The organism is Pseudomonas sp. J380, from assembly GCF_009827115.1.
In the GTDB taxonomy this organism is placed as follows: Bacteria; Pseudomonadota; Gammaproteobacteria; order Pseudomonadales; family Pseudomonadaceae; genus Aquipseudomonas; species Aquipseudomonas paracarnis.
On record NZ_CP043060.1, the window covers coordinates 1891259 to 1948621 of the forward strand.

General features: G+C 60.9%; 50 protein-coding genes, 4 tRNA genes and 1 pseudogene (2 of these 55 only partly in view). 22 read left to right on the top strand and 33 right to left on the bottom strand.

From position 1 onward, the window contains the following. The 3 genes from FXO12_RS08355 to FXO12_RS08365 form a co-directional block, all read right to left on the bottom strand. Positions 1-1227 carry the 5' portion of an MFS transporter gene (locus FXO12_RS08355; protein ID WP_057978120.1) on the bottom strand. Its footprint begins 648 nt before the window's first position, so 1227 of the gene's 1875 nt are visible here — the first part of the coding sequence; its start codon is at positions 1225-1227; the stop codon falls past the left edge of the window. A gap of 59 nt (positions 1228-1286) precedes the next feature. Continuing rightward, positions 1287-2435, bottom strand: a complete 1149-nt coding sequence (locus FXO12_RS08360; protein ID WP_057978122.1) for a TDT family transporter — start codon at positions 2433-2435, stop codon at positions 1287-1289. Between the two features lie 111 nt (positions 2436-2546). Then, entirely contained in the window at positions 2547-3734 is a 1188-nt protein-coding gene (locus tag FXO12_RS08365; protein ID WP_057978124.1) for an MFS transporter, read from the bottom strand. Positions 3735-3825: 91 nt separating this feature from the next. Between FXO12_RS08365 and FXO12_RS08370 the strand changes: the two genes are divergently transcribed. Then, the gene (locus FXO12_RS08370; protein ID WP_054921690.1) at positions 3826-4365 is read left to right on the top strand and encodes a TetR/AcrR family transcriptional regulator; all 540 of its coding nucleotides are present in this window, start codon (positions 3826-3828) and stop codon (positions 4363-4365) included. Positions 4366-4539: 174 nt separating this feature from the next. Here FXO12_RS08370 and FXO12_RS08375 read toward each other — a convergent pair whose 3' ends face one another. From FXO12_RS08375 to FXO12_RS08390, 4 genes are all read right to left on the bottom strand, one after another. Next, positions 4540-5319, bottom strand: coding sequence for an ABC transporter permease (locus FXO12_RS08375; protein WP_017529785.1), 780 nt, complete (start codon positions 5317-5319; stop codon positions 4540-4542). Continuing rightward, on the bottom strand, positions 5316-6248 hold the full coding sequence (locus FXO12_RS08380; RefSeq protein ID WP_057978126.1) for an ABC transporter ATP-binding protein: 933 nt from the start codon (positions 6246-6248) through the stop codon (positions 5316-5318). The genes FXO12_RS08375 and FXO12_RS08380 overlap by 4 nt, the downstream gene beginning before the upstream one ends. 135 nt (positions 6249-6383) lie before the next feature. Next, positions 6384-7001, bottom strand: coding sequence for a glutathione S-transferase family protein (locus tag FXO12_RS08385; RefSeq protein ID WP_032892575.1), 618 nt, complete (start codon positions 6999-7001; stop codon positions 6384-6386). Between the two features lie 56 nt (positions 7002-7057). Continuing rightward, entirely contained in the window at positions 7058-7717 is a 660-nt protein-coding gene (locus tag FXO12_RS08390) for a transglutaminase family protein (RefSeq protein ID WP_054897863.1), read from the bottom strand. Between the two features lie 190 nt (positions 7718-7907). On the opposite strand from FXO12_RS08390, the gene FXO12_RS08395 reads away from it, so the two are divergent. Beyond that, positions 7908-10355: an acyl-CoA dehydrogenase gene (locus FXO12_RS08395; RefSeq protein ID WP_057978128.1), complete on the top strand. Its 2448-nt coding sequence runs from the start codon at positions 7908-7910 to the stop codon at positions 10353-10355. A 75-nt stretch (positions 10356-10430) separates the two neighbouring features. Beyond that, on the top strand, positions 10431-10838 hold the full coding sequence (locus FXO12_RS08400; protein WP_003190109.1) for a PA2817 family protein: 408 nt from the start codon (positions 10431-10433) through the stop codon (positions 10836-10838). A gap of 138 nt (positions 10839-10976) precedes the next feature. Here FXO12_RS08400 and FXO12_RS08405 read toward each other — a convergent pair whose 3' ends face one another. After that, entirely contained in the window at positions 10977-11909 is a 933-nt protein-coding gene (locus FXO12_RS08405; protein ID WP_034127229.1) for a LysR family transcriptional regulator, read from the bottom strand. A gap of 89 nt (positions 11910-11998) precedes the next feature. Here FXO12_RS08405 and FXO12_RS08410 point away from each other — a divergent pair, with 89 nt between their 5' ends. Beyond that, positions 11999-12640, top strand: coding sequence for a hypothetical protein (locus FXO12_RS08410; protein ID WP_057978146.1), 642 nt, complete (start codon positions 11999-12001; stop codon positions 12638-12640). 90 nt (positions 12641-12730) lie between these two features. Here FXO12_RS08410 and FXO12_RS08415 read toward each other — a convergent pair whose 3' ends face one another. Further along, positions 12731-14302 (bottom strand): alkaline phosphatase, encoded by a 1572-nt coding sequence (locus FXO12_RS08415; RefSeq protein WP_057978130.1) that lies wholly within the window; start codon positions 14300-14302, stop codon positions 12731-12733. Then, positions 14299-14853, bottom strand: a complete 555-nt coding sequence (locus tag FXO12_RS08420; protein WP_057978132.1) for a GNAT family N-acetyltransferase — start codon at positions 14851-14853, stop codon at positions 14299-14301. Before FXO12_RS08420 ends, FXO12_RS08415 begins: the two co-directional genes overlap by 4 nt. A gap of 190 nt (positions 14854-15043) precedes the next feature. Between FXO12_RS08420 and FXO12_RS08425 the strand changes: the two genes are divergently transcribed. The 6 genes from FXO12_RS08425 (at position 15044) to FXO12_RS08450 (ending at position 22274) form a co-directional block, all read left to right on the top strand. Then, a complete protein-coding gene (locus tag FXO12_RS08425) occupies positions 15044-15451 on the top strand; it encodes a biopolymer transporter ExbD (RefSeq protein ID WP_014717774.1) in 408 nt (135 codons plus the stop codon). A 2-nt stretch (positions 15452-15453) separates the two neighbouring features. After that, complete coding sequence (locus FXO12_RS08430; protein ID WP_057978134.1) at positions 15454-16182, top strand: energy transducer TonB; 729 nt, start codon at positions 15454-15456, stop codon at positions 16180-16182. Positions 16183-16206: 24 nt separating this feature from the next. Continuing rightward, on the top strand, positions 16207-18492 hold the full coding sequence (locus FXO12_RS08435; RefSeq protein WP_034127226.1) for a TonB-dependent receptor: 2286 nt from the start codon (positions 16207-16209) through the stop codon (positions 18490-18492). Between the two features lie 25 nt (positions 18493-18517). Continuing rightward, the gene (locus FXO12_RS08440; protein WP_057978136.1) at positions 18518-19165 is read left to right on the top strand and encodes a MotA/TolQ/ExbB proton channel family protein; all 648 of its coding nucleotides are present in this window, start codon (positions 18518-18520) and stop codon (positions 19163-19165) included. 56 nt (positions 19166-19221) lie between these two features. Beyond that, positions 19222-20439 carry a phospholipase D-like domain-containing protein gene (locus FXO12_RS08445; protein WP_057978138.1) on the top strand — a complete coding sequence of 406 codons (1218 nt, stop codon included), beginning with the start codon at positions 19222-19224 and terminating at the stop codon, positions 20437-20439. Positions 20440-20534: 95 nt separating this feature from the next. Continuing rightward, positions 20535-22274: a dipeptidase gene (locus tag FXO12_RS08450; protein WP_057978140.1), complete on the top strand. Its 1740-nt coding sequence runs from the start codon at positions 20535-20537 to the stop codon at positions 22272-22274. 182 nt (positions 22275-22456) lie between these two features. Here the strand turns inward: FXO12_RS08450 and FXO12_RS08455 are convergent, their stop codons facing one another. Next, positions 22457-24118 carry a M24 family metallopeptidase gene (locus FXO12_RS08455; RefSeq protein WP_057978142.1) on the bottom strand — a complete coding sequence of 554 codons (1662 nt, stop codon included), beginning with the start codon at positions 24116-24118 and terminating at the stop codon, positions 22457-22459. Between the two features lie 77 nt (positions 24119-24195). Here FXO12_RS08455 and FXO12_RS08460 point away from each other — a divergent pair, with 77 nt between their 5' ends. Further along, positions 24196-25686 carry a PLP-dependent aminotransferase family protein gene (locus FXO12_RS08460; protein WP_034127221.1) on the top strand — a complete coding sequence of 497 codons (1491 nt, stop codon included), beginning with the start codon at positions 24196-24198 and terminating at the stop codon, positions 25684-25686. A 5-nt stretch (positions 25687-25691) separates the two neighbouring features. Here the strand turns inward: FXO12_RS08460 and gltS are convergent, their stop codons facing one another. The 3 genes from gltS to FXO12_RS08475 all read right to left on the bottom strand — a co-directional run bounded on the left by gltS (position 25692) and on the right by FXO12_RS08475 (position 28481). Further along, positions 25692-26903 carry a sodium/glutamate symporter gene (gene gltS, locus FXO12_RS08465; protein ID WP_034127220.1) on the bottom strand — a complete coding sequence of 404 codons (1212 nt, stop codon included), beginning with the start codon at positions 26901-26903 and terminating at the stop codon, positions 25692-25694. A 164-nt stretch (positions 26904-27067) separates the two neighbouring features. Continuing rightward, complete coding sequence (locus tag FXO12_RS08470) at positions 27068-27355, bottom strand: hypothetical protein (protein WP_054898856.1); 288 nt, start codon at positions 27353-27355, stop codon at positions 27068-27070. A 22-nt stretch (positions 27356-27377) separates the two neighbouring features. Continuing rightward, on the bottom strand, positions 27378-28481 hold the full coding sequence (locus FXO12_RS08475; RefSeq protein WP_057978149.1) for a polyamine ABC transporter substrate-binding protein: 1104 nt from the start codon (positions 28479-28481) through the stop codon (positions 27378-27380). 137 nt (positions 28482-28618) lie between these two features. On the opposite strand from FXO12_RS08475, the gene FXO12_RS08480 reads away from it, so the two are divergent. Then, on the top strand, positions 28619-29410 hold the full coding sequence (locus tag FXO12_RS08480) for a LuxR C-terminal-related transcriptional regulator (protein ID WP_054898854.1): 792 nt from the start codon (positions 28619-28621) through the stop codon (positions 29408-29410). Positions 29411-29488: 78 nt separating this feature from the next. Here the strand turns inward: FXO12_RS08480 and FXO12_RS08485 are convergent. From FXO12_RS08485 to FXO12_RS08500, 4 genes are all read right to left on the bottom strand, one after another. After that, a tRNA-Gly gene (locus tag FXO12_RS08485) sits at positions 29489-29564 on the bottom strand. 3 nt (positions 29565-29567) lie between these two features. After that, positions 29568-29643: transfer RNA gene (locus FXO12_RS08490), tRNA-Glu, on the bottom strand. Between the two features lie 105 nt (positions 29644-29748). Then, a tRNA-Gly gene (locus tag FXO12_RS08495) sits at positions 29749-29824 on the bottom strand. A gap of 3 nt (positions 29825-29827) precedes the next feature. Further along, positions 29828-29903: transfer RNA gene (locus tag FXO12_RS08500), tRNA-Glu, on the bottom strand. 359 nt (positions 29904-30262) lie between these two features. On the opposite strand from FXO12_RS08500, the gene FXO12_RS08505 reads away from it, so the two are divergent. Continuing rightward, a complete protein-coding gene (locus FXO12_RS08505; RefSeq protein WP_034127216.1) occupies positions 30263-31033 on the top strand; it encodes a hypothetical protein in 771 nt (256 codons plus the stop codon). A gap of 296 nt (positions 31034-31329) precedes the next feature. After that, complete coding sequence (locus FXO12_RS08510) at positions 31330-32142, top strand: alpha/beta fold hydrolase (protein WP_054898853.1); 813 nt, start codon at positions 31330-31332, stop codon at positions 32140-32142. Positions 32143-32178: 36 nt separating this feature from the next. On the opposite strand, the gene FXO12_RS29380 is transcribed toward FXO12_RS08510, so the two are convergent. From FXO12_RS29380 to FXO12_RS08525, 4 genes and pseudogenes are all read right to left on the bottom strand, one after another. Continuing rightward, positions 32179-33096 (bottom strand): methyl-accepting chemotaxis protein, encoded by a 918-nt coding sequence (locus FXO12_RS29380; RefSeq protein WP_372241991.1) that lies wholly within the window; start codon positions 33094-33096, stop codon positions 32179-32181. Continuing rightward, a pseudogene (locus FXO12_RS29385) lies at positions 33085-34179 on the bottom strand (HAMP domain-containing protein); the annotation flags it as partial. The pseudogene FXO12_RS29385 and the gene FXO12_RS29380, both read right to left, overlap by 12 nt. A gap of 80 nt (positions 34180-34259) precedes the next feature. Further along, positions 34260-35672, bottom strand: coding sequence for a PLP-dependent aminotransferase family protein (locus tag FXO12_RS08520; protein WP_057976726.1), 1413 nt, complete (start codon positions 35670-35672; stop codon positions 34260-34262). 200 nt (positions 35673-35872) lie between these two features. Next, positions 35873-36634 (bottom strand): SDR family oxidoreductase, encoded by a 762-nt coding sequence (locus FXO12_RS08525; protein WP_003190072.1) that lies wholly within the window; start codon positions 36632-36634, stop codon positions 35873-35875. Positions 36635-36863: 229 nt separating this feature from the next. On the opposite strand from FXO12_RS08525, the gene FXO12_RS08530 reads away from it, so the two are divergent. Then, complete coding sequence (locus tag FXO12_RS08530; protein WP_054898850.1) at positions 36864-37871, top strand: NADP-dependent oxidoreductase; 1008 nt, start codon at positions 36864-36866, stop codon at positions 37869-37871. A 122-nt stretch (positions 37872-37993) separates the two neighbouring features. Here FXO12_RS08530 and pyrF read toward each other — a convergent pair whose 3' ends face one another. Then, a complete protein-coding gene (pyrF, locus tag FXO12_RS08535; protein ID WP_003190068.1) occupies positions 37994-38692 on the bottom strand; it encodes an orotidine-5'-phosphate decarboxylase in 699 nt (232 codons plus the stop codon). A gap of 259 nt (positions 38693-38951) precedes the next feature. Here pyrF and FXO12_RS08540 point away from each other — a divergent pair, with 259 nt between their 5' ends. Further along, positions 38952-39716 carry a response regulator gene (locus FXO12_RS08540; RefSeq protein ID WP_034127268.1) on the top strand — a complete coding sequence of 255 codons (765 nt, stop codon included), beginning with the start codon at positions 38952-38954 and terminating at the stop codon, positions 39714-39716. Further along, positions 39716-40747, top strand: coding sequence for a HAMP domain-containing sensor histidine kinase (locus FXO12_RS08545; RefSeq protein WP_060772675.1), 1032 nt, complete (start codon positions 39716-39718; stop codon positions 40745-40747). The genes FXO12_RS08540 and FXO12_RS08545 overlap by 1 nt, the downstream gene beginning before the upstream one ends. 164 nt (positions 40748-40911) lie before the next feature. Here FXO12_RS08545 and FXO12_RS08550 read toward each other — a convergent pair whose 3' ends face one another. The 9 genes from FXO12_RS08550 to FXO12_RS08590 form a co-directional block, all read right to left on the bottom strand. After that, positions 40912-41976, bottom strand: coding sequence for an AI-2E family transporter (locus FXO12_RS08550; RefSeq protein ID WP_003190063.1), 1065 nt, complete (start codon positions 41974-41976; stop codon positions 40912-40914). A gap of 72 nt (positions 41977-42048) precedes the next feature. Then, positions 42049-42867 (bottom strand): DUF4892 domain-containing protein, encoded by an 819-nt coding sequence (locus FXO12_RS08555; protein WP_054920057.1) that lies wholly within the window; start codon positions 42865-42867, stop codon positions 42049-42051. Between the two features lie 102 nt (positions 42868-42969). Continuing rightward, positions 42970-43824, bottom strand: coding sequence for an alpha/beta hydrolase (locus FXO12_RS08560; RefSeq protein WP_054920059.1), 855 nt, complete (start codon positions 43822-43824; stop codon positions 42970-42972). Next, the gene (locus FXO12_RS08565) at positions 43821-44624 is read right to left on the bottom strand and encodes an alpha/beta fold hydrolase (RefSeq protein WP_057976723.1); all 804 of its coding nucleotides are present in this window, start codon (positions 44622-44624) and stop codon (positions 43821-43823) included. Before FXO12_RS08565 ends, FXO12_RS08560 begins: the two co-directional genes overlap by 4 nt. A 97-nt stretch (positions 44625-44721) precedes the next feature. Continuing rightward, positions 44722-45165, bottom strand: coding sequence for a hotdog fold thioesterase (locus FXO12_RS08570; protein ID WP_014717751.1), 444 nt, complete (start codon positions 45163-45165; stop codon positions 44722-44724). A 30-nt stretch (positions 45166-45195) separates the two neighbouring features. After that, entirely contained in the window at positions 45196-46848 is a 1653-nt protein-coding gene (locus FXO12_RS08575) for an AMP-binding protein (protein ID WP_057976721.1), read from the bottom strand. A gap of 597 nt (positions 46849-47445) precedes the next feature. Continuing rightward, positions 47446-47895 (bottom strand): phosphohistidine phosphatase SixA, encoded by a 450-nt coding sequence (gene sixA / locus FXO12_RS08580; RefSeq protein WP_054920063.1) that lies wholly within the window; start codon positions 47893-47895, stop codon positions 47446-47448. Continuing rightward, entirely contained in the window at positions 47892-48239 is a 348-nt protein-coding gene (locus FXO12_RS08585; protein WP_054899024.1) for a DUF4389 domain-containing protein, read from the bottom strand. The genes sixA and FXO12_RS08585 overlap by 4 nt, the downstream gene beginning before the upstream one ends. A 10-nt stretch (positions 48240-48249) precedes the next feature. Continuing rightward, the gene (locus tag FXO12_RS08590; RefSeq protein ID WP_034127205.1) at positions 48250-49275 is read right to left on the bottom strand and encodes an NAD(P)H-dependent glycerol-3-phosphate dehydrogenase; all 1026 of its coding nucleotides are present in this window, start codon (positions 49273-49275) and stop codon (positions 48250-48252) included. A 193-nt stretch (positions 49276-49468) separates the two neighbouring features. Between FXO12_RS08590 and FXO12_RS08595 the strand changes: the two genes are divergently transcribed. The 5 genes from FXO12_RS08595 (at position 49469) to fabB (ending at position 56415) form a co-directional block, all read left to right on the top strand. Then, a complete protein-coding gene (locus FXO12_RS08595) occupies positions 49469-51589 on the top strand; it encodes a TonB-dependent siderophore receptor (protein WP_082631547.1) in 2121 nt (706 codons plus the stop codon). A 1-nt stretch (position 51590) separates the two neighbouring features. Further along, complete coding sequence (locus FXO12_RS08600) at positions 51591-52520, top strand: ABC transporter substrate-binding protein (RefSeq protein WP_054899023.1); 930 nt, start codon at positions 51591-51593, stop codon at positions 52518-52520. Continuing rightward, positions 52517-54418, top strand: coding sequence for an ATP-binding protein (locus FXO12_RS08605; protein ID WP_054899022.1), 1902 nt, complete (start codon positions 52517-52519; stop codon positions 54416-54418). The genes FXO12_RS08600 and FXO12_RS08605 overlap by 4 nt, the downstream gene beginning before the upstream one ends. 249 nt (positions 54419-54667) lie before the next feature. Then, positions 54668-55183 (top strand): 3-hydroxyacyl-[acyl-carrier-protein] dehydratase FabA, encoded by a 516-nt coding sequence (gene fabA, locus FXO12_RS08610; RefSeq protein WP_057976718.1) that lies wholly within the window; start codon positions 54668-54670, stop codon positions 55181-55183. A gap of 11 nt (positions 55184-55194) precedes the next feature. After that, on the top strand, positions 55195-56415 hold the full coding sequence (fabB, locus tag FXO12_RS08615) for a beta-ketoacyl-ACP synthase I (protein WP_003190033.1): 1221 nt from the start codon (positions 55195-55197) through the stop codon (positions 56413-56415). A gap of 186 nt (positions 56416-56601) precedes the next feature. On the opposite strand, the gene FXO12_RS08620 is transcribed toward fabB, so the two are convergent. Further along, a protein-coding gene (locus FXO12_RS08620; protein ID WP_060772677.1) for a methyl-accepting chemotaxis protein crosses the window boundary here: on the bottom strand, positions 56602-57363 show its 3' end. The gene runs 864 nt beyond the window's last position; the window shows 762 of its 1626 coding nt (coding positions 865-1626); its start codon lies off the right edge, out of view; it ends in the stop codon at positions 56602-56604.

Genomic DNA, 57363 nt, shown 5'->3' on the forward strand with positions numbered 1-57363 from the left:
CACCACCAGGAACAACTCGGGGATCGACAGCTTGGCCACGCTCAACAGCAGAATGGACACGATGGCCGAGACCACCATGAACAGTGCATTGAGAATGTTGTTCGCCGCGATCACCCGTGCCCGTTCGTTCTCGGCGGTACGCGACTGGATCAGCGCATACAGCGGCACGATGTAAAAGCCGCCGAACACCCCCAGGCCGAGGATATCGAACAGCACCCACCACGCCTGGCCGTAGCTGAGCACCGCGAGCCAATCGTTGGCTTGCACGTTCTGCGGGAAGCCGCCGGAGTGCCACCACAGCAGCAGGCCGAACACGGTCAGGCCAAATGAGCCAAACGGCACCAGGCCGATTTCCACCTTACGCCCGGAGAGCTTTTCGCACAGCATCGAGCCCAGGGCGATGCCCACCGAGAACACCGTGAGGATCAAGGTCACCACGGTTTCGTCGCCGTACAACCATTCCTTGGCATAGGCAGGTATTTGCGTGAGGTAAATCGCGCCGACAAACCAGAACCATGAGTTGCCGACAATCGAGCGCGACACCGCCGGCGTCTGCCCCAGGCCCATGCGTAAAGTCGCCCAGGACTGAGTGAAGATATTCCAGTCCAGGCGCAGCTGCGGTGTCGAAGCCGCTGCGCGCGGGATGCTGCGGCTGGCCAGGTAGCCCAGCACCGCCACGGCCACAATCGCCACCGCCACCACCGGCGCGTAATGGGTGGAAGACATCATGATCCCGGCACCGATGGTGCCGGCCAAAATTGCCAGGAACGTGCCCATCTCCACCAGGCCGTTACCGCCGACCAACTCATCGTCGTGCAATGCCTGGGGCATGATCGAGTACTTCACCGGGCCGAACAGCGCCGAGTGAGTGCCCATGGCAAACAGCGCCAGCAGCATCAGTTCAAGATGATTGGTCAGAAAACCCGTCGCGCCCACCGCCATGATCACGATCTCGCCGATCTTGATCGCGCGGATCAACGCGTCCTTGTTGAATTTCTCGCCAAACTGCCCGGCCAACGCCGAGAACAGGAAGAACGGCAGGATAAACAACAAAGCACACAGGTTGACCCAGATGGAGCGGTCACCCTCGATGGTGAGCTTGTAAAGGATGGCCAGGATCAGCGACTGCTTGAAGATGTTGTCGTTGAACGCGCCCAGCAACTGGGTGATGAAAAACGGCAAGAAGCGCCGCGTGCGCAGCAAGGTGAATTGGGAAGGATGGCTCATCGTCGTCCGTGTTCCTGCGTGGCCTTTATTTATCAGGCCACGACTTTACCTAATCCTGCTTACTTATTCGCTAGCCCGGCAATACAAGGCGAAACAAAAAGCTCGCCTTTATAAGCGCCCTGCACGGTGCGCTTGGCCACGATCAGCCACATCAGCGCCAGCGCAACCACCAGCACACTGCCAAACACACTGAAAAACGCCAGATGTAACAGGCTCGCCAATTTAAGCGTGGCCAAGGCGTAAACCCCCAATGGGAAGGTGAAGCCCCACCAGCCCAGGTTGAACGGGATACCGGCGCGCAGGTAACGCAGGGTGATCAACACCGCAATCAACATCCACCACAAGCCGAAGCCCCACAGGGTGATGCCCGCAATCAGGCCCAGGCCGTGGGCCATTTCACCGACACTGGCCAGGCCATTGGCGGCAAAGATCGCGGGGGCATCCGTACCGAGCAGCAACATGCCCAGGGCACCGGTACCGATCGGGCCCAGGGCCAACCAGCTCGACGCGGCCATATTGGCGTGAGGCAACTTATGCAAGGCCATGCGCAGCATCAGGATGGTCAGGATGCTGAACGCTACCGGCAGGGAAAACGCCCACAGCACGTAGCTGGTCACCAACATCACCAGTTGCGAATGGGCATCGGCCAAGTGCGGCGCGAGCAAGCCGCCGCTGGCCGCCGCCACTTCGGCCGCCACCACGGGCAACAGCCAGACGGCGGTCATCTGGTCGATGCTGTGCTCCTGGCGCGTGAACATCATGAACGGGATCAGTACGCCGCAGGCCAGGGACATGGCGACGTCCAGCCACCACAAGGCCTCGGCCAACGGGATCACATCACCGCCCCAGCGCGGCAGGCCGAACAGCAGCAAGCCGTTGAGAATGGTCGCCAGCCCCATGGGGATGGTGCCGAAGAACATCGAGACCGTTGAGTGCCCGAAGATGCGTCGCGCCTCGTGGAAAAACATCACCCAGCGGGCGGCATACAGCACGCTGAACAGCACAAACAGGCCAATGGTGAACAGCCACAGGCCCTCGGCGACGGCATGCAAGCCGGGCAGGTTGACTGGCATCTGGGCCAAGGCCAGGGCCAGCACACCGGTGCCCATGGTCGCGGCAAACCAGTTCGGGGTGAACTGGCGAATCACTTCCCGGGGACGGGCCAGGTGACTGAAGGGTTTGTAGCGGTGAGTGGTCGAGCAGGTCATGGGTTAATCCTCTTCCTCATATGAGGTTGAGGCCATGATAGAACCTGATCGAATATCTATATAACGGGTAATATCTCTAACTGTTATCTGTTTTATCTATATTAACCACGATCATGCCCTCGCCCTTGCTGGCGCCGAGTCCCGCCACCACAGCCCACCAAGGGCCCCGAGAGACAGCAAGATAAGCACCGCACCGTAGCCGTCCGTGGTCGCGACCAGGCCAAACACGCGGCTCAGGTTACCCGCCAACAACGCCGGCACGCAGAACGCCAGGTAGCTCAATACATAGAACGCCGACATCAGGCCCGCTCTCTCATGGGGCAACGCCAGGCCCACGATGCTGCGCACACTGCCCATGAAGCCGCCGCCGAACCCCAGGCCTGCGATCACACTGGCGACAAAGAACAGCCACAGGCTGGCGATGTTTACGGCAACCAGCAGCAACCCCACGCCCACGGCCAGCAGTGCAGCCGACACGCGCATGACCCTGTCAGCCGCGTGGTTGCGCAGGCTGTAGATCATCACCGCGCCGCTCAAGGTCACCACCGCCACCAGCCCGCCGCCGATCAAGTGCGAGGTCGACCCGGTGGCGACACGCACCAACGACGGTGCCAACGAGGAAAAAAACCCACCCAGCGCCCACACGGCCACATTCAATGGCATCGCCAGCCACAACGCGCGGCGCGCCTGCGGCGGCACATGCAGGGTTGGCGCCAGTGACTTCAAGGCGCCGGGTATGCGGCTGACCGTTTCAGGCAGGCGCCAGATATACAGAGCCTGTAACACCATCAAGGCCAGCAGGGTGTAGTAGATCAATTGGGTTGGCCACGGCGCGAACTCCACCAGCAACCCGCTGCCCAGGCCACCACTGGCCATGCCGAGCATCGGTGCAAGGCTGTTGAGCATCGGGCCGCGGACGCGGTCGGTATCGAGCAGCGTCGCACTCAATACCGCTGTGGCAGTGCCAGTCGCGAAGCCCTGCAGCGCGCGGGCGGCCAGCAGGCAGGCGGTGCTGTCCGCGTTGATAAACAGCAGCATCGCCACACTATTGAGCAGCAGCGCGACGAAGATCACCGGCTTGCGCCCCAGGTAATCCGAGAGCGACCCCACCGTCAGCAGGGCCGCCAGCAGGCTCACGGCATAGACACCAAAGATGGCCGTGAGCATGGCCGCCGAAAAATGCAGGTGGTCTTGATACACCTGGTACAACGGCGTCGGCGCGCTGGAGGCGGCGAGAAAGGTCAGCACCATGATCACTAGAAACGCCAGGCTGGACCGCTGAGAGATGACACTGGGCATGGGCACGCTCCGCTAAAGCTAATATTTTGCTTTTGTGCAGTGTGCTATTCGCTGGCGCTTAAAGCAAATTCTTTGTGTTAAGGTCTTGCCCATGGCGATCAAAGAAGGCCTCCGCCCGGGGGGCCGCAGTGCCCGGGTACAAGAATCCGTCCACAGGGCGGTGCGCGAATTGCTGGAGGCCCATGAGCGTTCCAGCGTCACCGTGCCGATGATTGCGGCATGTGCAGGCGTCACGCCGTCGACCATTTATCGGCGCTGGGGCGATCTGTCAGTACTGCTTGCCGACGTCGCCCTGGCCCGTATGCGCCCCGATACCGAACCGGCCAACACCGGCAGCCTGCGTGGCGACCTGCAAGCCTGGGCCGAGCAATACCTGGATGAGATGAGTTCGGACGTAGGCCGCAACATGATGCGCGACGTGCAAAGCAGCCCGACGCCAGGGTATTGCGTGAGCATCCTGAGTGGGCAGTTGCAGGTGATTGTTGACCGCTACCCGCAGGAACAGCCGCCGAGCGTTGACCATCTGATCAACCTGCTCGCCGCACCGACGGTGTTTCGTATTCTATTTTCGGCCCAGCCTTTGGCGGTAGAAGAACTGCATACCCTGATCGAACTGGCACTGAAAATCTAAGGCACGTGCGCCGACCAGAATGTGGGAGCTGGCTTGCCTGCGATGCAGACACCTCCGTACACCCGTCAAGCGAAGTCGATACCATCGCAGGCAAGCCAGCTCCCACATTTGTTCTGTGTGCATCCAATAAAAAACGGCCTCTGATGAGGCCGTTTTGTTATTTCCAATCCCACATCATGTACGCATCCCACGCCCACTCACCAGCAACCGCGCACAACCGATATACAGCACCACGGTCGCAACGATCATAAAGGTGATCGCCACACTGATCTTGATATCCGACACGCCCAGAATGCCGTAGCGGAAGGCGTTGACCATGTGCAGCACCGGGTTGGCCAGGGACACCGTCTGCCAGAACGGCGGCAGCAAGGTGATGGAGTAAAACACCCCGCCCAGGTAGGTCAGCGGCGTGAGCACGAAGGTCGGGATGATGGAAATATCATCGAAGTTGCGTGCGAACACGGCGTTGATAAAGCCCAGCAGCGAGAAGATCGTCGCCGTCAGCACCACCACCAGAATAGTGACACCCAGGTGATGCACCTGCAGCTGGGTAAAGAACAGGGACAGCAGCGTCACGATCACTCCCACCATCAGGCCACGCAACACGCCGCCCAGGGTGTAGCCGATGAGGATGGTGTGCGGTGACACCGGCGAGACCATCAGCTCTTCAATGGAGCGCTGGAACTTGCTGCCAAAGAAACTCGACACCACGTTGCCATAGGAGTTGGTGATCACCGACATCATGATCAGGCCCGGCACGATGTATTCCATGTAGGTGAAGCCACCCATGTCGCCGATCTGCCGGCCGATCAGGTTACCGAAGATCACAAAGTACAGGACCATGGTGATCGCCGGTGGCAGCAGGGTCTGCGGCCAGATCCGGGTAAAGCGCTTCACTTCGCGATAAACAATGGTTTGCAGCGCGACGAGGTTGGGTTGCAGTTCGGAACTCATACCGCCACCTTCGCCAGATTTTTCTCCACCAGGGACACAAACAACTCCTCAAGGCGATTGGTTTTGTTACGCAGGCTCAACACTTCGATGTTCTGAGTGGCCAACTGGGTGAACAGCGCGGTGATGCCCATGGCTTTGTCCACCTGCACCTCCAGAGTGTGGCTGTCTACCAGGCGGCTGGGGTAACCCAGCAGATGCGGCGCCACCGACAGATTGTTCTTCAGGTCGAGCAGGAAGGTTTCCACATGCAACTGGCCCAGCAGGTTGCGCATGCTGGTGTTCTCGACAATGGTGCCGTGGTCGATGATGCCGATGTTGCGGCACAACTGCTCAGCCTCTTCCAGGTAGTGGGTGGTGAGGATGATGGTGATGCCCTTCTCGTTCAGTTCGGTGAGGAAGGTCCACATCGAGCGGCGCAGCTCGATATCCACGCCGGCGGTAGGTTCGTCGAGGATCAACAGACGCGGCTCATGCACCAGGGCGCGGGCGATCATCAGGCGTCGCTTCATGCCACCGGACAACGAGCGCGAGGGTACGTCACGCTTGTCCCACAGGCCCAGTTGAGTCAGGTACTGCTCGGCGCGTTCCTTGGCGACTTTCGCCGGAATGCCGTAGTAGCCGGCCTGGGTCACGACAATGTCGAAGGTCTTTTCGAACTGGTTGAAATTGAATTCCTGGGGCACCACGCCAATGGAGCGCTTGAGCGCTGCCGGGGATTTGTCCAGGTCATGACCGAAGATATTCACCGTGCCGCTGGTCTTGTTGACCAGGGTGGAGAGAATGCCGATGGTGGTGGATTTGCCGGCACCGTTGGGGCCGAGCAAGGCGAAGAAGTCACCTTCGGCAACGTCCAGATCGATACCACTCAGGGCCTGGAAACCGTTGCCGTAGGTTTTGGTTAGCTGCCGGATGGACAGAGCGGAACTCATATGGAAGTACGCACCAAAGAAGGGAATAGAAAGAATAGATGAAGGCACACCGCAGGTAGTTCAACCGGCGATGCAGTGCGAGCATGGTGCGTGCCCATGCCGCACAAGTACAGTCACCCGTATTAATAGTGTGTATTAAGTCAACGCGGTCATCACCGCCTTGCGGTAGGCCGGGCGCTGCTGCAGGCGCTGGTACCAGGCCTCCAGATGGGGCATGGCAGGGCGTTCGATGGGCATCTCGAACCAGGCGTAGATGAAGCAGCCCAAGGGAATATCGCCCATGCCGAACGCCTGGCCGGACAGGTAGGGTTGCTCGGCGAGGGCTTGTTCGACGGTTTTGAGCGCGTCGATACAGGCTTGGCGCCCGGCATTGATGCTGTCCCAGTTTTGCTGGTCAGCCGGGGTGCGCACGATGCCCCAGAACACCGCTTTGAACGGATCGGCGAGCGTGGAAGTGGTCCAGTCCATCCACTTTTCGGCGTTGGCCCGGGCTTGCAGGTCGCTGGGGTAAAAGTCCGATGCCTGCTTGGCGCACAGGTAACGCACGATGGTGTTGGATTCCCATAGCACAAAGTCGCCATCTTCGATCACCGGCACCCGGCCATTGGGGTTCATGGCCCGGTATTGCGGGGTATCGACCACACCAAAAGCCCCGCCCGCATCAATTGCTTCATAGTCCAGGCCGAGTTCCTCGGCGCACCACAGTGCTTTCCTGACGTTTGATGAATTTTTACGACCCCAGATCTTCAGCATGACCGCGCCTTATCGTTGATGAACATGGCTTGATGAACGCAGCAGCATACGCCGGTTCAGCCGCGGCTTAAATCGCCCTGCATATCGCCGAGCAAGGTGGGCGCATCGTCGCCAAACAGGTGCGGGTAGCACTGGCGGATATGCCCGAAGAAAAATGCTTCGGGCACGTCAGCAAATTGCCCGTGGTCCACCACGTACTCCATAGAACGCTGGCCCTGGCGATTGAACGCGTGGAACACGCTGTCGTGCAGCCCATCGAATTCCAACGGCGGCACGTCGAACACTTCGCACAGTTGCTGGTTGAACGCCGGAGTGGCCTTGACCCAGCGGCCGTTCAGGTAAAGCTCGGTATAACCGTGCATGGCGAACACGTCACTTTTGAGCAGAGCGAGCAGTCGCGGTGTGGACAGGTGGTTGCGCACGTCCGCCAGGCCAATGCGTGCGGGAATGCCGCAGTGGCGCGCGCAAGCGGCGAGCAACGTGGCCTTGGGCACACAGTAGCTTTCGCCGGCCGCCAGGGCGAAGCTGGCGCTCAAGGTGTTGGGGTCACGGCTGAAGGTATAGGGGTTGTAGCGAATGGCCTCGCGCACGGCGTAGTAAAGACTGACTGCCTGGTCACTTAAATCCGGGCGGGTTCCGCGGTGTTTCTCGGCGAACTCCACCACCACAGGGTGGTCACTATCGATGAAGCGGCTGGGACTCAAGTACGTATTCATGAGCTTGATCTCCGAGGGGAGCCTGGAGTTTAACCACCAGGCCTGCCAGAGAGATAACGACGATTCGGCCAAATGCCGGCGCCGGCTGATGGGTTGCCCAGTACACCTTGTTACACCCTGATCACCCGGCTTGTTCGGATGCCGACTAAGCTCCCTGGTGGTTTCGCCCCTGGTTCACGGAGGATTGAATATGCTGTTGTTGTGGATACTGGTGCTGGTGGTCGGCATTGCCTACCTGGCACACCGCCGTACTGCCCCCCTGCCCGCCCTGGGTGTGGTCGCCGTCTACCTGCTGGCGATGGGCGCCTGGAGCCACGCACCGGGTTGGCTGCTGCTGATCTTCTGGGTACTCCTGGCCGTGGTGGCCGCGCCTTTGCTGCTGCCTGACCTGCGCCGCCAATACTTCACCAAGCCGCTGTTCAGCTGGTTCCAGAAAGTGCTGCCGCCGATGTCCGAGACCGAGCGCGATGCGATTGATGCCGGTACCGTGTGGTGGGACGGCGAGCTGTTCAGTGGCCGCCCGGACTGGGACAAATTGCTGGCCTACCCCAAGGCGCAGTTGACCGAGGAAGAGCAGGCGTTCATCGACGGCCCCACCGAAGAACTCTGCGCCATGGTCAGCGACTGGGAAATCGGCCAGGCCATGGACCTGCCGCCGCAAGCCTGGGAACACATCAAGACCCATGGCTTCTTCGCCCTGATCATTCCCAAGGAGTACGGTGGCAAGGGCTTCTCCGCCTATGCCCACTCCCAGGTCGCCATGAAACTCGCGACCCGCAGCGGTGACCTGGCCTCCACCGTGATGGTCCCCAACTCCCTCGGCCCCGCCGAACTGCTGCTGCACTACGGCACCGAGGAACAGCGCAATCATTACCTGCCGCGCCTGGCCCGTGGCGACGACATCCCGTGCTTCGCCCTCACCGGCCCGCTGGCCGGCTCCGATGCGGGCGCCATGCCCGACACCGGGGTGATCTGCAAAGGGGAATGGGAAGGCAAGGAAACCCTCGGCCTGCGCCTGAACTGGGAAAAGCGCTACATCACCCTCGGCCCGGTCGCGACCCTGCTCGGTCTGGCCTTCAAGGCTCATGACCCAGACCACCTGCTGGGTGAGGAAGAGGACCTGGGCATCAGCCTCGCGTTGATTCCTACCGACACCCCTGGCGTGGAAATCGGCCGTCGTCACCTGCCGCTTGGCGCCGCCTTCATGAACGGCCCCAACTCCGGCAAGGATGTGTTCATCCCCCTGGAATACCTGATTGGTGGCCAGGAAATGCTCGGCAAGGGCTGGATGATGCTGATGAACTGCCTGTCGGTCGGCCGTTCGATCTCGCTGCCCGCCGTCGGCACCGGCGCCGCCAAGTTCACCAGCCTGGTGACCGGCCAATACGCCCAGGTGCGCGAACAGTTCAACGTACCGCTGTCGGCCTTCGAAGGCATCCAGGAAGCCCTGGCACGCATCGGTGGCAACGCCTGGCTGATGGACAGCGCGCGCATGCTCACCGCCAACGCCGTGGACCTGGGCGAGAAGCCGTCGGTGTTGTCGGCGATCCTCAAGTATCACCTGACCGAACGCGGCCGTGAGTGCATCAGCCACGCCATGGACGTGCACGGCGGCAAGGGCATCATCATGGGCCCCAACAACTACCTGGGCCGCAACTGGCAGGGCGCACCGATCTTCATCACCGTGGAAGGCGCGAATATCCTTTCGCGTAACCTGATGATCTTCGGCCAGGGCGCGATTCGCTGCCACCCCTTCGTGCTCAAGGAAATGGCCCTGGCCGGCCGCGAAGACCATGACCAGGCGTTGAAGGAATTTGACGGCCTGCTGATGCAACACATCGGCTTCGCCGTCAGCAACGCCGCCAGCACCCTGGTGCTGAACCTGGGCTTCGGGCACTTCGAAAAAGCCCCGGGCAACCGTTTGAGCCAGGGCTACTTCCGTGCCCTGAACCGCCAGGCGGCTGCGTTTGCCCTGCTGGCCGACCTGAGCATGATGTTGCTGGGTGGCGAGCTCAAGCGCCGCGAACGCCTGTCCGCTCGCCTGGGTGATGTGCTCAGCCACATGTACCTGGCGTCGGCGGCGCTCAAGCGTTATCACGACCTGGACTCGCCGGACCATCTGGAGCCGCTGTTTGCCTGGGCCATGGAAGAAAGCCTGGGCGAATCGGAACGCGCATTGGATGAGCTGCTGAGCAACTTCCCGAACAAGGTGCTGGGCTGCCTGTTGCGGGTGATCGTGTTCCCGTTCGGGCGTCGTCATACCGGGCCGTCCGACGCTCTGGATGCCGAAGTGGCAGCCGTGATCGGCCGCGCCAAAGGCGACCCGACCCTGGAAGAATTGCTGGCCGGCTGTTATCGCCCGCAATCAGCAGAAGATCCCGTGGGCGCCCTGCAACATGCCTACGACCTGCTCGGTGCCAGTCACCCCTTGCAGAAAAAACTCCACAGCGCGCTCAAAAGCGGCCAGGTCAAGCCGGCTGCCGGCGAGCATGCCATCGACGCGGCCCTGCAGGCCGGCGTGCTGCAACCGGCCGAGGCACAAACCTTGCGCGATGCCGAGGCTGCGCGACGCAAGGTGATCGACGTGGATGATTTCAGCAAGGAAGAGCTGATGCAGGCAGAAGGTAAAGTCCGCTGAGTCGAGCGGTCATATAAAAACGGGCGCGAGAGGCTTATACTCTCGCGCCCGTTTTTGCTTTAGAGGCCTTATCTCGTGTCCAACGTCGTTGCCGATCATCTTGTCTTGCTCGACCACTTGCGCAGCATCCTGGTTGCCGTCGGCGAAGCCGAACAGGTACCCGAGGAAAGCCACTCGCTGTTCCTGGAGCGTTTCGACGAACTGCGCGCCCTGTTGCCAATCGACCCGATCGAAAGCCAGTACCTGGGCCAGGACCTGATGAGCCAGGTCATCCTGCGCTACCCGCAAATCGCCCACCTGGTGCCCCGTGACCTGCTGTGGTTCTTTGGCGGCGACTGCCTGCACTTCATGCCCGACGAAGAACTGGACCTGTACCAGGCCCTGGAAGAACGTCGCTATGAAGCCGAACAGAACGACGAACCGTTCGACTGGAACCAGGAAAAACAGCTGCTGGCGATGCCTCAGGACCAGAGCAAGCACTGACAACTATGCTCGTTCCTACGCTCTGCGTGGGAACCTATCCTGTGACGCTCTGCGTCACCCGTGCACAGGCATAAAGGCAGGACGCGGAGCGCCCAGGTGGCATTCCCACGCAGAGCGTGGGAACGAGCAACCGCGCTCCTACCGTCGGCGCAGCGTGGGCTCCCTGGCCATGCACTCCACCAGATAATCGATAAACACCCGCAACTTCGGCGGCAGGTAACGTGTGGGCGAATGCAGCAACCACGCCTCGCCATGGTACGACGCAATAAAATCCCACCCCGGCAACACCTGCACCAAATCTCCTGCTTCCAATGCGTGCCGCGCGGTGAAATACGGCAAGCTGGCAATCCCGACATGCTGCAACGCAGCCTCCAGTCGCACCCCGGTGTGGTTCGCCGCATACCGGCCGCGTACGCCGACCGTTACCGCCTTGCCAGCCTGGCGAAACTTCCAGCGTGAATCTCCCGGTGTCTCACCCAGATAGATGCAACTGTGCCCGAGCAGATCATGGGGATGGCTCGGTGTACCGTGCTCGGCCAAGTACTGTGGCGTCGCGCACAGCAAATGTTCGATGGGCAACAGTTGGCGCCCGACCAAACCTGGCGGTGGGCTGTCGGTGATGCGGATGCTCAAGTCGACGTTGTCGTCGATCAAATCTACATGCCTGTCTTCCAGGATCAATTGCACATCCACCTTGGGATAGCGCCGCAAAAATTCCGGCATATGCGGGTGCACCACAAATCGCCCCACCGCCTTGGGCACACTGACCCGCACCAGCCCCTCGGCTTCATGGGTAAATTGCCCACTGATTTCCATCACCGAGCGCGCCGCGTTGACCATCTCCTGGCAACGCTTGAATACCTCCTCGCCGCCCTCGCTCAAGCGCAGCTTGCGCGTGGTGCGTTGCAGCAGGCGCGTGGCCAGGGCTTGCTCCAGGCGCGAAATACTGCGGCTCACCGCCGAAGGGGAGACGCTGAGTTGCCGCGCCGCTTCGGAGAAGCTGCCGGTTTCCACGACCTTGACGAAAATCGCCATTTCACCCAATAGCGGCAAAGGAAGATTGATGCTCATGACGCACAGGTCCATTGATAATTGAGCGGATTATCACCCATCTGCGCACTATTTATACTGCCCACAGAACCCTGATGCGGATGTAGATGATGACCGAGCGCCTGTTTTTTACCCACGACCACCTGACGGCCGAGCTGGAAGTGCTCAGTTGCACCCCGTACGAAGAGCAATTCGCCGTGATTGTGCAGTCGACCATTTTCCATCCCCAAGGCGGAGGCCAGCCGTCCGACACCGGCTGGCTCGGCGACAGCCAGGTGCTGCGAGTCATGCAGGAAGGCGAACAGGTGGTGCACTACGTCGACCGACCTCTGGAGCCCGGCCTCGTCGTTGCACGAGTCGACGCACAGCGGCGCGCCTTGCATACGCGTCTGCATTCGGCGGGGCACTTGATTGGCAATGCCGGCGAACGCCTGGGCTGGATGCCCATCAAGGCCCACCATTGGCCGGGCGAAGGCAAGATCACTTTTATCCGTGGCGAGACCGCGCAAGACATGGATGCGCAGGCGCTCCAGCAGTGGGTCAACACATGGATCGCCGCCGACTATTCCCGCCATATGACGCTGGAAGACGGCACCCGCGAAGTCGGCTTCGGTGAGTTGCCGGCTTACGCCTGTGGCGGCACGCATGTTCAAGCGTTGAGCGAACTGGGCCAGGTAACGATCCTGGCGCTATCGGAGAAAAAAGGCGCGCTGTCAGTACGCTACAGCCTCGCTGACACCCTGACACTGTAGGAGCGAGCTTGCTCGCGAAGAACGTCAACGATAACGCGAGCAGTCAGGTTGCACGCGGTGCCTGTGAGTTTTTCGCGAGCAAGCTCGCTCCTACAGGGCCACGCTCGGCTGGTCCGATTCATTGATGAACGACTTCAACGTCGACACCGTCGCCGCCGGGTCACGCGGGTCGCTGATCGCACGAAAATTCGTCAACATGGTGTTGGCCGCCAACTCCACCGACACATACCCACGCTGGCGACTGTCGAAAAACTTCACATGCGGGTTGAGCGGCATGATCTTCATGAACGCGTCGTAGGGAGGGCCATCTGAGGTGACCGACGAGCCGACGAACTCGGTGGCGACCACCGCCGAGTCTGGCCTGTCGGCGTCGAGATGCAGGTCGGTGGCCCAGAACGAATGTATATCCCCTCCCCAGAACACCGGGTTCTTCACGCGATTGCGCACGATCGACGCCAGCATCCGTGAGCGGTTCGCCATGTAGCCATCCCAACCATCGGTCCAGCGGCCAAGCTTATGGTTGGTCAAGTCACGCTGCATCAGCGGCGCCACCAGCAAATCCTGGGCGATGACATTCCACTGCGCACTGGACTGGGCAAACCCCTGGTCCAGCCAAGACTCTTGCTGCCAGCCGAGCAACGTGCGGCCAGGGTCACGCAGGCCGTTGCAAGGGGTGGTGACAATATGCCCTTGGTGGCTGCCATTGGCCGCGATGCAGGGTTGCTCGGAACGGTACTGGCGACCGTCGAGCACATGAAAACGCGCGAGCCGCCCATAGTCCAGGCGCCGGTAGATGCGCATGTCCGGCCCCTTCGGCACGCTGCTGGCACGCAGGGGCATGTGTTCGTAAAACGCCTGGTACGCCGCAGCCCGTTGCTTGAGAAACTGCGCCACCGCCACCTTCGGGTCCTGGGACCAGCGGTTGGCGTAGTCATTCTGTACTTCGTGATCGTCCCAGGTTACGACGCTGGGAGCCGCGGCGTGCAGGGCCTGCAGGTCTGGATCAGTCTTGTACAGTGCGTAGCGGTTGCGGTAATCACTCAGGCTTTGCGCATTGCCGCTGCCGTGAGAACGAAACACCTTGCCCGACTCCGCAGCATAGGAACTGTCGTAAATATAATCACCGAGGAAAAACACCAGGTCCGGCTGCTCGGCGGCAAGGTGTCGGTAGGCGCTGAAATAGCCACGTTCCCAGTGCGAGCAGGACACAAACCCCAGCCGGGCCGAGGCCATGGCCTGCAGCGGCGGCATCGTGCGCGACTGGCCCACCGGGCTCTGCGCACCGAGCCCTTCAAACTGGTACCAATACGGCCGATCCGCCGCCAGCCCCGCCACTTCGACATGCACTGCGTGAGCAAAACGGGGCGTCGCCAGTACTTCGCCCTGCTTCACAATGCGCGTCATCGCCGCATCGCTGGCCACCCGCCAACGCAGCGGCACCGAGCGACTCAGGCCGCCACGGCCATCCGCGGCGTTGAACAACGGCGCCAGGCGCGTCCAGATCACAAAGCCATCTGGCAACGGGTCACCGGAAGCCACGCCGAGGGTGAACGGATAATCCACCCCGGCACTGCGCGCAAACGGGCTGAGAATCGAAAACGCGGTAGCGACCGCCAGCCCGCCAAGGACCCGGCGCCGGCCGTGGTCCACTTCGCCGCTCACAGGCAGCGCTCCCAGTCGTCGCGCACGGTGGCAAACCCGAGCAAGTCCTCATACACGCCGTTCTTTAAAAACGCCTGGCGCATGCAGCCTTCATAACGCAGGCCGATCTTTTCCATGACCCGCGCCGATTCCTTGTTGCGCGCGAAACACTGGCTGCCCACGCGCTGCAACCCTAGCGCCTCGAACCCGAAATCCATCACCGCGCTCGCCGCTTCAGCCGCATATCCCTGGTTACGGCAGTGCGCCGCCACCCAGCCACCCAAGTGCCCATAGTGATGGCGAGCGTTGATGCGCAGGCTGACCATGCCGACCAATTCGTCGGTGCCGCGCACATGCATCCCCAGGTTCAGCAGCTCACCGGTGCGGTACTTGTCAGCGATCCCCGCAATAAAATCCTGCGCGGTTTCCAAGGTGTAGGGCGATGGAATGTTCGCCGTGTTGTCGGCAATTTTCGGCCCGTTGGCAAGCGTGAAAAGCACCTGCGCCTGATGCATTTGCAGGGCGCGCAACAGCAGTCGCGGGGTCGTCAATTGAGGCAGTGCAGTGGGCATGGGAGCCGGCTCTCAAGATAAATTTCTCAAGCATGGATGCCCCGAGTGTCAGTTTCATTACGCCCGAAAACTGACCGGTAAGTTTTCTGAAAGACGCGTCCTAGAGCCTCCAAACGGTCAATTAAAGTTAACCAATCGGTCATTTTTGGCTGTTAGCGTTTTGCCCCTAATTCAATGACGGGGTAACGGAATGAGAACCTGGGACGAACCCAAGAAACGCAAGGCGCACATCGAGCTGATCCCGATGATCGACGTGATGATGTTCCTGCTGGTGTTTTTCGTACTGGTGAGCCTGAACGTGATTCCCGCGCTCGGCATGAAGACCCAATTGCCCAGCGCCAGCAGTTCGCAGCAGCTCAAGCCGCAAAACAAATTCATCCTCACCCTGGGCCTGGAAGGCCAGTTGCAACTGGACGGCAAGGACCTGACGGTGGAGGCCCTGGTGCCGGCGCTGAAGGCTGCCGAAAAGCCCGATACCAAGTCGACGATCATCGTCAACAGCGACAAAGGCGTGGAGGTTTCGCGCCTAGTGGAAGTGATGGACACCCTGCGCCTGGGTGGCTTCACCTCCGTGTCCATCGCCACGCGTAAGTCCTGATCATGTACGTTCTGTTTCGTGCGCGTCAGCTGCTGGGCAGTGTTCCGGCCCTGATCGCCCTGGTGCTGATTGCACTGGGTATCCAGTCCCAGACGTTGAAGGTCGAGCCGGTGTATGACGAGTCGGCGGTCGAATTGGCCTTGGTTGAGCCGGAACCGGAAGTCATACCGGAACCGGTGGTGGAGCAAGAACCGCCACCGCCGGTGATCGAAGAGGAAGAGGCCGAGCCGGCGCCCCCGCCGCCACCGCCCAAGCCGCTGCCAAAACCCGAACCCAAGCCAAAGCCAAAACCTGTGCCCAAGCCTGCGCCCGTGGTCGCCAAGCCCGTGCCGACGCCGCCACCGGTGGCCGCCAAGCCAGCCCCGGCCGCCGTCACCCAAGCGGCACCGACGTCTGCCCCACCGGCGCCACCGAAGGTCGATGGCCAGGCCCTGGAAAGCGGTTACCTCAAAGGCTTGCGCAACGAACTGGACACCTACAAGCAGTACCCCACCGGGCGCCAGGCGTCCCTCGAACGCCCGAGCGGCGAGGTGGTGGTGTGGCTGTTGGTAGACCGTCAGGGCCGCGTCCTCGACTCAGGTTTACAAACCCAGGCCTCGAGCATGTTGCTCAACCGGGCAGCCACCAACAGCTTGCGTCGCATCAAGCAAGTCAAACCGTTCCCCGAGCAAGCCTTCGGGGGGCGCAATGAGCAGCGCTTCACCGCCACCTTCAACTACAGCGTGCAATAAGCACCCGACACCAGGACGACAGTGATGAAGTTCACCCGTATTCATCTGGCACTTGTGGCCGCGACCAGCATGAGCCAGGGACTGGTCATGGCAGAGACCAGCGACAGTGATGTCGGCACCATTGGGGTACAAGGCAAGGCGACCGCCGGGGGCGGTTACATGGTGCCGGAGGAAAGCATCAAGGGCCGCTCCACAGTGACCAAGGAAGCACTGGATAAACAGGCGGCCACCGGCAATGCCATCGACAAACTCAAGTACACCCCAGGCTTGAACATCTCCAGTGAAGACAACACCGGCCTGTCGGGCTTTCGCTTCACCATGCGCGGCATGAACTCCGACCAGGTGGGCATGTCGGTGGACGGCATGCCGATCAACGACTCCGGCAACTACGCGCTGTACTCCAACCTGCTGGGCGACCCGGAAAACATTGACCAGATCTTCGTCACCCAGGGCGCTTCGGAATCCGACGGCCCGCACATTGGTTCCAGCGGCGGCAACATTGGCATCGTGACCATTCGCCCGACCAAGGAAACCGGCGCCTTCGTCAAACAGGTCGTCGGCAGCAATGCCACGCGCAAGACTTTTGCCCGCCTCAATACCGGCGAAATCAACGGCCTGAGCAACTGGCTGTCGGTGTCCCATACCGAAGGTGAGATGTGGCGCGGTTCGGGCGCGGTACGCGCGGACAAGGTGGAGTGGAACAGCTTTTTCGACGCTGGCAATGGCAACACCGCCAACCTGATCCTCAAGTACCACGAGCAGGACAACAACAGTTACAGCCAGTTGACCAAGGCGCAGTTCCAGCAATATGGCCGCAAGTACGACCCTTATCCGGCAACACCCAGCGTGGGCAGCAACGGCAAGTACAACAGCTATTACGCCCTGGCGCAGAACCCGTTCCAGACGTTCACCGCCGTGCTCAACACCCAGTTCAAACTGGCCGATAACCTCGCACTGTCGGTGATCCCGTATTACTACTGGGGCAATGGCAGCGGCGTCGGTTCATCCAGCTATGCCCTCAACCGTGGCTCCAACCAGGGCGGTGTGTTCGACCTCGGCAACCTGCCCACGGCCGCCCAATACAACGCCGACGGCACACCCAACAGCGGCGTGTACTACCGCCCTTCACGCACGCAAACCTGGCGTCCGGGCATCACCACCAAACTGACCTGGGACCTTGGCGACCACAGCCTGCAATTCGGTTACTGGTACGAGCGCGCACGCCAAAGCCAGACCCAGCCGTTCATTCCGCTCAAGAGCAACGGCAAGCCAGTGGATACCTGGCCAGATTCCAACAGCGCCATCGTCGATGCCAACGGCAACACCGTGCAGGGTCGCGACCGTTTCACCGTGACGCCAGCGCAAAAGGTCTGGGCCCAGGACACCTGGTACATCAACCCGGACTGGACCCTCATCGCAGGCCTGGCCTACATGAACGTCGAGCGTGAAGGCACCAACCACGGCAGCCTCAACGAACGCCCGGAAAAACGTAACCAGACCTACAACAAACTGCTGCCCAACGCCGGCCTGAAATACCAGCTGGACGAGCGTGACCAGTTGTTCTACAGCCTGTCGCGCAACATGCGGGTACCGCAGAACTACGTGCTCTACGACAAAGGCGCCGGCTCGATCGACGCCGAACCGGAAACCAGCTGGAACCATGAACTGGGCTGGCGCTACAGCGGCGACGACATGAACCTGGCCGCCACCCTGTTCTACATGGACTTCAAGAACCGCCAGGTTTCGTCCCGGGACATCAACGGTGACTTTGCCGACATCAACGCCGGCTCCGTGGTCAACAAAGGCCTGGAGCTGGAGTGGAGCGGCCAGTTGCCCCACCACTTCAATTACTACACCTCCTACACCTACACCAAGGCCGAGCAGCAGGATGACCTGACCGTCTACAACGCCGGCAAACCCATCGTGCTGCCCACCAGTGGCAAGCAGTTCGCCAACGTGCCCAAGAACATGCTGGCGGCCAACATCGGGTATGACGACGGGCGCTTCTACGGCACCTTCGGTGGCAAGTACACCAGCAAGCTCTACGGCGACCTGACCAACGACGAGGCGATTTCCGGTCGCACCGTGTTCAACCTCGGCGCCGGTATTTACCTGCCGGTGGACAAGAAAGTGGTCAAGGACGCGACCCTGCGCCTGAACGTCGACAACCTGTTCGACAAGAAATACCTGGACGGCGTGTACACCACCAAGACCAACGCGGCCAGCTACAGCGGTTTCCGCGATGGCGACCCTGCGTACATCGTCGGCCTGGACCGTACCGTCACGGTTTCGCTGGAAGCGAATTTCTAAGACTCACCCCAAGAGGAACACCATCATGGATATGAACCTGCTCCACGACGTCACTTTCTATGTGATGTACGCGGCGATGGCCATTGCGATCTTCATCGCCATCGAACGCGGTATCTACTTCGCCTACGTACGCCGCCAGGCACGCGCATTGATCGACGCCCTGGGCGCCAATGTGCACAGCGAGCGTGACCTGCCGGACAACCTGACCCGTCGCGACAGCCTGCCGCTGAACATGATCTTGCCGGTGCTGGCCCAGAAGGCGACCCACGGTTCGCGCAAGGACCTGGACGACGAAATCGATACCCAATACCTGAAGACCCGCGCCCCACTGGCCCGCAGCCTGTGGATCATCGAGACCATCACCACCGCCGCCCCGCTGCTGGGCCTGCTGGGCACCATTCTCGGCATCATCGACACCTTCAAGGCGCTGGCCACCGCGGGCGTATCGGACCCAGGGCAGATTTCCGGTGGTATCGGGACGGCCTTGTTTGCCACGGGATTAGGTATCGCCATCGCGCTGTTCTGCGTGGTGTTCCACAACTTCTTCCAGGACAGCCTGGAGCGCATCAACGACCAGTTGAAGATCCTGTTGATCCGCGCCGCCACCGGCGCCCGCGCACAGGATGAAGTGACTCATCGCGTGCCCACCCCGCTGCACAGCCGCACAGCCTGACCTGCAGGGCGGGCGCCTTGGGCGCTCGCCTTTACCTTTGGTGCGATGAGACGCTTATGTCCCTTTCGATAAAGTTGCGTATTGCCGGCCTGACCGGCTTGCTCCTCAGTCCGCTGGCCCAGGCGGACTTTTCCATTCCAGGTTTTGAATTGGTGCATACCGTGCCTGTGGACACCGCCCTGGGCACCGACGATTTGCGCCAGCCCGGCCCGGTATGGATCGAGCTGTTCGACGGCGCCAAAAGCCACATTGATATCGGCCAGTTCTACGCCGCGGACCACCCTGGCTCGGTGATGAACAGCGTGCTTGAACACCTGGAAGCCGCCGGCAAACGCGGCGTGAAGATTCGTTTCCTGCTCGAAGAAAAAGGCATCAAGCTGTCGGATGCCGCCACCCTGGAACGCTTGCGCGCCATTCCCAACCTGACCTTGCGCGTGCTGCCCTACGGGCAACTGAGCGGCGGCATCATCCACGCCAAGTACCTGCTGGTGGATGGCAAGCAGGCGTTTGTCGGCAGTCAGAATTTTGACTGGCGCGCCCTGGAACATATCCACGAAACCGGGCTGCGGATCACTGACGAAACGGTGGTGGGCCAAGTGCAGGCGATCTTCGAGCAAGACTGGCAAGCCCAGGCCGCGCTGGCGGGTAAACAACCGGTGCCGCTACCCGCCAGCGGCCCAGCACCCGCACGTACCGGCAACTACCTGGTGGCCAGCCCGCAACGCTACAACCCGCCCGGCGTGGGCGACTCACAGCTGGAACTGCCGCGCCTGCTGGGCGAAGCCCAAAAAGAGGTGCGCGTGCAATTGCTCGACTACGCGCCGCTGTCCTACGGACCGGATCCAACCCGACCGTACTACGCGGTGATCGACAACGCCGTGCGCGCCGCCGCAGCCCGTGGCGTGTCGATCAAACTGATGGTGTCCAACTGGAATACCGACCCGCTGGAACTGCCCTATCTCAAGAGCCTGGCGGTGCTGCCCAATGTTGAGATCAAGATCGTCACCCTGCCCGAAGCCAAGCAAGGCTTTATCCCTTATGCGCGGGTGATACATAGCAAAACCATGGAGATCGACGGGCAAGTGGCGTGGGTAGGCACCAGCAATTGGTTGGGCGGCTACCTGGATAATTCACGCAATCTGGAGGTGGTGATGCGCAGTGAGGCGATGGCCAGGCGTGTAGGCCAGTTGCATGAACAACTGTGGGATGGGCCTTACGCTAGAGCCTTGAGCGTGACCCAAGAGTATCCCGCGCCCCACCCTGGCCAGCATTGACCTTGGGCACCTGAGTAATGGTAGTGTGTGGAAATGTTTCTGTCTCTTCCGTCAGAAACCTCCTACTCACTACCTGCAAAGGAATGCCTTCAACCATGCACTTTCCACTTAAGCAATTGGCGGTTGCCACCCTGTTCGCCGCCGGCCTTTCGGCCGTCGCCACGCCCGCATTCGCCAACATCAGCGCGGACCAGAGCACGGCAATCCTGAAGCAGTTCAACGAGACCTCGGTTACCGATTTCCGCGGTTTCCTCGGCACTCTGGCCCAGGGCGAGCTGGGCAAAGCGGCTGACACCGGCCCGGCTATCAGCGCGTTTGTGGGCAACAAACCCCTGAGCGCCGAGCAGCAGAACGAGATCAATCGCCTGCTGGGCATTTACACCCGCGTTAAATATGGCAAAGCCGCGCTCGAAACCTTGCGTGAACTGGTGGAAGTCCCGACGTTCAACGTAGACGGTCTGCCACAGTACAAAAACCCGGAATTCCTCAAGATTGCCGCAAAGATCGAGGCCCTGGCCAAGTCCTTCAACCTGAACTTCCGTAACGTCGACAACCGCGTATACGAAATTTCTCTGGAAGGCAGCGGTGATGAAGTCGTGGGTGTGCACGCCCATGCCGATGTGGTGCCCGTGACCCCGGAAAACTGGGTGCTGCAAGACGGTACCAAACTCGACCCGTTCAAGGTCACGCTGATTGGCGACCGCATGTATGGCCGCGGGACCGAGGATGACAAGAACGGCATCGTGGTGGCGATGTACGCCATGAAAGTGATCAAGGAAGAAAAACTGCCACTGGCGCGCACGTTCAAACTGCTGGTAGACACCACTGAAGAAACCGCCGGTGATGCCATTCCTTACTACTTCGAACGCAACCCCGTGCCGCAATACAACTTGGCGCTGGATGGCGGTTACCCGGTGGTGATCGCCGAAAAAGGCTCGGGTACCGTGATGGCCACCTTCCCGGTGCGCAAGGGCGAAGGCAAAGGCGCAGAAATCATCGCGATGACCGGCGGCAAGGCGAACAACCAGATTCCATCGGCCTCGGTGGCCACGCTGGTCAGCGACACCCCCGCCGAACTGGCCGCCAGCCTGCAACAGGCCGGTGCCGACTATGCCAAGCGCAACGGTGGCGACTTCCAGGTGACGGCCAAGGTCGATGGCAAGGATGTCAAACTCACGGTTACCGGCGTATCCGCTCACTCTTCCGAGCCTGAAACCGGGGTCAACCCGGTGGCGCGCATGCTGGACCTGATCCACAGCCTCGACGGCAAGGTCGCCCTCCAGCACAACCACATCACCGATGCCGCGCGCTATGCCGCCGACAACTGGGGCCTGGATTACCTGGGCGGCAAATTGGGTGTGGGCTACGCGGATGATTTCATGGGGCCGTTGACCACCTCGCTGACGTTTGTGGGGCAGGATGACAAAGCCTTCAAACTGGCCGTGAACCTGCGCGCACCGAAAGGTAAAACCCCGGAGGCGCTCAAGGCGCAAATCGAGCAGAAGCTGAACGCCTGGGACAAGAACGCCAAGGTCAACGTGAGCTTCACTTACTCGCTGGACACGCCGATGTACCGCAACCCTGAAGGCGAATGGGTAAAAGCCTTGCTGGCAGTGGCCACTGAAAACCTGGGCATGGCGCACAAATTCGGCACCTCGGCCGGCGCAACCTCGGTGCACGACCTGCCCAACGGCGTGCAATTCGGCCTGGCCCGCCCGGAAGAGAAGTACACCGGGCACACTGACAGTGAGTTCAAGACGGTTGAACAGTTCTTGCTGGACCTGCAGATCGTCACCGAAATGATGGGCCGCGTCGGGCAGTTGCCGAAGCTCTGACCCATCTGGTACCCAAGCGAGGCTGCGAAGGCAGCGGCACAGGCATCCTCTTCAGCGCCTGAACCACCGCTTTCGCAGCCTCGCTAAAGCTCGACAGCTCCTACAGGAGATCGGCGGTGTGGGTGAGATCTCGCTTTGCAGGGCCATCGCGTCAAACACGACTCGGCAACAATGACAGCTCTTCAGCCTTGCAACATCAGCATGTCTTCAAAGAACCCCCCCACCGGCTCAGTGGGATGGCACAGCTGGATCTCCAATACCCAGGCCATTTCACTCGGTGGGATCTCCAGGTCAGCCAACTCCTTGCTTTCGAACAATGCATGGGGAAAGTCCGCAAGGCGGTGCCCCGCCAGGTTGCGCGCCAGCCTCCAGCCCTTTGACGCAGCGCTGTGCTCGGCGAAGTCGTAGAGCTCACGCCCGGTCAGACCACGCAGCCACGCCTGGCGTGTTTCATCGAAGACTTCATGCAAGGCCGTCGTACAGGCCTGGTGCAACGGCGCGTCGCCGAACACAAACGTATCGCCATAGTCCCCTTCGTAGCCATCCCACACCGGGCCAAGATCGACCACGGCAATGTCATTAGCACGCAGCCTGCGCTGGCGATCTATGCCCTCGCGCGGAGGGCGAACAGTGTCGGCGCCAAAACGAATGTAGGTCGGATGCCAAGTGTGCGAAGCGCCCATGGCCTGCAGTTGCCTCGCGGCCATCTCAAGGGCCTCGCCGGTGGTCATGCCGACTTTCAACTGGCTGGCAATCGCCGCCAGGGCACGTATGGATTTTTCCCGCGCCGCCAGCATGCCGTCCAAGGAATAACGCGGGCCGACTTTCTCCCACACCGGGTCAAACGATAGGGAGACTGCTCCAGCACTTGACCGACCACTGGCGACAAACGCCTCCGCGATAAACCGGTGGCTGGGCAACCCCGCTTCAAGGCAGTGGATGCGTACCTGGCCGAGCATTGCACCGTTGCCGCACGCATAGACCTGGGCCTGTTCCCACTGATGCCCATGACTCATTGCAACCTCCTGAACCCTGCCCTCGGAGGACCGCACGGGATGCCAGCGAAAACGGGGATGCTCAAGCATCAGGTGGTCGAGGAAAGCGCTGTCATAAAAGTCTGCCGATTGCGCGCCGCCCCAATACAACGTCACGTCGACATCGCGCTTGAGCGCGGTCAGCAAGATAGGCTTGATGCCCGCGTAACCAGTACCCGTAGCGAATAGCACCACGGGCGCCGCCTCATCGTCCTGCCAGGTACAGGCACCAAACGGCCCTTCCACGTGCAGACGCTCACCCACGGCGAGACCACCCAGGATACCCTCGGAAAAATACCCGCCACTCACCCGGCGAATCTGGAAGACCAAGCGCCCATCGTCCTCATCGGGCAGGTTGGCAATCGAGAAGCAGCGCGTGTCACCGTCCGCCAGGTGGAACTTGAGGTATTGGCCAGCCCGCACCGCCACTGGGGTTTCGGGCATCAATACCAACTCGATCACATCGGGGCCTAGCGCACGCTTGCTGTGAACCTGCGCCGCCACTACCAGCGCGGGGGTATCCAGCGACCAGCCGGGAATATGCAGGCGCATGTCGCCACAGGCGTGGCTCTGGCATAACAACATCTCATTGGCTGCCAAAGGATAAGAAGGCTGCGACGCACCCGGCACCAGGCGTTTGGCCCGGTACGCACCTTCGGCGACCACCACCTTGCACGAACCGCAGGCGCCACGGCGGCAGGAGAACGGCACGGCCAGGCCACTGGCGAGCATGGCGTCGAGCAACAATTCGTCACCAGCCTCAAAGGTTTTCCCCGAGGGCGACAGTTCGATGACATGACGTGTATTCATAACAACCTCGGGCTAAGTAAGGCTTGATTGTTGCGCTAGACTAGGCCCATTAAAACCTCCAGATTTGGATACTTCAGATGGTCCAGATGCGTAAATGGCGTCCACTGCTCCGGCTTGAAGAAGGTGCAAGCCAGGCGACTTACCGCAAGATCGCCGAAGGCTTGGTCAATGCCATCCTCGAAGGCCGCCTGCCGCCCGGGACGTTACTGCCGGGCACGCGGGAAATGGCACACTTGCTCGACGTCAACCGCAAGACGGTGATCCTGGCCTACGAAGAAGCCATGACCAAGGGCTGGCTGACCAGCGAGCCGCGCCGTGGCACCTTCGTCAATGTAAAGCTGACACTCAAACACCTGCCCAGCGTTACGCAACCGTCATTCGCGCCGCCGTTACTGGAGCAACCGCTGGTACCCTATTTCACCCATAATGCCCAAGTGGTCGCTCTACAGCATCGGCGCGATGCGCTGTTTTTCGACAACGGCACCAGCGACCACCGCCTGCTGCCCCAGGCAGTTCTGCACCGTTACTATCGCCATGCACTGCGCAACAGCTTTGCCTCCAATACCGTGCGCTACGGCAGCGAAGGCACCGGCTATCACTTGCGCTGCGCCCTGGCCGAAATGCTGCGCAACAACCGTGGGCTGACGGTCACTGCCGAAAATATCTGCCTGACCCAGGGCACCCAGATGTCCCTGTTCCTGAGCGCCAGCCTGCTGCTCAAGCCCGGCGACGTGGTCCTGGTGGAACGTCTGAGCTACCCACCGGCATGGGAAATTTTCCGCAAGCTCGGGGCGAAGTTGGTCACGGTCGACATTGATGATGAAGGTTGCCGCACCGACCAGATCGAGCGCTTATGCCGTGAGCACAAGGTGCGCATGATTTACCTCACGCCTCATCACCAATTCCCCACCACCGTGAGCTTGCACGCTGCACGCCGGCAGCACTTGCTGACGTTGGCCGCGCTGCATGACTTCTGCATTATCGAAGAGGACTACGACCACGAATACCATTTCAGTGGCCGCCCTTACCTGCCGCTGGCCAGTGACCGCGCCCAACGCCATGTGCTCTACATCGGCTCGTTGTCCAAGGTGCTGGGCTCGACGTTCCGCTGCAGCTATATCGTGGCGCCCACCTCTGTGATTGAAGCCCTGCAACGCAATGCCGCGCTGATGCTGGGCGATACCGACGCGGTCGCTCAAGCCATGCTGGCAGACCTGATCAATGAGGGGGAGTTGAAGAAGCATTTGCGCCGCGTGTCGAAAGAATATCGGGCGCGCCGCACGGTATTGCAAGATTGCCTGGATCAGGCGTTTGGTGCTCGCATACAAGTGCGCGAGCCCGAGGGTGGTTTGGCGCTATGGGTACGTTTCGAGGAAGAAATAGACGTCGATAAGTTGGCAAGCACTGCACTGGACCACGGCGTTGTGGTGCGCAGTGGTCGTCAGTTTTCCCCCAACGACCAACCGGTAAACGCGCTGCGCCTGGGCTTTGCCTCCCTCGACCGGGACGAAATCCAGCAAGCCACTCAGCGCCTGGCCCGGGCGATGAACGCCATGGGCAGGCGCTGAAAAACTTACCCTGCGGCCCCTAGAAATGGCAGCGCCAGGTACAACTTGATCACCACCGCGTTAGCGATATCGATGAAGAACGCGCCCACCATCGGCACCACCAGAAACGCGATCTGCGAAGGCCCGAAGCGCTGCGTCACCGCCTGCATATTGGCAATCGCCGTAGGCGTGGCGCCTAGCCCGAAGCCGCAATGGCCTGCCGCCAGCACCGCCGCATCGTAGTTGCGGCCCATCACCCGGAACGTCACGAAAATCGCGAACAGCGCCATCAGCAATGCCTGTGCGGCCAGCAGAACGACAATGGGCAAAGCCAGTGCCGCCAAGTCCCAGAGCTTGAGTGACATCAGCGCCATCGCCAGGAACAACGACAAACTGACATTGCCCAGCACCGAGACTTCGCGTTCGAACACCTGATGCCAGCCGAGCATCGACAGCCCATTGCGCAGCACCACACCGACGAACAATACGCACACGAACGTCGGCAGTTCGAAAGCGGTGCCTTGGATGGCGGCATTCAACAAGTTGCCGCCCTGCAGGCTGATCGCCACCAGCGCCAGGGTCTCGATAAACGAAAACGCGGTGATCAGGCGCTCTTCGTTCGGTTGCTCGAACCCCTTGGCCAGGCTCGATTGCGGTTGCCCAATACCTGGAACCTCGACCCGCTTGATCAGAAAACGCGCCACGGGCCCGCCGATCAGTCCACCGAGCACCAGGCCAAAGGTCGCCGAGGCAATCGCCAATTCAGACGCAGACGCCACGCCATACTGCTCACTGAACACCGCGCCCCAAGCCGCACCGGTGCCATGCCCACCGGACAAGGTCACCGAGCCCGCAAGCAGGCCCATCAATGGGTCAAGCCCGAGCGCCGAGGCCAGCGCGATACCCATGGCGTTTTGCACCACCAGCAAGCCCGTTACCACCAGCAGAAACACCGCCAGGATCCGCCCGCCTTTCTTCAGGCTGGCAAAATCGGCGTTCAAACCGATAGTGGCAAAGAACGCCAGCATCAACGGGGTTTGCAATGAAGGATCGAAGCGTACTTCGATATCGGCAAACGCGCGCAACGCCAGGAGCAGCATGGCGACCAACAGGCCACCGGCTACTGGTTCCGGAATGTTGTAGGTACGTAAGAAGCCGATGCGAGCCACAAGCCCGCGCCCCAGCAATAGCACCAGTGAAGCGGCAACGAGGGTTGAATAGAAATCGAGTTGAAGCATCCGGTCAGTTCTCTGAAGTGGACAAGGAGAATGGGTGGCCAGAGTAGAGAGCACAGGGCGAAAAGGTATCGCCCCCACAAAAAACACAGACTTTCCCTACAAGCCTCACAATAATAACCTACAACCGCCTGCACCTCGCCCCTCCAGAGATAAGCAGAGTAGACTTACCGACGACGCCTTCGCAGCAGAGGCCAGTTGGAGGCGATCTCCCCCGGCTCAGCGTCACGCCCTGCGATTCGCACCAGGTCTGGAAACTCAAGCAACAGGGCACGATTGCCCCGGCCAATGTGCTCCATCACGGCCAGGGTAATGTTTTCACGCACCATGCCCGTCGAAACGTAATACATGGCCCAGGCTTGCTCTGGCGTACAGAGGCCGATCTGTTCTTCAATCTCTTTGTAGGCCTTGTAGTCGTCCGACTCTAAATAACGCTGATCACGACCCTGGCGCATGCTGTCTCCCTCCCCGACCCCGTCACGTACCGCTTTTGACCTTGGTCCAGACCCGTGTGCGAATGCGCTCCGCCTTCAGCGGCAAGGGCTCAAGCGGAACCAGTGTGGCCATGGTCTTTTTATCGGGATAAATCCAAGGGTTATCCCGCAACTTTTGCTCGACGAACTCAGTGGCATCTTTGTTGGCGTTGGGATAGAGCATGTAGTTGGACGTCTTGGCTATCACCTGCGGCTGCAGCATGTAGTTGATGAACGCCAGAGCGGCCTTTGGGTGGCGAGCATCCTTGAGCAACACCCAGTTTTCAGACCAGACCAAGGCGCCTTCGCGCGGCAGGCTGTAGGCAATCTTGCGGCCGCTGTTGGACTTTTCATTAATCGCCTGAGCGGCCAGCGCACCATTGGCCCAGCCGACGACTGCACAGATATTGCCGTCCGCCAGGTCGGCGTCGATTCTGGACGAGTCGAAATAGAGCACATAGGGACGGATTTTCAACAGCAGCGCCTGGGCCTTCTGGTAATCCTCTGGATCGGTACTGTTACTGGGCAACCCCAGGTAGTGCAAGGCGATCGAAATGATTTCGCTGGGGGAGTCGAGCATGGCTACGCCACAAGACTTGAGCTTGCTGATGTTTTCTTCTTTGAAGATCAGGTCCCAACTGTCCACCGGGGCGTCATCGCCCAGCGCCGCCTTGACTTTATCCACGTCGTAGCCAATGCCAGTGGTACCCCAGACATAGGGCACGGCGTAGCGATTGCCTGGGTCATTGACCGCCAGCAGGGAGAGGATGTCAGGGTCGATGTGCGAAACGTTACTCAACTGCGCGCGATCCAGCGGCTGCAGCACCCCAGCCTTGATCAAGCCGGGTAATACATTGGAGGTGGCCACGACCAGGTCATAGCCGGTGCGCCCAGCCATGACCTTGCTCTGCATGATTTCGGCGCTGTCGAAAGCATCCATATGCAGCTTGATGCCGGTCTCCTGCTGGAATTGCCTGGGCGTCTGCGGTTCAAGAAACCCGAACCAGTTATACAGATACACCGAAGATTCAGCGGCGGCTGCGGGCGTGCTGGTTGCAGCCCCCAGGAGCGAAGCTAAAAAAATAGCTCGCAAGTGTGCTCGACTCATATGACTATCCCTGTCCACACGACACGCCTTCATGGCTATCGTAAGCTCGGGGTGAATATACCGAGCATCAACGAATAGTAAATACCTACAAGTACTTAGCTCTGGCCTGCAAAGCCCTAACCCTAAAGGGGTAGAACATGTCGCTTGACCTTCATAGCCTGGCTTGGCACCGATCGGTTGGAAAACTGATCATGCAGCTCAATCGCCCGGAGTTCTGGAGTTCGTTGATTCGCGTATTGAATGAATATGTGCAGATAGACAATTGGGTGGTGCTGGTTTTTGGCGACCACGCGGTGCGCGTGATCAGCCTGCCCGAAGTAGCAGACAGCGAAGAAATCGACGCCTTTATTCACCGCTATGTGAAAGGCCTGTATCTGCTGGACCCGTTCTATATCGCTGATCGAGAAAACCCACAGAGCGGGTTCTTCCATCTGCTCGATATTGCGCCGGAACACTTCCGGGAAACCGAGTACTACCAACAATATTTCGCGCAATACATCTCGGTCGATGAGGCGCAATACAATGTACGGCTCGATGCTGGCACAACGCTGTGCATGTCGTTTGGCAGCAACCTGCGATTCACCCAGGCGCAGATAACAGTATTGGACCTGATCAAGCCGTGGGTGACGGCATTGATGCATCAACGCATGTTTTTTGAAACTGACCCGACGAAAAACCTCGCCGAGCCGGCCCCATGGGCCGAGGCACTTACTCAGTTGGAAACACAAGTAACGGCACGTGAAAAGGACGTGCTCAAGTTACTCCTCAGTGGGTTCTCCAACAAAGAGATCGCCGGCAAGCTGTCGCTGTCGACAGAAACCATCAAGGTCCACCGCCGCAACATCTACAGCAAGCTGAATATCAAATCTCAGTCCGAACTGTTTGCGCGTTTTTTCATGCCACGGCAAGAGATCCCTTCGACGCTTTGAACGGGGTGGTGCGCTGGCGAAGTAAATTGCGCACAAACAAAAACGCCGATCATCACTGATCGGCGTTTTCGTTAAATATGGAGCGGGAAACGAGACTCGAACTCGCGACCCCGACCTTGGCAAGGTCGTGCTCTACCAACTGAGCTATTCCCGCAAATGGCGTCCCCTAGGGGACTCGAACCCCTGTTACCGCCGTGAAAGGGCGGTGTCCTAGGCCACTAGACGAAGGGGACACGCTACTGAAACACATGGTGTGTGTTCCAGTGCCCAGAGGCCTTGTCCGAAGACTTGGTCCTGGTTTCACTCAATGCCGCCCGAAGGCCACACTGCTTGTAAATTGGAGCGGGAAACGAGACTCGAACTCGCGACCCCGACCTTGGCAAGGTCGTGCTCTACCAACTGAGCTATTCCCGCATATGGCGTCCCCTAGGGGACTCGAACCCCTGTTACCGCCGTGAAAGGGCGGTGTCCTAGGCCACTAGACGAAGGGGACACACCTACAACATTCACTCCCTACCGCGTTTCGCTGTGTGCTTTACGCTGTAAGTGGCGCGCATTCTATGGATGGATTGAAAGGTCGTCAACCCCCAAGGATAAATTTATTTAAATCAATGACTTCGCCATGGTTTCACGGCCTTCGCGGGCATTGGCACCGTCCGAGCCTTGGCGCCTATATTCTGGCGTTCGACAAGACGCTATAGTTCACCCTGACAAATGATGGCAATGTGCATCCATTCAGGAAGCGCCTACCTATATAGAAGAAATCACCTGGGCAACTGGTCGATCGGTCCTATCCGCCGGATGACCCAGTCACTACACTCCACAGCACACCCTATTAAAGAGGTCACACCGGTGACACCACTCATGATCACCCTGCTGGTAATAGCCGGGATCGTAATACTGATCGCCATTGGCTACATGAACCACGTGGTGGAAAACAACAAGCTGGAAAAGAAGCGTACCGAGATCGAGCTTAACGATCGGCTGCGTCGCTGCGGTGAAATCACCGAGACCTTCCCCGGCCAACTGATGACCCCAGCGCTCAAGCTGTTGCTGGCTCGCCTGGAACTGAACGTCAACCAGCGCCTGTTGAACCTCAACAAGTCCAGCACACCGCTCAAGGCCCGCATCAACGAACTGAATGCGCTGATCGCCCAAGGCGAATCGATTCCGGTGCCCAACCCACCGGCCCCGATCCAGACCGAAGCCAAGGCCAAGGACGTGCGCTTCCTGCTCGAAGCCCTGCACGGCCAAGTCACCCGCGCCGCCCAGGATGGCTTCCTGCCGACCAACGAGGCCAAGCACTGGATCAAGGAAATCCGTCATATCCTGGTGCTGCTGCACATCGAGTTTTTCAACAACCTCGGCCAGCACGCCCTGCTGCAAGGCCAACCCGGCCAGGCACGCCTGGCGTTCGAGCGCGGCGTGCAGTACCTGCGCAAACAACCGGAGCCGGTGCTCTACAGTGCCCAGTTACAACTACTGGAGTCCCAACTGGCGCGCGCCAACTCCACAGTGCTGACCAACAGCAAGCCGGCCGAGGACGAAGTCAACGAGCTGACCGAGGGCTTGAAAGTCGTCGACGCCGATGCCGAGTGGAAGAAGAAAGCGATCTACGATTGATGGCATCGCGAACGCAATGCTCATAGCAACGAAGATCAAATGTGGACGCTGGCTTGCCTGCGAAGACTTCGGCCCAGCAAACATTGATGTTGATTGACACACCGCTTTCGCGAGCAAGCCCGCTCCCACAGTGGGATTGTGGGGTGTCAGGTAGGTGAGCATCGGCTGGCAGGCCTTCATCGCAGGCAAGCCAGCTCCCACAGTGAAATCATCACATGCCATCAATGTGCACCTATCCCCCCGCTCCCGACTAGCGTAAAAAAGTGCCCCTCACTCCGTGAAATTAGAGGCCTGTTATGCCTGTCGCCGTGATTGATGGACAACCGCTGCACTATATCGACCAGGGCGCCGGCCCTGTCGTGCTACTGGGTTCGAGTTACCTGTGGGCCAGCGACATGTGGGCGCCGCAGATTGAAGCGCTGTCGCAGCAATACCGCGTGATCGTCCCCGAGTTGTGGGGCCACGGTGAGTCCGGGCCGTTGCCAGCACCCACCCATTCCCTGGATGACCTCGCCCGCCAGGCCCTGGCGTTGCTGGATCACCTGAGCATCGAGCAAGCCAACCTGGTGGGCCTCTCGGTCGGCGGCATGTGGGGCGCACGCCTGGCATTGCAGGCTCCCGAGCGCATCAACAGCGTAGTGCTGATGGACACCTACCTCGGGGCCGAACCCGAAGCAACGCGCCAGTATTATTTCTCGCTGTTCAAGATGATTGAAGACGCCGGGGCGATCCCCGAACCGTTGCTGGATGTGATCGCACCGATCTTCTTCCGCCCGGGCATCGACCGCGAATCCGCGCTGTACCGGGATTTTCGCCAGTCACTGCAAGACTTCCCCAGAGAACGCTTGCTGGACAGTATCGTGCCGCTGGGCCGCCTGATCTTCAGCCGCGAAGACATCTTGGCGCACTTACCTGCATTGGACTCCGACACCACCCTGGTGATGTGCGGCGAGCAGGACAAACCCCGGCCACCCGCCGAGTCCGAGGAAATGGCCGACCTGATCGGTTGCAGCCTGATCCTGATCCCCGAAGCCGGGCATATCTCCAGCCGCGAGAACCCGGATTTCGTCAACGAGGCGCTGTTGACCTTCCTCGCCAACCACGCCTGATCGCCCCGCCCTCAGATCGCAGCGCCTACGCTGCGATCAAAGGCGGAAATGCCCCACCATCCCCTTGAGTTGCGCGCCCAACTGCGCCAACTGGATGCTCGAGGCGGCATTGCCTTGCATGCTCAACGCCGAATGATCGGCACTCGCCCGAATACTGGTGACGCTGCGGTTGATCTCTTCAGCCACCGAGCTTTGCTCCTCGGCGGCGGCGGCGATCTGTTGATTCATCTGCTGGATCAATGAAACAGCCGCCGCAATGCTGCCCAAGGCCCCTTCGGTTTCCAGCGCATCACTGACCGCCAGCTTCACCAGCTCGCCACTCTGCTGGATCTGCTGCACCGAGGACTGCGCCGCACTGCGCAGCGTGCTGACCAGCCGTTCGATTTCCTCGGTCGATTGCTGGGTGCGCTTGGCCAATGCCCGCACTTCATCGGCCACCACTGCAAAGCCACGCCCCTGCTCACCAGCACGCGCCGCCTCAATCGCAGCGTTCAAAGCCAACAAGTTGGTCTGTTCGGCCACGCTCTGGATCACGCTCAAGACGGTACCTATATTCTGGATTTGCGCGCTGAGGCTTTCGATACTGGCGCTGGCACTGTTGCTGGATGTGGCCAGCAACTCGATACGCTGCAGACTCATGCGCACCACCTGCTGGCCGCTATCGACCTTGGCATCCGCGGTCTGTGCGGCTTGGGCAGCCTGCTCGGCATTGCGTGCCACATCGTGCACCGTGGCGGTCATCTGGTTCATCGCCGTAGCGACTTGCTCGGTTTCGTCCTTCTGGTTGCTGACTTCGGCAGTGGTTTGCTCGGTGACGCTGGACAATGAATGCGCGGAGCTGGCGAGCTGTTCGATCCCCGCCTGCAACCCGCTGACCATCTGGCTCAAGCTGTTGCCCATCTGCTGCATCGCCTGCATCAGCTGGCCGATTTCATCACGCCGGCTGATCTCCATGCGCCCACTCAGGTCACCCGAGGCGATCTGCTGAGCCACGGCGATCACCGCCCGCAACGGCGCAACAATCAAGCGGGTGATCACCCATGCAGCGATCAAGCCCACCAGCAGCGCCAGGGCAGATGAACCGATGATCAGCAGCGTGCTGTGCTGCAACTGCGTTTGCATGGACTGGTCTTCGGCGGCGTACGCCTGGTTGACCCGATTCACCACTTGCTCGGCGCGGTCATGCAACTGGGTGTAGACCACTTTTTCCTGGGCCAACAGCCCGGTGTATTCGCCGAGCTTTTCACTGAACGACGCGATATGCCCGGAGACTTCATTGAGCACGGTCTGGTAGCCGGGGTCCTTGACCGTGGTTTTGAGTTTCTCGACTTCAGCCAGGGCCTGGTCGGCTTGCTCGATCTTGCCCTGCCCGGCGTCGTCTGCGTCCGCCCTGCGGCTCTGATCCAGGCGCACCCGCGCTTCGTTCATGGCCTGCAACATCAGACGCGACACCTGGCTGACCTGCCCCGCCTGCTCGATAAACTCCGCGCCCTCCTTGCCTTGGCTTTCCTTGAGGCCATAGGCACCGTCGTCCGCCAGCCCGGCTTGCAGCACATCCAGGTTATTGGCCACGCTGGACACCGACCAACTGGCCATTTCCAGGGCGAGGTCCTTGGTCTGGGTCAACTCGACGAACTCATCGAATGCCTGGCGATAGGCGACCAAGGCTTGCTCAACGTCACCCATCACTCGCTCGTTGCTGGCAGACCGAGCCTTGAGACGCGTGGCCAGGGCCAGCAGCGCATCGACACTGGCATGCAGGGCATCAACGGCCTTGGGGTCGGCGTGCAACGCATAGTCCTGCTCGATCAAGCGCACCTTGAGCAGGTCACTATTGAGCGTGGACATCGACGTAAGGCCTTCGAAGCGCTGGCCGATGGTCTGCAGGGACCACACACCGATGGCCGCTACCAAGGCCGTCAGCAGCAGTACCAGGGTAAACCCCAAGCCGAGTTTTTTTGCCATACCGAGGTTGGCGAAACGTCGTTGCACGCCCGAAATCATTGCACTTGATCCTCTTGCAATGGCAAATGCCATAAGCCAGGTTTACAAGCAGCGAGATTCGCAACCCCGAGGCACTGAGCACAAGCCGCTGGCGCCGGAATAATGGCAAAAAGCTACATGCGCGTCGTTTTCAGAATGGTCGAGGTCGATCTTGCCGCGCCCATGGCTCGGAACAGCGTCAATGCGCGTTGATCAGCCGCGTAGGCCACATTGATGCGTAACCATTCGCTGCGCTCACCCGTGGGGCTGAACAATGCGCCGGGCGACAGCAACACACCCAGCCGCTGGGCGCAGGCTTGCAATCGCGAGGGGTCGGCCATGCCGGGTCGTGCCCACAGGAACATCCCGCCCGCGGGTGCGGCAAATACCTGCCACTCTTCATCCTCCAGTACCTGCAACGTCGCGGCCATCTGTGCATTCAAGCGCTTGCGCAGGCGCTGCACCCACTTACGGTAAGTGCCGTTACTCAGCAACGTCGCCACCATGGCTTCGGCAAACCGTGAAGTGCCGATGCCTGTCAGGGTCTTGAGCTGGGCCAATTGCGTAATGATCGCAGCACTGGCACACAGGTAACCCACGCGCAGGGCGCTGCTCAGGGTCTTGGAAAAGCTCGACACATAGATCACCCGGTCATCATGGGCCAGCGCTGACAAGCGCGTACAACTGGCATGCTGCAGGTCGCCGTACACATCCTCTTCGATAATCAGGAAGTCGAGTTCGCGGGCCAGCTCCAACAACCGCTCCGCCACCGGACGGCACAGGCTGGTGCCGGTGGGGTTGTGATACAGGCTGTTGATGAACAGGCACTTGGGCCGATGGGTTTGCAGCAGCGCTTCCAATGCCGGGATATCCGGGCCGCCATGGGCACGTGGCACTTGCAGCAGCGTGACCCCCCGAAAGGCCAGTTGGCGGTAGAGATTGCCATACCCGGGTGTTTCGACCACCACCTCATCACCGGGTTTGAGCAACGTGCGTATCAGCAGGTCCTGGGCATGGCTAGCGCCATGGGTGGTCAGGATACAGTCCAGGCTGGCGGGCACGTGAATCTGCGTCAGGCGCTTGAGCAGTTGTTCGCGCAACGCCGGCAGCCCCAAGGGTGTGCTGTAGTTGAACAGGCCACCAGTGTCGGTGCGGCTCAGTTCACGGATCGCGTAGCTGATGTCATCGCTTTCGCGCCAAGTGTCGGGTAACCAACCGCAGCCCAACTTCAGCTCGCCCAGCGGGCTATCGGTAAATGCACCCCAGCCTTGTTCCGCACCTTCATACCAATGGTTTTCGTGGGCCGTGGCGGGATGCGCCACCACGAACCCCGAACCCTGCCTGGGAGCCAGCAGCCCCTGGGCCACCAAGCGCTCGAATGCCTCGATCACGCTGGACTGGCTCAGCAGGTTATCGAGGGCCAATTGGCGAATGGACGGCAAGCGTGTGCCAGGGCTCACCCCCTCCTTGCGAATCCATTCTGCCACCGCGCCGACGATCTGCTGAACAACCGGTACCAGGGCTTGTCGATCGATCCCTAAATCCATGAGCCACTCACTTAAACTGTCTGTTAACCCAAAACAGTTAAGCACAGAAGCCTGGTAAAACCGGTCGCCAATTTTTATTAAAGTATTGATTTTATTAGATTATTTACCTTAGGAAACATATTCAGCCACGGCACTCTGCCAGCTATGGAAACGCCCCACATCACCCCGCGCTCTTTTCAAACAGCGTGCCAAGCGCGGTCCTAGATCGCCGTCGCGCCACCGTCCACCGCCAGGGCCTGACCGGTGGTAAACGCTGCGCCATCACTGCACAGGTACAACACGGCGCTGGCGATTTCCTCAACCTTGCCAATGCGTCCCACCGGGTGCATGGCTGCGGCAAACTCAGCCTTGCGTGGGTCGGCCTCATAGGCGCGACGAAACATGTCGGTATCAATCACGGCCGGGCAGACGGCATTCACGCGAATTTTCTTCTTCGCGTACTCGATGGCCGCCGATTTGGTCAGGCCAATCACCGCATGCTTGGACGCCGCATAGATGCTCATCTTCGGTGCCGCCCCCAGCCCCGCCACCGATGCGGTGTTGACGATGGCCCCACCGCCCTGGGCCAACAGCAACGGCAACTGATACTTCATGCACAGCCACACGCCTTTGACGTTAACCCCCATGATGGCATCAAATTCATCAAGACTGCCGTCGGCCAGCTTGCCCTTTTCGATCTCGATGCCGGCGTTGTTGAAGGCGTAGTCCAGGCGCCCATAGGTGGCGACGGTTTGTGCCATCAATTGCTGCACGTCCGTGTCGAGCGTGACGTTGCAGCGCACAAATATCCCTTCGCCACCGGCCTGGTGGATCAGTGCCACAGTGCCCTCGCCTCCTGCCACATCAAGGTCCGCGACCACCACCTTCAAGCCTTCGGCGGCGAATGCCAGCGCGGTGGCGCGGCCAATACCAGCAGCGGCGCCGGTCACCAAGGCGACCTGGCCGGAAAACGTCATGCTCATGGGAACTGTCCTGTGGGGGTTAGTAACGGTGGAGCGAGTCTAGCCAACGCCCGCAGCCGTGCGTCAGCACTATCAGAAGGCCGGTTGGCGCTGCATGAATCGCAGTGATAAAGCCGCCCGGCTGATTATCAGCGAAGCCTATTACCGGGCATTCGCCTGCTTTGCACACCCTTGCCCTTCTGCCACTGAGGGTCTATCACTCATGTTCCATTTCTAAAGAGTCCTTGCCATGACCGCCCAGACCAACCGCCAATTTCTGCTCGCCAAACGCCCGGTCGGTGCCGCCACGCGAGAGACCTTCACTTACCAGAAAGTGCCAGTGGGCGAACCCCAGGACGGCCAAGTGCTGGTGCGCAATGAATACCTGTCCCTCGACCCGGCCATGCGTGGCTGGATGAATGAAGGCAAGTCCTACATCCCACCAGTAGGCATCGGCGAAGTGATGCGCGCCCTGGGCGTAGGCAAGGTGATTGCCTCGAAGCATCCGAACTTCGCGGTGGGGGACTACGTGAACGGTGCACTGGGCGTGCAGGATTACTTCCTCGGCGAGCCCCGTAGTTTCTATAAGGTGGACCCCAAGCTGGCACCTCTGCCCCGCTACCTGTCCGCCCTGGGCATGACCGGCATGACGGCGTACTTTGCCCTACTGGAGACCGGCGCCCCGAAAACCGGTGACACCGTGGTGATCTCCGGTGCTGCCGGTGCCGTGGGTAGCATCGCCGGGCAGATCGCCAAGCTCAAAGGCTGTCGCGTGGTGGGGATCGCCGGTGGCGCCGAAAAGTGCAAGTTCCTGGTGGATGAGCTGGGCTTCGACGCCGCCATCGACTACAAAACTGAAGACGTGCCCGCCGCCCTCAAGCGCGAGTGCCCCAAAGGCGTGGACGTGTATTTCGATAACGTCGGCGGCGATATTCTCGACGCCGTGCTCAGCCGCCTGGCGCTCAAAGCGCGCGTAGTGATTTGCGGCGCAATCAGCCAGTACAACAACAAGGAAGCGGTCAAAGGCCCGGCCAACTACCTGTCATTGCTGGTCAATCGTGCGCGCATGGAAGGCTTTGTGGTGATGGACCACGCGGCGAACTTCGCGGCGGCGGGCCAGGAAATGGCCGGCTGGATGGCCCAGGGCAAGCTCAAGAGCAAGGAAGATATTGTCGAAGGGCTGGAGACATTCCCGGAAACGCTGATGAAGCTGTTCAATGGCGAGAACTTCGGGAAGTTGGTGCTCAAAGTCAGCTGACACACCACAAAAACAGATGTGGGAGCTGGCTTGCCTGCGATGCAAGCAACTCGGTCTCTAAGTGATACCGAGTTGATACTATCGCAGGCAAGCCAGCTCCCACATTTTTGCCGCTCTAAAAATCAGGCGATCTCGGCGACGACCGCTGCCAACGCCTTGGCAGGATCCGCCGCCTGGCTGATCGGACGGCCAATCACCAGGTAATCCGAGCCCGCATCCAGGGCCTGGCGTGGGGTCAGGATGCGGCGCTGGTCATCCTGGGCGCTGCCGGTAGGACGGATACCCGGTGTCACCAGTTGCAGCGAGGGGTGAGCGTTCTTCAGGGCCTGGGCTTCCAGGGCTGAACACACCAGGCCGTCGAGGCCGGCTTTCTGCGCCAGGGCTGCCAGGCGCAACACCTGAACCTGCGGCTCGATATCCAGGCCAATGCCCGCCAGGTCCTCGCGCTCCATGCTGGTGAGCACGGTTACACCGATCAACAACGGTTTTGGGCCGCTGCGCTGTTCCAGCACTTCGCGGCAGGCGCTCATCATGCGCAGGCCACCGGAGCAGTGCACATTGACCATCCACACGCCCATCTCGGCCGCGGCTTTGACGGCCATCGCCGTGGTGTTGGGGATGTCATGGAATTTCAGGTCCAGGAACACTTCGAAGCCTTTGTCACGCAGGGTGCCGACGATTTCCGCCGCGCAACTGGTGAACAGTTCCTTGCCGACCTTGACCCGGCAAAGCTTGGGGTCCAACTGGTCAGCCAGCTTCAGTGCGGCGTCACGGGTGGGGTAATCCAGGGCGACGATGATAGGAGTCTGGCAGACGGACATTGGAATGGGCTCTCAGGCAAGTCGAAATCGGCGCGGATTGTAGCGCAAGCAGCGCCGTTGCGGGATCCGATGATCGGTAAATACCGATCAAGCGCCCAATACCGGCGATTCAGGGTGATTGTTTCAGCGCCGATACATTCACGACATGCCCTCAATACGCCGTCCCGCTAGCCTCGCGCACATGACCGCCCGCCCAGCACTTCCAGCCCTGGAACTGGGCGCCTATGCTGACAGCCACAACCAGGCAGATGACCTCGCTATGCATACCCCTTGCGACCCTGTAAACGAAGCGCCAAAAGACGCGGTGATCGCCGAAGACAAGCGCTGGAACACCCGCGCGCTGATTGTCGACGACGACGTGCCGATCCGCGAACTGCTGATCGACTACCTGGCACGCTTCAATATTCTCGCCTCAGGCGTCACCGACGGCACCGCCATGCGCCAAGCCATGCAAGCGGAGACCTTCGATGTGGTGGTGCTCGACCTGATGCTGCCGGGCGAAGACGGGCTGACATTGTGCCGCTGGCTGCGCGCCGAGTCGGACATTCCGATCCTGATGCTCACTGCCCGCTGCGAACCCACCGACCGCATCATCGGCCTGGAACTGGGGGCAGACGACTATATGTCCAAGCCGTTCGAACCCCGGGAACTGGTCGCGCGTATCCAGACAATCCTGCGCCGGGTGCGTGATGACCGCACCGAACAGCGGGCCAATATCCGTTTCGACAATTGGCGCCTGAACAGCGTGCTGCGCCAGTTGGTGGCCGATGATGGCCTGGTGGTGCCGCTGTCCAACGCCGAGTTTCGTTTGTTGTGGGTGTTCATCGAACGCCCGCGCCGTGTGCTGAGCCGCGAACAGCTGTTGGACGCGGCCCGTGGGCGCTCTATCGAGGCCTTTGATCGCAGCATCGACTTGCTGGTGTCGCGCCTGCGTCAGAAGCTGGGGGATGACCCCAAGGCTCCGCAACTGATCAAGACCGTACGCGGCGAAGGCTACCTGTTCGACGCCCGGGATATCGGTTGATGCGCGCGCCCTTCAATACGCTGTTCGGGCGACTGTTCGGCCTGTTGCTGGTGGCGATTGTGCTGGCCCACGTGCTGGCGTTCTTCTGGTTCCACCACTACGGCCCACCACCACCGCCCCGCGCGGCGTTCGTCGAACAACCGGACGGCAGTCTCACGCCCTTGCGCAAGGCGCCTCGCCCCTGGTTTGGCGGCCCGGTGGTACCCCTGACATTTCAATTTATCTCGCTGATCATCGCCGCCTGGTACGGCGCCAAACTGCTGAGCCGGCCGATCCAGCGCCTGAGCGCGGCGGCCGAGCGCATGAGCGTCGACCTCGACAGCCCGCCCCTGGAGGAATCCGGCCCTCGCGAAGCGCGCCAGGCGGCCTCGACCTTCAACCTGATGCAAAAGCGCATCCGCGAACAAGTCAGCCAGCGCGCCCGCATGCTCGGCGCGGTCTCCCATGACCTGCGCACCCCCCTCTCGCGCCTCAAGCTGCGCCTGGAACAGATCGAAGACCCCAAGTTGCAAGGTCAGATGCGCCAAGACCTGGACGACATGATCGGCATGCTGGATGCCACCTTGAGCTACCTGCACGAACAGCGCACCAGCGAGACACGACATTGGCTCGACGTACAGGCATTGGTGGAATCCCTGAGTGAAAACGCTCAGGACCAAGGCCGCGACGTGAAATTTTCCGGCACCTGTACTCCGTTGCAGGTACAGCCGATGGCCCTGCGTTCATGCCTGAACAATTTGATCGACAACGCCCTGCGCTATGCCGGCACCGCCCGGGTAGAACTGGCTGACAGCCGTGGCGCCCTGGTGATACGGGTGATCGACCACGGCCCGGGAATCGCCGCCGATAAGCGCGAAGCGGTGTTCGAGCCGTTCTTTCGCCTGGAGGGTTCGCGCAACCGCAATTCCGGAGGGGTCGGTTTAGGAATGACCATTGCCAGGGAGGCCGTCGAGCGACTCGGCGGCCACCTGAGCCTGGAAGATACACCGGGCGGTGGGTTGACGGCGGTGATGTGGTTGCCGAGGGTTTAAGAAGGCAGTCGCACGACCTGCACCTGTGGGAGGCCAAAAATGTAGGAGCGAGCTTGCTCGCGAAAAACGCACAGGCGCCGCGTTTATTCAGGACGCACGCGTTATCGTTGACGTTTTTCGCGAGCAAGCTCGCTCCTACAGAAGGCCAGTTATGTAGTCACCGATCAGTTACACGGTTTGTCTTCACGACGCACTTGCGCCTGGCTCGCGCTCCAGTCTGTCAACAGGCTGTAGGCCACCGCCAGCAACGTCGGGCCAATAAACAGGCCGATAAAGCCGAACGCTATCAACCCACCAAACACACCCAACAGCACAATCACCAACGGCAGGTTGCCGCCACGGCTGATCAGGTACGGCTTGAGCACGTTATCCACGCCGCTGATCACGAATGTGCCCCATACGCCCAGAAATACCGCGTAGGTGTAATCGCCCTTCCAAGCCAGCCACGCCGTAGCCGGAATCCACACCAGCGGCGGCCCCATGGGAATAAGGCTGAGCAGGAAAGTCACGATACCCAGCACCAGCGCGCCCGGTACGCCAGCGATCAGAAAGCCGATCAGGGCCAGCAGCGCCTGGGCCGCAGCGGTGCCGATCACACCATTGACCACCCGCTGCACCGTGCCGGCCACCAGTTCGATGTAATAGCCAGCGCGCTCGCCAATCAGGCGCTCCAACAGGCGGTGCACAAACATCGCCAGGCGCGGCCCGTCACGGTAGAAAAAGAATACGAAGACCAGGCTCAGGGTCAGCTCAAGAATGCCGCCGCCAATTTGCGCACTGCGCGCCAACAACCAATTGCCGACCTGGCCCAGGTACGGCTTGATGCTCACCATCAGCGCCGCGCCTTGTTGATCAATGCTGTCCCAGGTCGCCACCAGGCGCTCGCCTACGAAGGGGATCGACCCCAACCAGGTCGGCGCCTCGGGCAAGCCGTCGACCTGGATGTCCTTGATGAGAGCCACCGCATCACGCACATGGTCAGCCAGGTTGAACCCAAGCCATACCAATGGCACCGCCACCAGCAACATCCACCCCAACGTCAGGATGCCAGCGGCCAGGGACTCTCGGCCGCCGAGCCAACGGGTGAGCAAACGCATCAGCGGCCAGCTGGCAAATGCCAGCACCGCGCCCCAGAACAGCGCCGACCAGAACGGCGCCATGACCCAGAAGCTGGCACCAAACAGCACCAGCAGCAGGATTTGCACCAGCAGGCGATCGTTATTGAGCATCGGGTATCTCGAAAAGAAGGCTGTAGGAAGAGAGCTTAGGCGAACGGCACGGGTCCGTTCGCCCTGTGGTGCTTAGCGTATCAGATGCAGATGCAGCCCTTGGGTTTCACCGGTGCCGGTTTCCAGACGGGCGGTGCGCACGCCCTTCTCCACCAGCGCCTGGCGCCAGGCCTCGGCCTGCGGCCCGCTCAGGCTCACGCGCAGGGTGGTGTCGAGGTTCAAGGCTCGGGATATCAAGGTCAGCCAGGTGTCGTCAGGCTCGGCGCCCAGCGCGGGAAAATCCAGCTCGCCGGTACTTTTGAGTTCACGCAGCAGGGTGGCCGAGGTGGGCAGCAGTTCGCCCAAGGGCGCGCTGGCGTCGAGTTGCTCCACATGCAGGTAGGCGCGGCGGTTACCACGTGTGATCCCGTACAGCGCGACCAGGGAATTGTCCTGCGGGGCGGCCAGGCGTAGCAGCAGGTATTCCTGTTGGCCGTCGGCGCCCACCAGCTTGGCGTTGCCAAACACTTCGTTGGCCCACAGGCTGCTTTCGCCACAATCGCGGGCCTTGCACCAGAACAACAACTGCGCACCCTTGGCCTGCAAAGCTTCGCGCGTTGCGGTAAAGGCGGCGCTGGAGCTGTGTTCGGCGGGCAATTCATAGGTGATTGCAGTGGCTGGGCCGCGTGCGATGGCCTGGCCTTCATAACGCAACTGGCCGCTGATCTTGCGGATCGCGCCCATGGGGTAAATGCGTTCCTTGTCTTCAGCGGGGCGGTAATCGACGATTTGCGCATCAACCTGACGGGCTACCGCCGGTAGATCCTGGCTGCCGGGCAGATCGGCGGCAAATACCAGGGGGCTGAAACAACAAAGGCCCAGGGCACGGATACATCCTTTACCCAGGCTCATCGGATCAGTGAGCCCTGGCCAATGTTGGTCACAGCGATATCGAGTGTGTTCATGGTTGACTCCCTTTCAATCCGCCCAGCCTCGGCAGTTGACCCCGCCAAGTCAAGGCGTGGAGAAGAACCGATTGAAACAGTCTGCAACAAGAGCCGCACCGGGCTCGTCATTCAGGTGTAAATGATGGCCGCCTGGCAGCGTGGTAACCGTGAAGGGTAGCTGAGAAAGCAATTCGGAATGTTTCGCCAGCATGCCGTCAGCCGCGACCACCAACTGGGTAGGGCACCCTACCCTTCGCACGAAAGCCATGGCTTGTTCGTCGGTCAGGCGCATCGGCGACGCCAGGGTCAGGCGGCTATCGCTGCGCCAGGTGTAACCGCCTGGTACGGGCATCAAACCGCGCTGGGCCAGGAGCTGCGCTGCTTCACGGCTGACCGCGACCACGCCTTTCATCCGCGCCTCGACCGCTCGATCAAGGCTGTTGTAGACCGGCTTGCGCTTGTCCTGCAGGCTCAATTGCGCCTGCAACGCCATGCCCAGGCGCTCGGCCGCGTTCTCGCCACTGGCGGTCGGTGGGATCACGCCGTCAATCAGGCCCAGGTGTGTCACCCGCTCCGGCAAGGCCCCGGCCAATACCAGAGAGACGATGGCGCCCAGGGAGTGGCCAAGTAATGCAAAACGTTTCCAGCCCAGTTGCTCAGCCACCTGCAGCACGTCATAGACGTAATCCCACAAGGCATAACCGGCGCCAGCCGGGCGATGCGCCGAATGCCCATGCCCCGCCATGTCCAGGGCGACGATGCGCAACCCTCGCAGCTTGGGCGCCAGGCGCGCAAAGCTGTTGGCGTTGTCCAGCCAACCATGGAGGGCAATTACCGGCAGGCCGTCCTCGGGCCCGAACAGATGCGCGGCCAGTTCGATGTGCGGCAGGCTCAGGCGTACCTCTTCGACGGGCGTACTCATGCGCAACTGCGCTCACGGGCCTGCCAGCGGGCGAACAGGGTCTTGATCAAGGCAGCAGTGTCCTGAGGGCGTTCGAGGGGAAACATATGGCCGCCGGGCATGGTGAGCATTTCGCCCATGGGCAAGCGGTCAACACCGCTGGCATGGTGACGCATCACCACCCGGCTCTGGCGGCCACGCACCACGGCCAGCGGCACCTTCAACTGGCGCACCTGGCCCGGGCTGGTGTGGGGCACGCCGCGATAGATGCTGATTTCGGTGGCTGGGTCGAACCGCAGGCGCAGGCGATCGCCCACTTGCTGCAGGCCATGTTGCAGGTACGCGTCAAAGCAATCGGGGTCAAAGCCACGGAACAGGGTCTTGCCGGCGAAATAGCTGCGCGCGGTGTCCAGGTCGGTGAATTCTTCGCGCCGGCCAAGCGTGCGCCCAGCCGGGGTGAGTCGGTCGATAAAACCAAAGCGCTTGGCAGCGCGGATCACCCAGCGGTCTGCGCGGGTGAGCACCGGCGAATCCAGCATCACCACGCCCCGGTACAGCTGCGGGCAGCGCATGGCCGCGTGTAAATGCAGCACGCCACCCAGGGAATGGCCCACGCCCCATACCGGCTCTGGCTGCTGCTCCAGATGATGGATCAGCTCGTCCACCAGGTTTTGCCAGTTATCATCCACCGGGAACCTGGGGTCGTGACCGTGCTGCGGCAGATGGGCCACCGCATATTCCGGGGCCAGGGCGGCAAACAGCTTGCCGTAGGTGGCCGAAGGGAAGCCATTGGCGTGGGTAAAAAACACGTGCTGCGACATACAGGTTCCATCAACAAAAACAGAGGGGGATTGTCACCATGCCCGGCCCCTACAGCAATGACTGTAACTGCCAGGAATGATGACACTCACGCCACGCCTATCGCGCCGGCGGTTGTTCACCCAGCGGCACCACGGCCATGGTCAGGCGCGAGACACAACTGGCCTTGCCCTCGTCGCTGCTCAGGCGGATGTCCCACACCTGGGTAGTGCGCCCGATATGAATAGCCTTGGCCACCGCAGTTACCCGGCCGCTGCGCACGCCGCGCAGGTGGTTGGCGTTGACCTCCAGGCCCACGCAATAGAACTTGCTTGCATCAATGCACAAGTAGGCGGCCATGGAGCCGACACTTTCGGCCAGCACCACCGAGGCGCCGCCGTGCAGCAGGCCGTAGGGCTGATGGGTGCGGTGGTCGACCACCATGCTGGCGGTAAGGGATTCGTCGTCGAAGCTTTCGAAACGAATATCCAGCATTTCACCGATGGTGTTTTTCTGGATCGCGTTGAGGTGTTCGATATTCGGTTGGGTACGCCACAGGCTCATACGGTTGTCCTTGTTGGTTTTATTACGGCCCTAATCCTGCCACAAAACGGTTTCGGCGCGTGCGCTCCATGCTTGCAATTGCGGCCCGTACGTCGACTCGATCACGTTGCGTTTGATCTTCAAGGTCGGCGTGAGAAAACCGTTTTCCACCGCCCATTGGTCTTTCACCACCACCAATTGCCCCATGCGTTCGTGCTTGTCCAGGCCTGCGTTCACCTGTGCCAGCCAGCGTTCAAGACCACCGCCGAGGGATTGGCGGTCCTCGCCGGGTGCCGACAACACGCACAGCCCTATCGGCGCACTGAGCCCCTCGCCGACCACACACACCTGTTCAATACGTGCATGTTCGGCCAGGCGGTTTTCAATCGGCGCCGGGGCTACGTATTTGCCTTTGCTGGTCTTGAAGATTTCCTTGAGACGTCCGGTCAGGCGCAGGCGACCGTCCGCGTCCTGCTCGCCCTTGTCACCCGTCCGCAGGAAGCCATCTGCGGTGAGCGTATCCGCGGTTTTCTGCGGGTCCTTGAAGTAGCCCAACATGGTCGCGCCACTGTGTACCTGCACTTCGCCTGACGGGTCGATACGCACTTGCACGCCTGGGCAGGGCTGGCCGATCCAACCGAGCGTTTGCCCACCTGGGCGACACACATGGGAATAGCCGCAGTTTTCGGTCATGCCGTACACCTCCAGCACATCCATGCCCAGGCGCTGATACCAACGCAGCAACGCCTCGGGCACCGGCGCGGCGCCGGACAGGGCGATGCGCAGCGCATCCAGCCCCAGGCCGGCGAGAATTTTATGGCCGACGCGTTTGCCGATAAAAGGCAGGCGTAACAGGGTATCGAGGCGTTTTTCCGGGATTTTGGCGTAGACGCCCAGTTGGAATTTGGTCCAGATGCGCGGCACGCCAAACAAGGCCGTCGGCCGCGCCCTGCGCAGATCGGTGAGGAAGGTTTCCAGGCTCTCGGCGAAAAAAACGGTTTGCCCGGTATAGATCGACGCCATTTCTACAAACATCCGCTCCGCCACATGGCACAGCGGCAGGTACGACAGCAACCGGTCGCCCTCCCCCAGGCCAAACAGCTCAGTACCGCCCGAGGCAGCAAACCCCAAGGCGCCGAAACTGTGCATCACCCCTTTAGGCAGGCCGGTCGTACCGGAGGTGTAGATGATAGTGGCCAGGCTGGCGGCATCCGGTAGCGGGTTGTCCTGGATCGGTGAACAGGCTTGCAGGTCCGCCCAACTGAAATCGAAAGTCTCTTCAGGAGGGCACAGCGGCAGACTGATAGTCGGCACACCCACAGGAACGCCAGGCGCCATCGCCGACCAATCATCCAGCTTGCCGATCAGCGCCAACCGCGCCTGCGAGTGAGCCAGCACATGGGCGACTGAGTCCGCGGTGAGGTTGGGATAAAGCGGCACCGACACATGCCCAGCCATCCAGATCGCCAGGTCGGCGATGATCCAGTGGGCGCAGTTTTTTGAAATCAAGGCAATATGCGAGCCCTGGGGCAACTCCCGCGCGCGCAGCCAGTGCGCGGCGCAACGAGCCTGGTGGCCGACCTCGCCCCAGGTGAGGGCCTGCACCTCACCGCCGCCGATGGGCTGAACGAGGAAGACTTTGCGCGGGTGCCGCGCTTCACGCTCGAAGAAGACCTGCAACGGCAAACGAAAAGCGACAGGCATGGGACGCGCTCCTTTGTGATCCGAGATACAGCCAACCAAGCACTTGCTTGGTTGACTGTATAGCACAGGAGAAGGAAACGGCCTGCCGCTAACCACGATGCGAAGCGAGACGCTCTTGATCTGCTCTTGATCTTAGGCGCCCCCCCAAATCACTGGCGGATTACGGGCACACCGAGCCTGGGCGAGGTGCCGAGTGGTGGGGCAAGAGCCCTTTGGTTACTTTGGGCTGGGCCGGCATTCCGGCTTTGCCAAAGTGACCCGCCGTTCAGGGCGGAACCCTAAGTGGCCGTTACCGCAGGAATGGATATGTACTCGGTATAACGGTGTCGACTGTGAGGCCGTCTTCGCGAGCAAGCCCGCTCCCACAGTGGAATCGTTGGGGTGTCAGCGAGATAGGCGTCGGCTGGCAGGCCGCCTTCGCAGGCAAGCCAGCTCCCACAATTGGATCGCGGGGCGTCAGCGAGATAGCGTCGGCTGGCAGGCCGTCATCGCAGGCAAGCCAGCTCCCACAATTGGATCGCGGGGCGTCAGCGAGATAGGCGCCGGCTGGCAGGCCGTCGCGGGAGCAAGCTCTCTCGCCACAGCGTCGCACGATGCCTAAGGATTCTTCACATCCACCAGACTCATCAAGCCAGCCAACGGAAAGTCACCCTCAAGCTCCGCCAGGCTGGCCGTGTACATCGGCTGTGGCTGGCGCTGATGCCCATGCTGCAGAAAACTGATCAGGCTACCCACCAGCGGTTGGTGGCTAACCAACAGCACGTCGTCGTCGGTGTCGAGTTTCTCCAGCACTCGCTGGACATCCCCATCGGGCGTCAACCACGGCACCGTGCAGATCTCAGGCTCAAACCCCAGCACATCGCGCACCAACTGCGCCGTCTGCTGCGCCCTAACATAAGGGCTGGCAATGATGGCGCCCAAGGGCTGGTCAATCAGGTGCGCAGCACTGCGCAATACTTCAGCACGCCCATGCTCGGTAAGGTTGCGCTCGGCGTCCGTGCGCGCATGCGCTTGGGCCTCGCCGTGACGCAGAATCCATACTTTCATAGCTTCGGCTCTTCATCACGCACCGGGTGCGGTGCCGGCGGTACGCTGTGGGCCGCTTCGCCTTCGGGGGCGCGTGGGGTTGGCCAATCGGCGAACGGCCAGGGCTTTTGCTCGGTGTGGAAGCTGCCGAAGCGGCCAATCTGCGCCAGGAACTGGCTGAGGCTGTCGCCAAAGTTCATCAGGCCCAGGTTCGGTGCGCCGTAGATCAGCCGGTAAACCAATTGCACCACCACCAGCGCACCGAGCAGGAATTGGGCTACCTGCCACACCAGCGCAAACACCAGCATCCACAGAATGCGCAAGACAATCGACTCGTATGGGGGGGCAGCTTTGGGATCGTTCATGACGCGTTCCTCAGTTGAAACCACTGGTGGAAATAAAGTCGACATCGGTCTTGGGCTCGGCCCGCATCAGCAACTCGATGACCTGGTTCAGGGTGCGCCCTTCGAACAGGATCGCATGCAGGCCGGCGACCAGCGGCATGTACACGCCCACTTCCTGGGCCTTGGCCTTCAAGACCTTGAGGGTGTTGACCCCCTCGGCCACTTCGCCCAGACGCGTCACCGCTTCCTCCAGGCTCAGCCCTTGGCCCAAGGCGAACCCGACCTGGTAGTTGCGGCTTTTGGGCGAAGAACAGGTGACGATCAAGTCCCCTACGCCCGCCAGGCCGAGGAAGGTCATCGGGTTGGCGCCCTGGTTCACAGCAAAACGTGTCATCTCGGCCAGTGCGCGGGTAATCAGCATGCTCTTGGTGTTTTCGCCCATGCCCAGGGCCACGGCCATGCCAGCAATGATCGCGTAGACGTTTTTCAAGGCCCCGCCCAATTCGACGCCGAAGCGATCGCCGCTGGCGTAGACCCGGAAAGTACGGCCGTGCAACACGGCCTGGACGCGCTCGCACAAAGCCTCGTCCTCACTGGCGACCACGGTGGCGGTCAACGCGTGCTCGGCGACTTCCCGAGCAAGGTTTGGCCCGGACAGCACGCCAATGCGCGCCTGAGGGGCGATTTCGGTGAGGATTTCACTCATCAACTTGAAGGTGTGGGCTTCGATGCCCTTGGTCAGACTGACCAGTAACTTGCCGGCCAAGCGTTCGGCGTGTGGCGCCAGTACCGAGCGCAAGGCGCTGGAAGGCAGCGCGACAAAGCACAAGTCGCAGGCCGTGAGGGTTTCCAGCAGGTCGGTCACCGGCTCGACGGCGGGATGAATCTTGATACCTTTAAGGTAACGAGGGTTTTCGCGATGCACGCGAATGGCTTCGGCCTGCTCGGGGTCGCGCATCCACTGGCGCACCGCGTGACCGTTCTCGGCCAGCAGGTTAGCCACGGCGGTACCAAAACTTCCGCCTCCCAGGACCGCAATAGGGCGCTGTTCAGTCATATGCAATCCGTTAATCCATACCAGTGGCGATGGCGGCATTATACGGGGCGCCCCGCTTGCGGCCAGCCCCCGTATCAATTCGCGCGAGTCAGAAAATGCCAGAGGCGTGCGAAGTAAATGCAAGTCCGACGACTGGCAAACAGCCGCACCTCGGTTAACATGGGCGGCTATCCGCAATTAACAAGGCCGTGCCGTGTATCTGGGCCCTCCTCCTCGCTCATCATTGTTGTTGGTGCTGTTGTGCGCTACCTGCGCGCAGGCCGACGATCTGTTCCTCGACAGCCAGCCGCTGCCGCAGGTCTTGACCGCCACGCGTCTCAAGCAATCGGCCGCCGCCGTGCCCGGCAGCATGACGGTGATCGACAGTGAGCTGATCAAGGCCAGCGGTGCCCGGGACATCTCGGAACTGCTGCGGCTGGTCCCGGGGATGATGGTCGGCTACACCAGCGGCAACCAGGCGTCGGTGAATTACCATGGCACCAGCGCCAGTGACGCACGGCGCATGCAGGTGCTGATCGACGGTCGCTCGGTCTACCGCGCCGGCCTGGCCACGGTGGATTGGAGCGATATCCCAGTGGCCATGGAGGACATCGAGCGCATCGAGGTCTTTCGCGGCCCCAACACCGTCAGCTACGGTGCCAATGCGCTGATGGCGGTGGTGAATATCCTCACCCGCTCGCCAGCCAACAGCCACGGCTCGCGGGTAAAGGTCATCCGTGGCGAGCGTGGCATCAATGACTTCTATGCCAGCCAGGGTGTGGGCTGGGAGACCGGCGATTTGCGCTTGTCTCTGTCCGGGCAACAGGACAATGGTTTTGACAGCGACGCGGTCGGCGCCGACCGCCGTGACGGGCGTCGTCTCAACCGTTTCAGCCTGGCGGTGAGCCAGGCCTTGAACGCGCAACAAAGTCTCGATTGGCAACTGAACGTCAAGGAAGGCACCAACCAGCGCCCTTATACCTACACCCCGGTGTTTGCCGGAATTACCGAAGGCGGCACCAATTCCGATGTCACCGCCAAGGACTACGCAGGCTCCCTGCGCTGGAACTTCGACTTCAACCCCGACCACAGCCTGTATATCCAGGGCTCGGCACAGCAATGGGACCGCAAGCAAATCTGGAAAGCCTGTGACGCCAAGGCCTCGTTCAGCCCTGAACTGACCCAGTTATGGCAGCTCAACCCCAACTATGCCGAATTGCTGGCACGGCACATGGACACCTACAGCCAAGGCTCCGCCCCACCGGGTAACGCCGCCGAACAGGCCTTGGCCAACCAGGTGCTGGACCAGTGGCGCAACGGTGCCAACCAAAGCGTGTGCGGCGATATCGACCAAAGCACCCGCGAAAGCCGCTACGACGTGGAGATCCAGGACACGCTCAGCCTCTCCGACAGCCTGCGCCTGGTCAGCGGTATGAATTACCGCTATGACCGCGCCGACTCCGAAACCTACTTCAATGGCACCCTGGACGACACCACCTGGCGCCTGTTCGGCCACCTGGAATGGCGCGCCAGCGAGCACTGGCTGCTGCAAGGTGGCGCCATGTACGAAGACACCCACCTGAGCGGCAACTCGCTCACGCCGCGTGTGGCGGTCAATTACCTGATCAATCCTCGCCACGGCTTGCGCGCGGTGTACTCCGAGGCAATCCGCTCGCCGGACATGTTCGAGAACAACGTCAATTGGAGCTACCGCGTCACCAATCTCAGCTCCCCGACCTACGGGCAAAACGCCGGTCAATATTTTGTCGTGACGCGCGGCCCTGGCAACCTCGACAAAGAGTTGATGCGTTCGCGCGAACTGGGCTACAACGGCTTCTTTGCCGAGCTGGGGCTGAATGTCGACGTGAAGCTGTTCTATGACGAAATCACCGACATGATCAGCTCGCCGCTGCGCAACAACCAATACATCGCCAGCAACGCCAACAGCTCGCGTTTTAGCGGTGCCGAGTCGCAGTTCGACTGGCGCGTGAGTGACGCCGACCGCCTGCGCCTGACCTATGCTTATGTAGACGCCACCTCCAGCAACCCGCTGGACAAAGCGCAAACCGCGCGTAACAGTGGCTCGGCCGGTTGGCTGCGTGAGTGGGGCCAGGGTTGGTCCAGCGCCTTGTTCTACTATGGCGACGACGCACTCAACCAATATCGCTTCCAGCGGGTCGACCTGCGGGTGGCCAAGCGCATTGCCGTAGGCAAAGCCAATGTGGAGCTGGCGGGCATGTTGCAGCAACGCCTGGATGACCAGCCCACCACCTGGGCCGACAACAACTACGACCATCGCCACGTTCTCTACTTCAGCGCCGAGCTGGACTTCTGACATGGCCGACCAGTCACGGATGACCCTCTTGTTGGTTTCACGGTTTTGGCGCCGCGGCCTGCTGCTCGCCTGCCTGTTGCTGACAGCGCCGGCGTGGAGTGCCGACATTCTGCTGACGGCCGCCGAAGACAGCGCCGGCGTGCGCGCTTTTACCCAGGCCCTTGCCCAACAACGCCCCGAAGACCAGGTCAGCTTCACGCCACTCAAGCAGTTGCCAGCGCCCAGTCACCTGCCTGCCAGCACACGCCTGATTCTCCTTGACCTGCCGGGTCTGGACTGGCGCCTGCAGGATGCTCAGGGGCCACCAACCCTTGTGCTGCGCATCAGCCGCCTGCAGGCCCGACAACGCCTGGGCAACTCGCACCCGGCAAAAATCAGTCTGCTATGGAGCGACCCGCCGCTGGAACGTCAGTTGCGTCTGATCGCCAATATCCTGCCCCAGGCCCGGCGCGTCGGCGTGCTGTACGGCGTCGATAGCGAATTCCTGCTGCGCGAACTGATCCAGTTCGCCAAACCCATGGGCCTGGAAATCATGCCCCAGCCATGGGACAACACCAGCGACAGTCGCCCGCTGCAAACCCTGTTCAAAAACAGCGACGTGCTACTGGGCCTCGACGATCCGCAGCTGTACAACCCCAAGACCGTAAAAAACCTGTTGCTGAGCAGCTACGCCCAACAACTGCCGTTGGTGGGGCCCAACGCTGGGTTTGTGCGGGCCGGCAGCCTGGCCAGCACCTACAGCGATCAATCCGACTGGCTCGCGGTACTGGACCGACTGCTGGACCAGCCGCCGGCCAGTTGGCCCAGCACGCTCTACCCGCAGTACTTCAAAGTCGTGGGCAACCCACAAGTCGCGCGCTCACTGGGCATCGAACAGGTCGATGAAATCGCCGTTGCCGCCCGCCTGGCCGAAGGAGAACAACGCCCATGACCTTGCGCCGTCGTTGGGATATCAACACCCGCACCCAGCTCATTACCCTGGGCCCCGCGCTGCTGTTGACCCTGCTGCTCATCACCTTCTTCACCTTCGTGCGCATCCAGGACTTGCGCCAGGAGCTGGACCACACCGGTCAATTGATCGCCAACCAGCTGGCGCCTGCCACTGAGTACGGCGTGATTTCCGGCAACAACGATGTGCTTGAAACCCTGCTGCGTGCGACCTTGGCCACACCCCATGTGCGCTTCCTGGAGATCCAGGACAGCGCCGAGAACATCTTGGTGTATGTGGAGCAGCCGTCCGAGCGGCATGACCGTTCGCTGTCGGTGAAGGTGTTCCAGGCACCGATCCGCCTGCAACACATCCAGCTCAACAATGACTTTTTCCAGGACAACCTCAGCGAACCCAAGGCACCCCGCGCGGACTACCTGGGGCGAGTGATTGTGGGTATGTCCAACGACGCTTTCAGCCAGCGCCAGCAGGAAATCCTGTTCAAGGCAGGGGTCCTGGCGCTGTTTGCCCTGCTGTTTACCTTCCTGCTGGCGCGACGCTTGTCGGCCAGCCTGTCACAGCCGATCAGCGCCATGGGGCACGCGGTCAAGGCCATCCAGCAAGGCGATTACAAGACGCCACTGCCCATCGTCGATGACTCGGAATTGGGCGACCTCTCGCGGCATATCAACAACCTGGCCGAGGGCCTTCAACAGGCCAGTCGCGAACAGCAACAAGCCATGGCGCAGTTGATCCAGACCCGTGAAGAAGCCGAGCGGGCGAACAACGCCAAGTCGGATTTTCTGGCGATGATGAGCCACGAACTGCGCACGCCCATGAATGGCGTGCTGGGCATGCTGCAACTGCTGGAAACCACGGAGATGACCGAGGAGCAGACCGAGTACGCGGCGCTGGCGTGCGAGTCCACCGAGCATTTGCTCAAGGTGATCAATGACATCCTCGATTTTTCACGCATTGAACGCGCCGCCCTGGAACTGGAACATATTCCGTTCAACCTGGCCGATCTGATCAACAGCTGCGCCCAGGCTTTCCAGCACAGCGCCCAGCAGCGCGGGCTGAGCCTGGAACTGCCCATTCCCATGGGCATGGAGGCTCTGCGTGTGCGCGGCGACCCGACGCGGATCCGCCAGATTCTGGTGAACCTGATCGGCAATGCATTGAAATTTACCGAACATGGCAGCGTGACCGTGGAGCCCCACTGGCAAACCCTGGACCATGAGTTGGTGTGGTTCACCTGCACCGTACGCGACAGCGGTATCGGTATTTCCGCCGAACGCCTGGATTTGATGTTCGATGCATTCCAGCAGGCAGACAGCTCCATTTCCAGGCGTTACGGTGGCACGGGCCTGGGCCTGCCGATTGCGCGCACCCTGGCCGAACGTATGGGTGGCACCTTGCGCGCCCAGAGCGAAGAAGGTCGAGGTTCAGTGTTCACCTTGGAGATTCCGCTGGCCATTGACCAGCAGCATGCCCCGGTCACCGCACCTGACGCGCTTGGCAAAGCCAGCGCCGGCGATGGGCGCCACGTGCTGTTGGTAGAGGACAACCCGGTCAACCGCACCGTGGTCGAAGCGATGCTGCGCAGCCTGGGTTTTGAAGTCAGCCTGGCCACGGACGGCGCCGAGGCGATCCGCAGCGCCGAGAGCCTGATTTTCACCGCTATCCTGATGGATTGTCGCCTGCCCTTGATCGACGGCTACGAAGCCACACGGCAGATTCGCCAACTGCCCGGTTGCGCCGATCTGCCGATCATCGCCCTGACGGCCAACGCCTTGCAGGGCGATCGCGAAGCCTGCCTGGCAGCCGGAATGAACGATTACCTGGCCAAGCCGTTCAAACGCACGGATTTGCAGCAAATCCTGCAGCGCTGGGTGCAATAGCGCCGCGCCATCAGCCAACTGCGACTGGCGTGAAAGACGAAAGTGCGGCAGTCTTAGGCACCCGAACGGGCTGATAAACAGGCCCGGTTTAAAATTTCAGTGAACAAGTGTACATTCAGTGCCTTGCCGCTGTGACTTTCACTACAACGCAATAGTCTATGTGTAGGCTGCCGCTATGAGGCATGAACGCTTCATTCGGTTCGGGAAGATTTGCCCTACCCTGCCGCATGGGATTATTGAGGAGCTCGCATGACCAAACAAAACGCCTTTACTCGGGAAGACCTGCTGCGCTGCAGTCGCGGTGAGCTGTTCGGCCCAGGTAACGCGCAACTGCCCGCCCCGAACATGCTGATGGTGGATCGCATCACCGATATCAGCGAAGAGGGTGGCAAGTACGGCAAAGGTGAATTGGTCGCCGAGCTGGATATCACCCCTGACCTGTGGTTCTTCGCTTGCCACTTCGAAGGCGACCCTGTGATGCCAGGTTGCCTGGGCCTTGACGCCATGTGGCAACTGGTTGGCTTCTACCTGGGCTGGCAAGGCCTGCCGGGCCGCGGTCGCGCCCTGGGTTCGGGCGAAGTGAAGTTCTTTGGCCAGGTACTGCCGAGCGCCAAGAAAGTCACCTACAACATTCAAATCAAGCGCGTCCTCAAGGGCAAGCTGAACCTGGCCATCGCCGACGGTTCGGTGACTGTCGACGGTCGCGAGATCTATACTGCCGAAGGCCTTCGGGTCGGCGTATTCACTTCCACTGACAACTTTTAAGGGTTATCCGCATGCGCCGCGTCGTTATCACTGGTCTGGGCATCGTTTCTTGCCTGGGCAATGACAAAGAGACCGTCACCGCTAACCTGCGTGCAAGTCGCCCTGGCATCCGCTTCAACCCGGAATATGCCGAAATGGGTCTGCGTAGCCAGGTTTCCGGCTCCATTGACCTGCCCCTCGAAGAACTGATCGATCGCAAGATCTATCGCTTCGTCGGCCACGCTGCCGCCTACGCCTACCTGGCCATGAAAGACGCGATCGCCGACTCCGGCCTGAGCGAAGACCAGGTTTCGAACGTACGCACCGGCCTGATCGCCGGCTCCGGCGGCGCATCGACCCTCAACCAAATGGAAGCGCTGGACATCCTGCGCGAAAAAGGCGTGAAGCGCGTCGGCCCTTATCGTGTCACGCGGACCATGGGCAGCACCGTTTCCGCCTGCCTGGCTACGCCATTCCAGATCAAGGGCGTGAACTACTCGATCTCCTCCGCATGCGCCACCAGCGCCCACTGCATCGGGACTGCCGTTGAGCAGATCCAACTGGGCAAGCAGGACATCGTATTTGCCGGCGGCGGTGAAGAAGAGCATTGGAGCCAGTCGTTCCTGTTCGACGCCATGGGCGCATTGTCCACCCAGTACAACGAAACCCCAGAAAAAGCCTCCCGCGCTTACGACGCCAAGCGTGACGGTTTCGTCATCGCCGGTGGTGGTGGCATGGTGGTGGTCGAGGAGCTGGAACACGCCCTGGCCCGTGGCGCGAAGATCTACGCGGAAATCGTTGGCTACGGCGCGACGTCCGACGGCTACGACATGGTTGCGCCAAGCGGTGAAGGCGCCATCCGCTGCATGCAGATGGCAATGTCCACCGTCGACACCCCAATCGACTACCTGAACACCCACGGCACCTCGACCCCGGTCGGCGATGCCAAGGAAATGGAAGGCGTGCGTGCGGTATTTGGCGACAAGGCTCCGAAAATCAGCTCCACCAAGAGCCTGTCGGGTCACTCCCTGGGCGCCGCTGGCGTTCACGAAGCGATCTATTGCCTGCTGATGATGGAAGGCAACTTCATGGCCGGCTCGGCCAACATCGACGAGATTGATCCGGTTGTGGCCGATATGCCAATCCTGACCAAGACCGTTGAAAACGCCAAGATCGACACCGTGATGAGCAACAGCTTTGGTTTTGGTGGCACCAATGCCACCTTGGTACTCAAGCGCTGGCAGGGCAAGTAAGCTCGCAGGTTGATCACACGAAAAAGCCCCGACTGGTTCGGGGCTTTTTTTTTGCGTTTGATTTGAAACCGCGTCGCCTTCATCACAGGCAAGCCAGCTCCCACGTTCGACCGCGTTCATCCTGAAGGAATACGGTCCAGTGTGGGAGCTGGCTTGCCTGCGGCTGGGCCGCCCCGGTTCCCCGCCCTACACCGAAAACCGCGCCACCATCGAATTCAGATCCACCGCCAACCGCGACAACTCCTGACTCGCTGCACTGGTCTGGTTGGCCCCGGTCGATGTCTGGTGCGCGAGGTCCCGGATATTCATCAAGTTACGATCCACCTCCCGCGCCACCGCCGCCTGCTGCTCCGAGGCACTGGCGATCACCAGGTTGCGTTCGTTGATCAAGGTGAATGCCGAGGCAATCTCTTCCAGGGCCATGCCCGCCGATTTGGCGATATCCAGTGTGGAGCGCGCCCGAGTATTGCTCTGCTGCATCGAGCTGACAGCCTGGTCGGTGCCCTGCTGAATCCCGCTGATCATCTGCTCGATTTCCTGGGTCGACTGTTGCGTGCGATGGGCCAAGGCCCGCACCTCATCGGCTACCACCGCAAACCCGCGCCCGGCATCCCCCGCTCGCGCCGCTTCAATCGCCGCGTTCAGTGCCAGCAAGTTGGTTTGCTCGGCAATCGAGCGAATCACATCCAGCACTGTGCTGATGCCATAGACCTTTTGCGCCAGCGCTTCGACCTGGGTCACATTGGCGGTCACATCGGTCGCGAGGGCTTCAATCGACACCACCGTCTGCTGCACCTGCTCACGCCCTTGCTGGGCAATCCGGTCGGATTCGCGAGATGCCTGGGACGTGGCCACCGCATTGCTCGCCACCTCCTCCACCGCCACCGTCATCTGATTGACTGCCGTGGCCGCCTGTTCGATTTCCTGGTTCTGCTGGTGCAAACCACG

What these genes read in the sequence shown, in the direction of transcription:
- FXO12_RS08360 (WP_057978122.1), bottom strand. Translation starts at nt 2,435, where the DNA reads ATGACCTGCTCGACCACTCACCGCTACAAACCCTTCAGTCACCTGGCC.
- FXO12_RS08365 (WP_057978124.1), bottom strand. Translation starts at nt 3,734, where the DNA reads ATGCCCAGTGTCATCTCTCAGCGGTCCAGCCTGGCGTTTCTAGTGATC.
- FXO12_RS08370 (WP_054921690.1), top strand. Translation starts at nt 3,826, where the DNA reads ATGGCGATCAAAGAAGGCCTCCGCCCGGGGGGCCGCAGTGCCCGGGTA.
- FXO12_RS08375 (WP_017529785.1), bottom strand. Translation starts at nt 5,319, where the DNA reads ATGAGTTCCGAACTGCAACCCAACCTCGTCGCGCTGCAAACCATTGTT.
- FXO12_RS08380 (WP_057978126.1), bottom strand. Translation starts at nt 6,248, where the DNA reads ATGAGTTCCGCTCTGTCCATCCGGCAGCTAACCAAAACCTACGGCAAC.
- FXO12_RS08385 (WP_032892575.1), bottom strand. Translation starts at nt 7,001, where the DNA reads ATGCTGAAGATCTGGGGTCGTAAAAATTCATCAAACGTCAGGAAAGCA.
- FXO12_RS08390 (WP_054897863.1), bottom strand. Translation starts at nt 7,717, where the DNA reads ATGAATACGTACTTGAGTCCCAGCCGCTTCATCGATAGTGACCACCCT.
- FXO12_RS08395 (WP_057978128.1), top strand. Translation starts at nt 7,908, where the DNA reads ATGCTGTTGTTGTGGATACTGGTGCTGGTGGTCGGCATTGCCTACCTG.
- FXO12_RS08405 (WP_034127229.1), bottom strand. Translation starts at nt 11,909, where the DNA reads ATGAGCATCAATCTTCCTTTGCCGCTATTGGGTGAAATGGCGATTTTC.
- FXO12_RS08410 (WP_057978146.1), top strand. Translation starts at nt 11,999, where the DNA reads ATGACCGAGCGCCTGTTTTTTACCCACGACCACCTGACGGCCGAGCTG.
- FXO12_RS08420 (WP_057978132.1), bottom strand. Translation starts at nt 14,853, where the DNA reads ATGCCCACTGCACTGCCTCAATTGACGACCCCGCGACTGCTGTTGCGC.
- FXO12_RS08425 (WP_014717774.1), top strand. Translation starts at nt 15,044, where the DNA reads ATGAGAACCTGGGACGAACCCAAGAAACGCAAGGCGCACATCGAGCTG.
- FXO12_RS08430 (WP_057978134.1), top strand. Translation starts at nt 15,454, where the DNA reads ATGTACGTTCTGTTTCGTGCGCGTCAGCTGCTGGGCAGTGTTCCGGCC.
- FXO12_RS08435 (WP_034127226.1), top strand. Translation starts at nt 16,207, where the DNA reads ATGAAGTTCACCCGTATTCATCTGGCACTTGTGGCCGCGACCAGCATG.
- FXO12_RS08440 (WP_057978136.1), top strand. Translation starts at nt 18,518, where the DNA reads ATGGATATGAACCTGCTCCACGACGTCACTTTCTATGTGATGTACGCG.
- FXO12_RS08445 (WP_057978138.1), top strand. Translation starts at nt 19,222, where the DNA reads ATGTCCCTTTCGATAAAGTTGCGTATTGCCGGCCTGACCGGCTTGCTC.
- FXO12_RS08450 (WP_057978140.1), top strand. Translation starts at nt 20,535, where the DNA reads ATGCACTTTCCACTTAAGCAATTGGCGGTTGCCACCCTGTTCGCCGCC.
- FXO12_RS08455 (WP_057978142.1), bottom strand. Translation starts at nt 24,118, where the DNA reads ATGAATACACGTCATGTCATCGAACTGTCGCCCTCGGGGAAAACCTTT.
- FXO12_RS08460 (WP_034127221.1), top strand. Translation starts at nt 24,196, where the DNA reads ATGGTCCAGATGCGTAAATGGCGTCCACTGCTCCGGCTTGAAGAAGGT.
- gltS (WP_034127220.1), bottom strand. Translation starts at nt 26,903, where the DNA reads ATGCTTCAACTCGATTTCTATTCAACCCTCGTTGCCGCTTCACTGGTG.
- FXO12_RS08470 (WP_054898856.1), bottom strand. Translation starts at nt 27,355, where the DNA reads ATGCGCCAGGGTCGTGATCAGCGTTATTTAGAGTCGGACGACTACAAG.
- FXO12_RS08475 (WP_057978149.1), bottom strand. Translation starts at nt 28,481, where the DNA reads ATGAGTCGAGCACACTTGCGAGCTATTTTTTTAGCTTCGCTCCTGGGG.
- FXO12_RS08480 (WP_054898854.1), top strand. Translation starts at nt 28,619, where the DNA reads ATGTCGCTTGACCTTCATAGCCTGGCTTGGCACCGATCGGTTGGAAAA.
- FXO12_RS08510 (WP_054898853.1), top strand. Translation starts at nt 31,330, where the DNA reads ATGCCTGTCGCCGTGATTGATGGACAACCGCTGCACTATATCGACCAG.
- FXO12_RS29380 (WP_372241991.1), bottom strand. Translation starts at nt 33,096, where the DNA reads ATGGAGATCAGCCGGCGTGATGAAATCGGCCAGCTGATGCAGGCGATG.
- FXO12_RS08520 (WP_057976726.1), bottom strand. Translation starts at nt 35,672, where the DNA reads ATGGATTTAGGGATCGATCGACAAGCCCTGGTACCGGTTGTTCAGCAG.
- FXO12_RS08525 (WP_003190072.1), bottom strand. Translation starts at nt 36,634, where the DNA reads ATGAGCATGACGTTTTCCGGCCAGGTCGCCTTGGTGACCGGCGCCGCT.
- FXO12_RS08530 (WP_054898850.1), top strand. Translation starts at nt 36,864, where the DNA reads ATGACCGCCCAGACCAACCGCCAATTTCTGCTCGCCAAACGCCCGGTC.
- pyrF (WP_003190068.1), bottom strand. Translation starts at nt 38,692, where the DNA reads ATGTCCGTCTGCCAGACTCCTATCATCGTCGCCCTGGATTACCCCACC.
- FXO12_RS08540 (WP_034127268.1), top strand. Translation starts at nt 38,952, where the DNA reads ATGCATACCCCTTGCGACCCTGTAAACGAAGCGCCAAAAGACGCGGTG.
- FXO12_RS08545 (WP_060772675.1), top strand. Translation starts at nt 39,716, where the DNA reads ATGCGCGCGCCCTTCAATACGCTGTTCGGGCGACTGTTCGGCCTGTTG.
- FXO12_RS08550 (WP_003190063.1), bottom strand. Translation starts at nt 41,976, where the DNA reads ATGCTCAATAACGATCGCCTGCTGGTGCAAATCCTGCTGCTGGTGCTG.
- FXO12_RS08555 (WP_054920057.1), bottom strand. Translation starts at nt 42,867, where the DNA reads ATGAGCCTGGGTAAAGGATGTATCCGTGCCCTGGGCCTTTGTTGTTTC.
- FXO12_RS08560 (WP_054920059.1), bottom strand. Translation starts at nt 43,824, where the DNA reads ATGAGTACGCCCGTCGAAGAGGTACGCCTGAGCCTGCCGCACATCGAA.
- FXO12_RS08565 (WP_057976723.1), bottom strand. Translation starts at nt 44,624, where the DNA reads ATGTCGCAGCACGTGTTTTTTACCCACGCCAATGGCTTCCCTTCGGCC.
- FXO12_RS08570 (WP_014717751.1), bottom strand. Translation starts at nt 45,165, where the DNA reads ATGAGCCTGTGGCGTACCCAACCGAATATCGAACACCTCAACGCGATC.
- FXO12_RS08575 (WP_057976721.1), bottom strand. Translation starts at nt 46,848, where the DNA reads ATGCCTGTCGCTTTTCGTTTGCCGTTGCAGGTCTTCTTCGAGCGTGAA.
- sixA (WP_054920063.1), bottom strand. Translation starts at nt 47,895, where the DNA reads ATGAAAGTATGGATTCTGCGTCACGGCGAGGCCCAAGCGCATGCGCGC.
- FXO12_RS08585 (WP_054899024.1), bottom strand. Translation starts at nt 48,239, where the DNA reads ATGAACGATCCCAAAGCTGCCCCCCCATACGAGTCGATTGTCTTGCGC.
- FXO12_RS08590 (WP_034127205.1), bottom strand. Translation starts at nt 49,275, where the DNA reads ATGACTGAACAGCGCCCTATTGCGGTCCTGGGAGGCGGAAGTTTTGGT.
- FXO12_RS08600 (WP_054899023.1), top strand. Translation starts at nt 51,591, where the DNA reads ATGGCCGACCAGTCACGGATGACCCTCTTGTTGGTTTCACGGTTTTGG.
- FXO12_RS08605 (WP_054899022.1), top strand. Translation starts at nt 52,517, where the DNA reads ATGACCTTGCGCCGTCGTTGGGATATCAACACCCGCACCCAGCTCATT.
- fabA (WP_057976718.1), top strand. Translation starts at nt 54,668, where the DNA reads ATGACCAAACAAAACGCCTTTACTCGGGAAGACCTGCTGCGCTGCAGT.
- fabB (WP_003190033.1), top strand. Translation starts at nt 55,195, where the DNA reads ATGCGCCGCGTCGTTATCACTGGTCTGGGCATCGTTTCTTGCCTGGGC.